The organism is Bacillus sp. JZ34 (assembly GCF_053903205.1).
This window is the reverse complement of record NZ_CP096403.1, coordinates 3,162,230-3,219,900: the sequence shown is the minus strand read 5'-3', so window position 1 is coordinate 3,219,900 and position 57,671 is coordinate 3,162,230. Positions and strand designations below refer to the sequence as shown.

Here is a 57,671-nt window from a genome sequence, read left to right as displayed (position 1 = left end):
TCCTAATCGTAATCGGAGTCATCACAGCGTTAGTGGCTATATTTGCTACACTTTGGGCGAATTGGGATTCGATAAGTAAATTTTTGGTTAATAGCTGGAATTGGATCGCGCAGCAATCCAGCCAAATTTTTGGCTCCATCGCTAGCTGGTTCAGTTCGATTTGGTCAAGCATAGGCCAAACTTTTAATAATGCTGTCAGCAAAATTAAAGAATGGGTAATTGGTAAATTCCGCGATATCGTTAGAGGGATGCAAGAAAAAATGAACTCAGCCAAAAGTACGATATCTAGTATTTGGAATGCTATAAAATCCTTCTTTTCCAATACGGTTGGTCAAATTTGGAGCAATACGGTTTCAAAGTTTACAAGTCTTGTATCTTCAATAGGCTCAAAAATGTCCGCAGCAAAAAGTAAAATATCTAGTATTTGGAACTCGATAAAGGGGTTCTTTTCTAGAATCGTCGGAAATATCTGGTCAGTCGTGAGCAGTAACTTTGGAAGAGTTGTCAGCACCATAGGATCAAAAATGGGGAGTGCCTATTCAACTGTAAAGACCATTTTGGGTAATATCAAAAGCTTTTTTAGTGGCATCAACTTATACAAAAGCGGAAAAGCGATCATCCAGAGTGCCATAGACGGCCTTATGGCTATGAAAGACAAGATACTCAGGAAAGTTAACGACATTGTCGGCGCCGTTCGTGATTTCTGGCCCTTCTCTCCTGCAAAAAGAGGCCCGTTAAGTGATATTGACAAAATGGATTTTGCTGGGCCCATTGAGACTTCACTAAAAAAAGCAGAAAGTCCATTAATCAGATCGACAGACAAGTTGGCAAATGATGTTCTTCAGTCCCTTTCTAACATGAACGCTCCCGTCGGAATCAACGGCGAATTGGGTACCGGTTTAGCCGAAGTCAATGCCGCCGGCGACATGTCCGCAGTTGTCCAAGCCATTCAACAGTTGTCAAAAGCTGTTTTAAATCAGCCTGTTGAGGTGGCCGTCCAAAGTGTCCAGGCCAGTTTGGATGTTAATGGACAAAGGCTTGCTCAGACAATCGAAAAAGACGTGACGAAGGCGCAACAGCGGCGAAATTTCAGGGATCTACGGAGGTATAAATAATGTTTACCTTCAATGGAGTAAGTAAACCTTTTGTACGCATGATGTATGACGGAAATCAGCGCCCGATGTGGGCAGAAGTAGACCGGGATTTAATAGAAATTCCAGGCCGTCCAGGAGCCTTCCTGAGACAAACAAAAACCAAGGTGCGAGAACTCTCAATACCCATAATGATTGATGGCGTTTCTGATCTTCAGAAAGCAAAAGAAGAGGTAGCGGAGTGGTTGGTCACAGATAAGCCAGAGGCGTTGATTTTTCCGGATGAACCGGACAGAACATACTACGCCATGGTTAACGGGACGGCAGAGCTGGACGAAATATTTAAATTTGGAAAAGGGACAGTTACTTTTATATGCCCTGATCCATACAAATATGGTGCGGAACAATCATTCACTATTGGCGCGCCTTTAGACCCAGATACAAACCAGATCAAAAACGGCGATTTCAGAGAGGGAAAAGATTATTGGTATTCTACCAACAATATAGGCGAGGTTGTCCCTGTGTCTTCTGATCAGATTGAATTTAAACACGCTTTTGAAATCAAACAACCCAATGTTTATCTAATATATTATCTTGATGATCCAATGTGGTGGGTAGGCAAGAAAGGATATGCCTCATGTTGGGCAAACGTACAAAATTCTGCTTTTGATACAGGAAACGGCGCCGTTTTGTATTTCAGAGCAAGAAAAAAGTCTGATCAATCCTATATTTATTTTCAAAGTGATCAAAGGCTTAATGGCGACACTAACGGATGGATACAAATTTCTTTTCCTTTCGATTTCTCAACCATCACAGAAGAAATTGACCAGCTGTATTTTGCCATTAGCACGGCCGGGGGATTTACAGTCGTAGAAGCTCAATTTACCGGGTTCATGGTGACTTTCACTGACGAATTAACACCATGGATACCGGATGGGACTGGACATGTCAAGAGTAATGGAACGGCTCCGACTCATCCAATAGTTGAATGTACATTTACAGAAGCGGCTGAAGGGTATGACGTGCAGCTCTTAAATAGCGATACAAGCCTAAATAAAGGGGTGTCCCTGGCTTTTGATTTCATAGCAGGGGACAAACTTGTTATTGACTTTTCAAAGCGCCTGGCGACACTAAACGGTGAAAAGAAAAACACCGCTTTTCTTATAAAATCCGATTTCTATCAGATTCCGCCAAAGAAAGATACGTTAATACGAGCGACACAGCCAAGCACCATAAAATTTAAAGACAGATACTTATAAAGGCAGGTGATCTCATGGCGGATTTATGGATTTTAGGCAAAAATGATAAAACGCTGGCCGTCTTATCTAGCGAAGCCGAAGGCGCCTGTACTTTTTGGGGGGCACCGTTTAGAGAAGAATTAAACCAGGGGTCAACCTTTAAGTTTACATGTGACCGAACGCATTCTGATAGTAAATATGTTGCGCAAATGAACCAAGTCGTCTTTAAAGATAAGGACGGCTTTTTTCGTCTCTTTAAAATCCGTGAGATTGACCGGGACAGTGGGCCGGACGGGAAAGAGAAGACAGCCCATTGCGAGCCCGCAGAAATGGAATTACTTGAAAAAATTATTGATGATGTGCGGCCGCAGAATACAACACAACAGGATGCACTTAATCGTGCGTTAGTGGGCACAAGATGGAAAGGAAATGTAACAGCGGACTTTGGCATTAACTCAACAAACTTCTATCACATAAGCGTGTATGAGGCTATAACAGAGATCATTAAAGTTTGGGGCGGCGAATTAAGATTCACTATCGAATTTGATGAAAAAGCTAATACTATCACGGAACGTGTCGTAAACATCGTACCGCGTCGCGGCGAAGATGCGGGTGACCGTTTTGAGGTCGGATACAACATCGACAGAATTCATGAAACGGTTATGGCTTATCCGGTAACTGCTTTATATGGCTGGGGTGCAAGTGAAGAAACGGAAAACGGTGGACATACCCGCTATCTTAACTTTGCTGATGTCGAGTGGAAGGTTTCAAATGGAGATCCAGTTGATAAGCCGAAAGGCCAAAAATGGGTTGAATACCCGCCGGCTAAAGAGGAATACGGAATAGAAGAAGACGGCACTATTCTAAATCTGGAAGGTCAATGGCAAGATGAAAACATAAAAGATGCTGAGGAGCTTCTTCAAAAAACTTATGAACAGCTGGTTAATGCAGCATCAAAAATACAATCAAATTATGAACTAGAAGTCGTTTTGCAAGATGAGTCTGTATCATTGGGTGACACGCGTCTTGCACTGGATCGCACTACTCCTGATCCGATTGAATTTTCTGGCCGAGTGATCGCTTTAGAATACGATGTGTCAGATCTGGCTGTTCCGGCCAAGGCTGAAATGGGGCAGTTTTTGGACGTTTATGAGCCTGATAAACGCATTGATGACATTGAAGATCAAATAAAGAATATCGACCGTGACGTGACGGTGACGGATGAAAATTTTCCGGATACAAAGCCGCCAACACCTACCAATGTAACGGCCGAAGGACGTTTTGCAAAAGTTTCGCTTTCATGGGATTTTGAACCCTATTCATATATTGCGAAATATGAGGTTTATGGCTCCCAAGTAAAGGATTTCACGCCGGATACCACGAATAAAACCAACCTATTATGGGCCGGTAAAGAGGGCGGATGGGTTCATGAAGCTGATGTAAATCAAGTTTGGTACTATCGTATCCGTGCCGTTAATACTCACGGAACAGCGAGTGATTTTACCGCTCAGTATTCGGCTGCCACAGTACGGATCGGAACGAAACATATTGAATATCAGTCGATTACAAACGCATTAATGGGTGTTGCGGCCATAGATACCGCAAATATAGCTGACGCAGCTATCACTAATGCGAAAATTGATAGTCTGATAGCTGACAAGATCAAAGGTGGCATCTTGTCCGGTGTTATCGTTCGAAGTGATAATGACCAGGGCGACACAATCGAATTAAAGGACGGAACGCTCATATCTAAAATAAACAGCCGAGATATGATAAAAATGGCTAACTTTAACCTTTATTTTTACGATTCTGGCGAGCAAGCACCTTCACCTGATTATAGGGAAGTTGGGAGATTAGCGAACGCTTGGGATACCTCCGACCCCTCAACGCGTGGATTCGCAGTTAATGGGAGAAAAGATTATTTGAGTCTCGGAAGGCAAACAGCAGAGAGCACTTCTCAACCTGCTTATCGCTTAGATTTTAACGACAGATCTACTATTTTAGCCGGTGCTATTAAAGAAGACGGCAAATGGAATGGAAGGTTATCGCTCCGCTCAACCTATCTTGCTGATTGGGGCAAAATCGGAAAAAATTCATATGTTCCTCAAGTGGCAATAAGCAATTACAATGAAGGCTCAACAAAATGGGGCGGCGTGTACGTTTACACTGGTCGATCTTCTGATGCCCCCGGCGGTTCAAATAAACGTTTTGGTTTTGAGGTTTGGCAATATCAAGGGACAGGGTCTGCTGTGGAGCAACTCTTTAAAATTGATAGGTCGAGCACTGGCCAAGGGAATTTCATGGCATTTTATGGGGATACCGCCTATCTACCCTATAATGTTCGTTTAGAATCTGGGGATTCGTCAAAAAATGGTGTTCAGGGAATGGGCCTTTCTTTGAGCAACACAACTGCGGATGTGAGGGGGGATCTTACATCCAATGCAACTATGCGTATTTATTATTGGGATGGTTTAACGCTCAATAATGGTAGTGGTTCCACCGCATGGGCGGAGGCAAAGCTTGATATAGGAAGCAACGTTGAAAAGATATATTTTGCTACCGTTATCCCATACGGAAACCTTAATGATGGAATTGTATGCGGGATCCAAGGGATGTCAGCCGGGAACCATTTTATAAATGCAAGAGTGCGCGGAACTGGCGCGTATAATGTAAAAGGGTATACGGTAACACGTTTGATGTTTCTTTATATTTATGAGCCGAAATAGAAAGAGGGATAGAATTGCTTCATATTATTAATTTGTTTGGCCGAGATCTAAAAACGTCCGGGTTAGAAGTTGAAAGTACAAATGAGACCGTTGTTTTCCATGATTATGCCATAACGCTGAATGGGAAAAGTCAGCGGATGGAGGCTATTGGCTTTAATCTTGAAGGAAGTACAGATAGACGCATTCTATATAAACTGTATTTAATTAAAAAAGATGATGAGCCTTTAAACTACCATTTGACAAGAGCTGAATTAGATTCGGACGGATTTAGCACAATTGATGATCCACCAGATGTCATCTATCTACTGGCTGAAATCTATATTGAAAGAGACGGAACAGTGGCCGGCGTCGTCTATAATTCTACAGATGAAGTCCCATATTCCAAAAATGCAGATCTTATGAAGCTGCCGACTCAATTCAACATAAGGATTGACGAAAGTATTTTTGATCAAAATGATCCAGGACAGGAGCGTGATGAAGATGTTCCGGAAATTAGAACCGGAGAACATTAAAGCAACTGAACCTAGGGAAACAACTAGCGAAAAATTGATACGGCAAAACATCACATTACAAAGGGTGATGATCAGCCAGTTATTGAATGACGGAAACCCACTTCCTGCTTATGAGTTATTTTGTGATTGTTGGGAGAACGGCACAATAACCACGGCTCAGTTAAATAAAGCTTTGTCTGACGGCCTGGTCACCCAAAGCGATTATAACCAAATTACAGCATCCCCGCGTGGCGATGCAATTCCAGATGAAACGGGGCAAATATAATGAGTCAAAACAAACCAACTTATGAGCAATTAGAAGAAAGGGCAAGATTTGTTGAATATAAATGTTTATCCTTACAAGAAGAATTGTCAAAGGCTTACGATTTAATAACGAACGTCCAGGCTTTATATAAAATGGAGCACGAGACAGTCGAAAAACTTCAACAGGAATTAAAACGGATGGAAGATGAACTGATGAAAGTTAAACAAAAGCCTAAACCAAAAGCGGCGAAATAAGCGGCTTTTTTTATTTTGCCTAAAAGGAGGAAGTAAATTGGATCAATTTTATAAAGGTGTCATTGCTGTTGTGGGTGGAATTGCCGGATTTCTTTTTGGAGGTTGGAGCGTGCTGCTTACTATTTTGAGTGTACTTGTGATCATTGATTATGCAAGCGGTCTGGTAGCTGCCGGAATAAACGGGGAAATGAAAAGTAAAGTCGGATATATCGGCATTACTCGTAAAGTATTTGTTTTTGCTATCGTTGGGGTTGCTCATATGATTGATTTGCTACTTATTGAAAACGGGATTGAAATGGGCTTTCTTGTCATGACGGTAACGATCGTATTCTACTGTGTCAATGAACTGATTTCCATTACTGAAAATGCTGGTAAAATGGGCGTTTATGTACCGGAGCCGATCACTAAGGCGATTGAAGTTTTAAAACAGCAGAATAAAACGAAATGAGGTTGCTGTCCGGCAGCCTTTTTCTTTTGCATTAATATTAAGAAGGGATTGATCAAATATGAAAAAAATATGGTTGGATGCAGGACATGGCGGCACAGACCCGGGCGCAAGCGGCTACGGACTACAAGAAAAAGATGTCGTCCTGAAAATCGTGAAATACGCAAAATCTTATTTAGAAGCCAATTACAAGAATGTACAGGTGAAGATGACGCGTTCGTCTGATGTCTTTTATGGATTGTCGAAGCGGGCAAGCATGGCTAACCAGTGGGGCGCCGATCTGTTCGTTTCTGCTCACGCCAACGCCGGGAACGGAAAAGGAACTGGATTCGAGACATTCCGATATAATGGAACAGGCGGCAACACTTTAAAATTTCAGGAATGTCTACACAAAGAAATTCTGTCAACAATGAAAGCTTTTGGGCAAATTTCCGATCGAGGATTGAAACAGGCGAATTATGCAGTTCTCCGCGAAACCCGTATGCCAGCAGTCCTCACGGAAAACCTGTTCATTGACCGCAAAGAGGATGCGGACAAACTCAAGGATTCCGGCTTTCTAAAGGCAGTCGGTGAAGCCCATGCGCGCGGTATCGCGAAATATCTCGGCTTGTCTGGCGGAACGAGCAAGCAGCCAGCAGCATCAAAACCGAAAAAAGAAGCACCGAAAAAGAAATCATCTTCCAGCGGTGGACGGGCAATCGTCAAAACCATCCAGTCTACTTTAAACAAGCGGTACGGATTAAAAATTAAGGTGGACGGTTACCCAGGGCCGGAAACACGAAAAGCCTTGCTAAAGGGGTTCCAAACTGAATTAAACAAACAATTTAATGCCGGTCTTGTCGTTGACGGACTTTGGGGGCCGAGAACTCGTGCAGCTGCCGTTAATGTACGTAAAGGGGCGAAAGGAAACCTTACCTGGATTTTGCAGGCGCTCTTGATTTGCAAAGGGTATGACGTGAACGGCCTTGATTCTATCTTTGGTAGCGGACTTCAGAAAGCCGTCAAAGCCTTTCAGAAAGCAAGCGGGCTTTCCGCTGATGGTGTTCCTGGAAAGGCAACCTGGACAAAACTATTCAATTAATTGGGCTCTCTGATAGAGGGCCCTTATTTTTTTTTTTATGTTCTTTCTCCCTTCTCTCATCTAGTAAAATATGGTTGTCAAAAAATGATTCTTTTTGTAAAATAATTACCATGCTATCAAGAGAATGTAAAATATTTTAACTTATCTGAAAAATTAAAATCTTGCGAGAGAGGAAGGAAGAAGGGTGGAAAAAATAGCTTACGAAAAGATGGGGCAGAGGATTAATGATTGGTACAAGATAATTAAACAAAACGACATCCCCAAAGCTGCTGAAATGAGGGAGGAAATTAAAAGAAACTTGCCTCGTATGGAAAAGAACCAAGATGTGTTGATCTATTTTAATTTGATTGATTCCCGCTTTAAGCTTTTAATAGAAAAATATCATGAATCGGGGGAGTTGTTAGCAGAAATCAACCTGGAATCCTTAGAAGCTAAGACCGATCACATGATTCAATATTATTTTTATTTTTTCTCAGGGATGTACGAGTATTACAAAAAGAACTTCACAAAGGCAATCAACTTTTACAGAATTGCTGAAAACAGATTAATTAAAATAGATGATGAAATCGAAAAGGCAGAGTTTCACTACCAAATGGCAATTGCATATTATGAAATAAGGCAAAATTTCTTTTCTTTAAACCATGCAGAAAAAGCGTTAGAATCATACCAAGCTCATGAATCTTATACAAACAGAGTCCTTAAATGCAAAATGATAATTGCCGCCAATCAGGTTGATTTGGAGCGATTTGAAGAAGCTGAAAAACTTTATAAGGTTGTGTTGTCGGCAGCTTCTTCATCCGGTGATCTCCTGACAGAAAGTTTTGCGTGCTTTAATTTAGGGGTTTGTTATGAGCGGAGGAGCCTATTATCAGAGGCTAAAAGGTACTTTGAGCAAGCAGCAGATATTCATGAGCGTGAAAATTCGGTTTTTGGTATCCGCAGCATGTACATGTTAAGCCGGGTTAACTACAAACTAAATTTAGCTGAGGAAGCCCGTAAGTGGTACAGCAAGAGTCTTGAAAGGGCTATTAAGGAAGACGACAATGTTTATAAAGCCAAACTTAAAATCATACACTCATTATATGATCAGCATGATTTGCTTTCCATTGAAACTGCACTGGAGCAGTTGAAAAATAAAAAGCTATGGTCAGATGTTGCAGACCTCACGTTTAACATTGCAATTTATTACAAAAAGCAGGGGGATAGCGATATTGCGGCGAAATACTTTGAGGAAGCATGTCATGCTAAAGATCAAATTCTTAAACTAACGGAGGAGTTATGATGAAAAAAGTAAAAGCGTTGATTGCTATTGCTATTCTTGGAAGTGTTGTGGCCTTTGGTCTTTCAAACACCTCAACCCTTACTGACGAGCAAGCAACAATGAAGGTTGCTGAAAATGCAATCTTTGGTTAGATTATAATTGAGTCCCTTCTCAAATTGGGAAGGGACTTTTTCTTTTAAAAAAAAACGGCCTTAGTGAATGAGAGGGGGGAGTTGTGCCCCTTCTCTTATTTAATGTGTTTTTTAAATACATATGTCTATTATCGGTGGAGGCGTACCGCCGCCGACCCAAATGGCTGAGATTTGGCCGAGTGCGGTCAGAACGGCCGGGTTGCCGTCAACGGCCGCAGCAAACATCGAAGCAGCTGATCCGGCTAGAGATATTCCTGAAAAACCGGAGCCGTCAAGACCGGTCACCGCTCCCGTGACAGTGAGCGCCACTGCGGCGAGCTCTGGAGAGAGCGGGACGCTGTGGGCAAAAGCTGAACCGAGGTCCTGCACGATCCTATTAGAAAAACCGGGTATCTCGGCTGTCAGTACTTTTTCGAAACCCGCGTCGCCCAAGTAAAAAAAGGCGGCGATCGGAATGACGGGGGCAAACACTTTAAAGCCGAACTGAAATCCGCGAATGAAATAACCGGTGATTTTCTCAAGACGACGGTGTTTGTGGACGATAAAATGAATGAGAATCATGACGAAGACAGCTGTTCCTCCGACAAGCGCCGTCGCTTCGTCTCCTTGCAATTCCAGGATCAGCATCGCGGCGATATCCCCTAAAAAAATGACCGGAATCATCAGTGCGAGCCATTTTCTTGGGGCTGGGGGAAGAAGCCATTCAGGCTCGCTTTGCCGCCGCTCACTGTTTGCGGCTGCTTGATTGTCTTTCTCTTTCCTGAGCATAAAAAAGGCTGCCGCCGTTGTCGAAATGCCCATGATCAGGACGAGCGGAACGCTTGCAGACATCACTTCTGCAACGGACAGTCCGGCTGCATCTCCGGTCAATTTAGGCGCCGCCTGGATGATGTAATCGCCTGATAGAGCGAAACCGTGGCCGAACAAATTCATGGCGCACGCTACCGCTATCGGGGAGAGGCCGGCTTTCAGCGCGGCAGGCAGGAGGACGGCGCCGATCAATGCGACAGCCGGGGAGGGCCAAAAAAATGAAGAAATGATAAACATTAAAGCTCCGGTGATCCAGTAGGCCAAGGCAGGACCTTTCATCCATTTGGCGATCGGAGTGACCATTGCTTCATTAACGCCGGTCTTTGCCAGCAGTTCGCTCATCGAAACGGTAAAGCAGATGATGAAAATGGTCGGGAGAAGTTCTCCGGCGGCGTAGATTAAGCTGTTGAACAGGCCCATCACAGAGGCAATGGCAGAATGGGTCGCCGCTAATGAAATGAAAAAAACCCCGGCAAGCGATATAAAGGTGGTATCAAGACGAAGAAGCATAAATGCGAGAATTGCAGCGATAAAGCCCAAATATATAAAGTGAACGGACGTTAATTCAATTTCCATTTCCCGATCCCCCCGTTAACATAACCTCATACAGCTTATTCCTGGGCTGTCAGAGTGTGAAGGAAGGGCTCATTTCCTCGGAAATAAAAAACTGCCTTAAAAGGCAGTTATTCGACAGAATGATACGAAGAAATATAGGATGGGCGGGAAAAAATCGTTCCGCCTTGGTTGATTCCAGCTGAAGATTCCTTCTTTTGATGGGCTTCGCCGAACGATTTGGAGCTTTTCCAGTCCTGAAACGACTGTTCTGTGTCCCACAGCGTCAGTACGATATACGTATCGCTGTCTTTCGGCCTCAGCACCCTGAGGGCTTTAAAGCCAGGCTGATTTTCGATTTTTCCGGCTCTGTTTTTAAAACGGGTTTCGAAAAGCGGTCTTCCTTCCGGTGTGACAGGGATGTTGTTGAGGACGGCGAATCCGGAATGTTCCAAAGTTCCCGACTGATCGATGATTTCGTAGCGGTGAGGAGAATGAAAGACGCTTTCTCCGTCGGTTTCGTGAAAGAGAATGGCGGAATCGTGGCTTTTCATAAATAACATGTTTTCAAGACCGTGCTGTTTGGCGAGCTTTTTTAAAAACTCGACAGTTCCGTATGTAATGTAAAAATTCAATTTTATCACCCCTTTTTGATAGTATAACAAAAGGACGATTTAAAATTCTATCTATTACCCGCTATAAATGCTGCAACATAATTTGAAGAAAAAATTCCCATACTAGCTATAGAAAGGAATGAGGTGACCATATGAGAAAGAGATTTTTCATTCCAATCATCATTACAGCGGCGATATTCCTTTTATCGTTAATCGGATATATTACGATTTTGTTTCTGGGGGATTATGTGATTGATGAAAAGAAACTGATTTTCCATGCTTCTTCTAAAATCGTCGACCAAAATGGAGAAGAAGTCACAAGCCTCTATACTGAAAACAGAAGACCTATTTCAATTGCCGAGGTGCCGGACGGCGTAAAAAATGCCTTTATCGCGGTTGAAGACAAGCGCTTTTATGAGCACCACGGCATCGATTTTAAATCCGTGAGCCGTGCGGTCTATAAAGATATATTAGCGGGAGGAAAAGTGGAAGGTGGAAGTACGATCACCCAGCAGCTCGCAAAAAACACTTTTTTGACACACGACAAAACGTTTTTAAGAAAAACGAAAGAAGTCATAATCGCGATCAACTTGGAGCGGGACTACAGCAAAGACAAGCTTTTGGAAATGTATTTGAACCAGCTTTATTTCGGGCACGGCGTCTATGGAATCCAAGCGGCTGCAAACTACTTTTTTAGCAAAGATGTGAAAGACTTGACGGTCAGTGAGGGAGCGGTGCTGGCTTCCATTCCTAAAGCGCCGTCCACGTATTCGCCCATTCTCAATCCGGAAAAAAGTCGTGAGCGGCGCAATGTCATTCTCGGCATGATGAACGAGCAGGGATATATCAGCTCAAAGGAAACCGTCAGAGCCCAAGGCAGCACATTGGGCCTCCACGTGAAAGAAAAATCAAAAAATCCGTGGCTTGACAGCTATATTGATCTGGTCATGAAAGAAGCGGAAGACAAATATTCGATTTCGAGTGAACAGCTTCTTCAAGGCGGATACACAATCAGTGTTCCGCTCGACGTTTCGATACAAAAAGCGGCTTACACGCTGATGAAGCAGGACGGCTATTTTCCCGGAACAGACAATAAAGCTGAAGGGAGCGCCGTTTTTATCGATAACCGGACAGGCGGCGTAGTGGCCGCTCTCGGAGGTCGGGAATACGCTCCGAAAGGCTACAACAGGGCAACAGCCCCGCGTCAGCCGGGTTCGACTTTTAAACCGCTTGCCGTTTACGGCCCCGCTCTTGAAGAAAAGCGGTTTAAGCCGTACTCCATGCTTGAAGATAAACAGCTGTCATACGGCGGCTACTCGCCGAAAAACTATGACGGCCAGTACGAGGGCAAGGTCTCTATGGTGGATGCGCTGACCTACAGCAAAAACGCGCCTGCCGTATGGACGCTAAATGAGATCGGAATCGAAACGGTGAAGCCTTATCTCAGCCGCTTGGGCATGAACGTGCCGGATGAGGGCCTGGCATTGGGGCTGGGCGGCTTAGAGAAAGGAGTGTCGCCGCTTGAGATTGCCGGGGCATACCGGACCTTTGCAAATTCAGGACAATACACCGAGCCGTTCTTTATTAAAAAAATCACGGACGAAAACGGGGATGTCATATTCCGCCGCGAGGAAAAATCAGAAAAGGTATTCAGCAAACAAACCGCTTGGAACATGACGCGAATGCTAGAGGAGGTCGTGAAAAGCGGAACGGGAAAAGCCGGTGATTTTTCCGGAGAGATTGCAGGAAAAACGGGCTCGACCACGTATACCGGAAAAGAGGGCGGAACAAAAGATGCCTGGTTTGCGGGGTATACGCCCGAAGTGACGGGAGCTGTCTGGATGGGCTACGATAAAACGGATGAATCCCATTATTTAAAAGGCGGCAGCGCTTATCCGACAAGGCTGTTTAAAGACATTTTAAAACGCTCCAACCATAAGCCTGAACGATTTAAGGCGCCTGAAGGTGTAAAAGATCTGGACAGGCCGATCCGCCTCGAAGATTTGGAAAGTGTTAAAGCAGACTATTCCTTTACGCCGATGGGGCTGATTACGGTGTCATTAAAATGGCATGAACAAGAGGATAAAAGGGTTGAATACCGAATATATGAAAGGAAAAACGGAAAAGAAACGCTCATTGATACGGTTAAGGGGAAAGGAAGCTATTCAATCCCTTATGCAAACATCTTTTCCAATGCTTCCTATAAAATTGTTCCGTACAATCCGCAGACGAAAACAGAGGGGAAAGGGACTGATTATATCGAACCGAAAGTGTTTCCTTCGGGTCATTAGGTACCCGAAATTCATCAATTTCTTGAACAATAAGTCTCATGAGTATACCGTTCAATAAAAAAACGGTATATTGGAAGGAGTAATTTTGCGAACGTATGGTTGCAGCTTGAAAGGTGGATATCATGATGAAAAACGACAAGGCTTTTAATGACACATTCTTAAAAGCGTGCCGAGGAGAAAAAGCCGCCCATGTACCGGTATGGTACATGAGGCAGGCTGGAAGATCACAGCCTGAGTACAGAGCGCTCAAGGAAAAATACGGACTGTTCGAAATTACGCATCAGCCCGAACTGTGCGCTTACGTGACAAGGCTCCCCGTCGAACAGTACGGTGTCGATGCGGCAATACTTTATAAAGACATAATGACACCGCTTCCAGGTATTGGCGTTGACGTCGAAATTAAAAACGGCATCGGTCCTGTCATCGATCAGCCGATCACATCTCTCACAGATGTTGAAAAACTCGGCGAACTCGAGCCGGAGGAGCATATACCATATGTGCTGGAGACGATCAGGCTCTTGACAGAAGAACAGCTGAACGTTCCGCTGATCGGTTTTACTGGGGCGCCGTTTACACTGGCCAGCTATATGATCGAAGGCGGCCCGTCCAAAAACTACAATAAAACAAAAGCGTTTATGTACAGCCAGCCTGCTGCATGGGACCTCTTGATGAAAAAGCTCGGGAAGATGGCGGCTGTATACGTCAAAGCCCAAATCCGCGCCGGCGCCAAAGCCATTCAAGTGTTCGATTCCTGGGTCGGCGCGTTGAATGTCGGTGATTACTGCCGCTATATCAAGCCGACGATGGACATTCTTTTCAAAGAGCTGAAAAAAGAAGGCGTGCCGCTGATAATGTTCGGGGTCGGCGCAAGCCACCTCGCGACTGAATGGCACGATCTTGACCTTGACGTCGTCGGGTTGGACTGGCGGATGAGCGTGCAGGAAGCCAGGGATAAAGGGCTGACAAAAACGCTTCAGGGGAATTTGGATCCTTCGATCCTCCTCGCCCCGTGGGAAGTCATTGAAGAGAGGACGAAAGCCATTCTCGATCAGGGCATGCAGACGGACCGGTTTATTTTCAACCTCGGTCACGGGATTTTTCCCGAAGTGAGTCCTGACACACTGAAAAAATTGACGGCATTTGTTCATGAGTATTCCGCCTCAAAAAAATCGAGCCTGATGACATGAGCATTTCAGTTGGTCTTTTCAATATAAACTGTCAAAATACGTATAGATCATGATCTTTAAAGAGGTGTTCACGTTGGGTAAAAAGAAAATGGGGCTTCTTGTTATGGCGTATGGGACGCCGTACAAAGAGGAAGACATTGAACGTTATTATACACACATCAGAAGAGGCAGGAAGCCTGAGCCTGACATGCTTCAGGACTTAAAAGACCGCTATAAGGCGATCGGCGGAATTTCTCCGCTTGCAAAGATCACGGAAGAGCAGACGAAGCAGCTGGAAAAACACTTAAACGAGCTTCAGGATGATGTGGTATTCAAGTCATATATCGGTCTCAAACACATCGAACCTTTCATCGAGGATGCCGTTCAGGAGATGCATAAAGACGGGATTACAGAAGCCGTCAGCATCGTGCTTGCGCCCCATTTCTCCACCTTCAGCGTACAGTCGTACAACAAGCGGGCGAAAGACGAGGCTGAAAAGCTCGGCGGATTGTCGATCACATCGATCAACAGCTGGTATGATGAGCCGAAATTCATCGCATATTGGGCGGATCAAGTGAGAAAAATCTATGACGAAATGCCTTCGGAAGAAAGGGAAAACGCCGTCTTGATTGTATCGGCGCACAGCCTTCCCGAAAAGATCGTCGAAATGGGTGATCCATATCCTGAACAGCTTAAAGAATCAGCGAAGCTGATTGCCGAAGCGGCGGGTGTAAAAGATTACGCCGTCGGCTGGCAAAGCGAAGGAAACACCCCTGATCCGTGGCTTGGGCCGGATGTTCAGGATTTGACCCGTGACTTGTCAGAGCAAAAAGGGTACAGCGCTTTTGTTTATGCTCCCGTCGGCTTCGTAGCTGACCATTTGGAAGTTCTTTATGACAACGATTATGAATGCAAAGTCGTCACAGACGATATCGGAGCAAGCTATTACAGACCTGAAATGCCTAACGCAAAACATGAGTTTATCGATGCTTTAGCAGATGTTGTATTAAAACAATTGGAGAAAGAACAGTAAAGAAGGCGATTGTAAATGAGTGGAGAACGCAGGCAGATTGTCATCATCGGCGGCGGTATTACCGGATTGGCCGCCGCCTTCTACTTGGAGAAGGAAATCAAAAAGAACGATCTCCCGGCCGAAGTCACGCTTGTTGAAGCAAGTCCGAGACTGGGCGGAAAGATACAGACGGTACACAAAGACGGCTATGTGATTGAACGAGGGCCGGATTCATTTTTGGAACGGAAGCAAAGCGCACCTCAGCTCGTGAAGGATCTCGGGCTGGAGCACTTGCTCGTGAACAACGCGACAGGCCAGTCTTATGTTCTTGTCAGCGAAACGCTCTATCCGATTCCGGAAGGAGCTGTGATGGGGGTGCCGACAAAAATCGGACCTTTTCTGACAACCGGCTTGTTTTCCTTGCCGGGGAAGTTGAGAGCCGGAATGGATTTGCTGCTTCCAGCGAGCAAGCCGCAGGAAGACCAGTCGCTCGGAGAATTTTTCAGAAGGCGTGTCGGCGGTGAAGTGGTGGAGAACCTGATCGAACCGCTTTTGTCAGGCATTTATGCCGGGGACATTGACCGCCTCAGTCTGATGTCAACTTTCCCGCAATTCTACCAGACAGAACAGAAGTACAGAAGCTTGATCATCGGGATGAAAAAATCGCGCGGCGCCCAGAGCGCCAAAAAGCCTGCGAACAAAAAGAAAGGCCAGTTCCAGACGGTGAAAACCGGCCTGCAGACGATTGTTGAAGAACTGGAAAAGCAGCTCGATATCACAAAGGTTTATAAAGGCACAAAGGTCGTCAGCATTGAGCGCGCGGGCTCGGGCTACAGCATGAAGCTTGACAACGGCAAGGTGCTTCACGCTGATTCGGCCGTGGTCACCGCTCCCCATAAAGCAGCTGCCGCGATGTTTCCAAAAGCGGATTGGCTGAAGGGTTTAGAAGATATGGTGTCAACATCTGTCGCCAATGTGGCGCTCGGATTTCCGGAAGAAGCCGTCCAAATGGAGCATCAAGGAACAGGCTTTGTCATTTCAAGGAACAGCGACTTTTCGATTACGGCGTGTACTTGGACAAACAAAAAATGGCCGAGCACAACGCCTGAAGGAAAAGTTCTGTTAAGAGCTTATGTGGGGAAAGCCGGCGATGAGTCCGTTGTCGAACAGTCAGATAACGAAATGGTGAAAATCGTCCTCGACGATTTAAGGCGGATTATGAAGATCGACGGCGAGCCGGAAATGACCTGCATCACAAGATGGCATGAAGCGATGCCGCAATACCATGTCGGCCATAAGAAAAGAATGAAAGAGATCAGGGAAGGGTTACAGGCGTCATATCCGGGCGTTTTCATGACGGGGGCCTCTTTTGAAGGGGTCGGCATTCCGGATTGCATCGACCAAGGCAAGCAGGCCGTAGCCGATGTACTCTCACACCTTTTCGAATAAAGAAGAGCAAATAAAGCTGTCCGAATCCATTCGGCGGCTTTTTTTTATTTCACTCTTTTTACAGCTTTCATCATTTTAAAGTTTGTTTATGGAAAAGATAACATTTAAATTATTGCATTTTATATTCAGGTGTGTTACATTACTTTTTGTACTTACTGACCAAAATGTTCAAATAGTCAATTTCGGGGTGAGAAACCGTGAGCAAAGATCGAAAAGCACTGATTTTAGAAGCGGCGACAAAATCGTTTACACAATTCGGCTACAAAGCGACGACGATGGATCTGGTGGCGAAGCTTGCCAATGTCGGCAAAGGTACGATTTATACTTTTTTCAAGAATAAAGAGGAACTGTTCGACGACATTTTTTCTTCGCTTCTGATTGAGATGAAGCAAACGGCTGATCAAGCGATTGATCCTGATCTGCCTTTTCACGAAAATGCCCATCGCGCGATGATGGCGATATTGGAGTACAGAAAGAAGCACCAGCTGACCATTAAGATCTTTCAGGAAGGTGCGGAGCTCGGCACACCGGCGGCCCGCGAAGTGATTGAAAAGCTGGAACGCATGGTCATCAGCTATATTAAGAGAAAGATTAAAGAAGCGATTAAAAATGACGATATTAGACCGTGTGACCCCGAGCTGAACGCGTTTGTCATCTTCAAGCTTTACATCGCGCTCATCTTTGACTGGGAAAAAAACCATGAACCGCTGAAAGATGAAGAGTTGGCAGAGATGCTGAAAATGTATATTTTAAAAGGATTATCTCGTTAGATTGTCCTTTCTTTGTTTAAAGGGGTGCTTATCCGCATAGAGAGCGGCTACTAACTAGGAGGCGTATCAACATGAATGTTTTCAAAAACCAGTGGAGAGAACTGATAACCAATAAAAAACTACTGATATCCGTGATCGGGGTTCTCTTTATACCGCTGATTTACAGCAGCATATTTTTGGCGGCGTACTGGGACCCATACGGAAACGTCGATCAGCTCCCCGTAGCGGTTGTGAATTCCGACAAGGGAACGACATATGAAGGAAAAGACCTTCACATCGGCGACGACCTTGTCAAAGAACTGAAAAAAAACGATAAATTCGACTGGCATTTTACGACGAAGGAAAAAGCGCTGAGAGGCTTGCAAAATGAGGAATACTACATGGTTGTAGAAATTCCTGAAAACTTTTCGAAGGATGCCAGCACGGTGATGGATAAACATCCGAAAAAGCTGAATCTGATTTATCATACAAACGCAGGACGAAACTATGTCGGCGCCCAGATCAGCGATAAAGCGATTGAACAGCTTCAGCATTCAGTAGGTTCTGAAATCACGCAGCAATATGCCGAAGTCATCTTTGACAATTTCGGCAAAATCGCAAAAGGTCTCGGTGAAGCCAGCGAAGGTGCCGGAAAACTGGATAAAGGACTGAAAGATGCGAAAGAAGGAAGCGAAAAGCTGAAAAAGAACCTTGAAAAGCTTGCGAAAAGCCAAATTCAGTTCAACAAAGACGGAATGGAGAAGTTCGGCGCGGCATTCAATACGCTGAACGACAAAATTCATGAACTTGATTCAGGGCTTGCGCAATTTTTAGAAAAAAGCGGCCAGCTGCACAGCGGTGCTCAACAGCTCCAACAAGGCATGCCTCAGATTGTGGCGGGATTGGAGCAGATGAATGAAAAAGCACAGATGATAAGCAAACTCGAAGAAGCCATTTCAAATGAAAAGATTCAGCAGCTTGAAACGGCACTTTCAAACGCCGAAAAGGCGAAAAAAGAAATCAGTCAGATTTCAAAAAATATTGATGAGCTTGAAGCGGCATTGAAAAACCAGCACAGTGAAGTCAAACAAATTATTGAATCCAGCAACATGCTGACACAAGAACAGAAAGCCGCGCTTATGAAACAAGTCGATGAAAAAATGGGAACGGTGAAGCTGCCTGAGTTTGACAAGTTGAAAGCGCAAATTCCCGATGTAAGCGAACTTCCCGATTTATCCGGGCTGAAACAGAAGCTTGAGGAATTGAAGCGAGTTCCTTCGGATGTGAACAAGCTTTATAAAGGATCGCAAAAGATTCAGCAAGGGCTCGATGCGCTGACAAACGGTTTGGGTGCTTACAACGAAAAATTCGCGGAGGCGAAAAGCGGATCATCCAAAATCGCCGAAGGCAGCCAGACGTTAGTCGGGAAGTTCGGCGATCTGCAAAGCGCGGCTGATAAACTGAAAGACGGTTCTTCCAAGCTTGCAGAAGGGGCTAAATCTCTTGATGAAGGTCTTGGCAAGCTGTCTGACGGAAGCGGGGAGCTGTTTGACAAGCTGTCTGACGCTGCCGATCAGACCGGCGATATTCAAGCGGGAGACGAAAACTACAATATGTTCTCAGATCCCGTCGATGTGAAAGGCGATAAAATCGATCCGGTTTCCAACTACGGAACAGGATTAACCCCGTATATTTTGTCGCTCGGCTTATTTGTCGGTGCATTAATGATCACCGTCGTCTTTGATGTGAAAGAGCCGGCCGTCCGGCCTGAATCAGCTTTCGGCTGGTTTATGAGCAAATTCAGCGTACTTTTTGCAGTGGGGATTCTTCAAGCGGCGATCGCCTGCACGATCATTCTCTCTGGCATCGGGCTTGAAGTGCAAAGCGTCTGGAGATTTTATGTGTTCAGTATGATCATGAGCATTACATGTCTTGCGATCATTCAATTTTTGGCTGCGACCATGGGAAATCCGGGACGTTTCATTGCCGTCATTCTGCTCGTGCTTCAGCTTGGAGGAAGCGGAGGAACATTCCCTCTTGCACTTGTTCCTAAGTTCTTCCAAGTCATCCATTCCGCACTGCCGATGACCTACAGCATTGCGGGATACAGAGCGGTGATTTCAAGCGGAGACTACGCGTATATGTGGGAGCAGGCTGCCGTGCTCGGCGGTGTTGCGATCGTCATGATGGCCTTGACGCTGATTTATTTTAAAGTGCTGCTGAGAAAAGGAAAAGTTGAAGAGCAGCACGCATAAAAGAAAAACATCTTTTCAAGCCCGGCAAGGGCAAGAAAAGATGTTTTTTTTTGAAATCAGGAAGCTGGCGCGCCCCATTTTACAATCAGTCCCGTATATGTAAGACCCCCGCCGAAACCGAACAGAATCAAGTTATCGCCCTCTTTCAACTTTCCGTTTTTGACGGCTTCATCAAGGGCGAGAACGATTGATACGGATGAGGTGTTGCCAAACCATTCGACGCTCGTCAGCGCTTTTTCGAGTGAAATTCCGGTTTTTTCGCAAATTGATTCGACCATTCGCAAATTCGCGCTGTGCGGGACGAACCAATCGATATCTTTCAGCTCCATTTCAGCTTGGATAAGCAGCTTTTTGACGCCTTCGGGAATGGATCTGACCGCCCATTTATACACTTCGCGGCCGTTTTGAACCATTTTTCCTTCACCTGAGAGCGGCTCCCCTTTAAGGTCGCTGCGCAAGCCGGTTCTGTATAAATGGCGGGCTCCGTCACCTTTCGTATCCTGGGTAAAAGTAATAAAGCTTGGGGAATTGTCGTCCCGTTCGACAAGCAGGGCGCCCGCGCCGTCGCCGAACAAGATGCAAGACGCGCGGTCTGTGTAGTCGGTTGTTTTGGATAAGGTTTCACCGCTGATCACAAGAATTTTTTTATGCAGTCCGGAAGTGATCAGGCCGTTGGCGATATGCAATCCGTATGTTAATCCCGCGCAAGTCGCATTTACATCCACCGCGCCGACTTCTTTCCATCCGAAGTGCTCCTGAACCTGGCATGCCGTGCTTGGAAAAGCATAGTCCGCCGTTGTGGTAGAGACGATGATCATGTCAATATCGTCCAGCGTGCCGTTGTATCTGCTTTGTAGATTTTCAACGGCCTTTATGCAAAGATCTGATGTGAATTCGTGACTTCCTGCGATTCGCCTTTCTTTCATTCCTGTCCGCTGAACGATCCATTCATCAGAAGTATCGACGATTTTTTCAAAGTCTTTGTTTGTCATGCGCTTTTCGGGAACATAGGTGCCGATGGCGGAAATTCGCGCTTTTGATAAAGTTTTCATGAAGTTCACTCTCCTTTTTTTTATTATAACACCTAGTATTAGTATCTGGTACTAAAATATTGATCTGATGTATACTATAAACATCACAAGTTGGGAGGAATGAACAATGTCAGGACAGAAAACGCTGGAGCTCATCAAGGAGCTCGTCTCCATCCCGAGCCCTACCGGAAATACGTATGACATCATAGACTATATCAATCGCCTATTACAGGAAGAAGGAGTCGAAACAAAGTTTAACCGTAAGGGCGGCCTGATCGCGACGATACCGGGCCGCGACAAAGCCCGGCACCGGATGCTCACCGCTCATGTCGATACCCTCGGAGCGATGGTGAAAGAGATTAAGCCGAACGGAAGGCTGAAAATTGACTTAATCGGGGGGTTCAATTACAACTCGATTGAAGGCGAGTATTGCAAAATTGAAACAGCATCAGGGAAAACTTACACCGGCACGATCTTAATGCATCAGACATCAGTGCATGTTTACAAAGACGCCGGAAAAGCCGAGCGGAACCAGAAGAATATGGAGGTCCGCATTGACGAACCGGTCCGCAGTGAAGAAGAAACCCGGGCGCTCGGCATCAATGTCGGTGATTTTATCTCCTTCGACCCGCGCGTTGAGATCACACCGAGCGGGTTTATCAAATCGCGTCATCTTGATGATAAAGCAAGCGTCGCCCTCCTTATTGAGCTGATCAGAACGATCAACACAGAAGGGATGACACTGCCTTACACAACACATTTTTTAATTTCCAATAATGAAGAAATCGGTTATGGCGGCAACTCCAATATCCCGCCTGAAACGGTGGAATATTTGGCTGTTGATATGGGAGCGATCGGCGATGGGCAGTCAACCGACGAATATACGGTATCCATTTGTGTGAAGGATGCCAGCGGGCCATATCACTACGGGCTTCGCAAGCGTCTGACCGCTCTTTGTGAAACATACGGAATCGAGTATAAGCTTGATATTTACCCGTACTACGGCTCAGATGCTTCAGCAGCCATCAGAGCGGGCCATGATATCGTCCACGGGCTGATCGGCCCGGGAATTGACGCATCCCACGCGTTTGAAAGGACGCATCAGTCGTCCCTGGAGCAGACGGCAAAGCTGCTGTATCATTATGTCCTGTCTGACATGGCATAAAAAAGCTCCCAAAGGACCCCGGTCCCTTGGGAGTAAAAAAAGAGTGGAAGTCATCCATCCGTAGAGGATGGCGTTTACTTACCAGTAATCATAGTGTTTTTTCTTTTTGCAGTGATCAAAGTGGTCAAACTTCTTGTAGTCATAGTCATAATCATACTTCTTATAGCATGGATAATAGTAGTAATAATAGTAGTAGTAGTATTTCTTGCAGTCGTGGTCTTTCTTGTGGTAGTCAAAGTCATAATCTTTCTTGCAATGGTCATGGTAAAAATACATTAAACTTCCCTCCAGTTTTCTTTTCTAATTTAACTACAGTACATCGTATGTAAACGAAAGGAAGTTGTTTGGACAGGTTTCTTGAGCAAATTGCATATTTTTAAAAAAACGTATGTTTCTCCAAAAGCGGGAAACATACGTTTTTTTGCGGGCTGTCAGCCGGACATTTTCATATCTGCCGGCTCCCTTTGATTTAAGACGGTCTGTCCTTTAACGGCGTCATATTCACCTTCCCATTTTGACATGACCACAGCGGCAAGAGCGTTTCCGGTCAGGTTGACGACCGTTCTCGCCATATCCATAATCCGGTCGACTCCGGCAATGAAGGCCAGCCCTTCAGCAGGAACGCCGATCGTGCCCAGAGTCGCGAGAAGAACGACGAATGATGTGCCGGGAACGGCAGCCATTCCTTTAGAAGTGACCATCAGGACAAGGATGAGCGTGAGCTGCTGCCCAATGGACAGATCGATGCCGTAGACCTGCGCCAGAAACAGCGCCGCGATTGCCTGATACAGGACAGAGCCGTCAAGGTTAAATGTGTAGCCGATCGGAATGACAAACGACACAATGCCTTTCGGACAGCCGATTTTCTCCATTTTTTCCATGACGCGCGGAAGCACAGTTTCAGAGCTTGATGTACTGTATGCAAGAAGAAGCTCATCTTTCATATAGGCCAAAAATTTAAATATATTGATACCGCACAGCTTGCCGACGATCCCAAAAATGACAATCAGAAAGAAAGCAAGAGCAAGATAGACAAGCAAAACGAGCTTTCCCAATGATAAAAGCGAAGAAAAACCAAATTTTGAAACCGTTACACCAATTAAAGCAAAAACGCCGAACGGCGCGAATTTCATGACGATGTTCACGACGTGGAACATGGCTTGAGACGTTGCCTCAAAAAAGGAAAGCACAGGCTTGCCTTTTTCGCCTATGGCTGACACTCCGAGTGCGAACAGAACAGTGAAGCAAATGATCGCAAGCAGATCGCCTTCAGCGAGCGATTGGAAAAAGTTTGTCGGCACAATGTGCAGGAACGTGTCTGCGACAGATTTGGTGCTTGCCTCTTTTTCTGTTTCTACATATTGGCTGATATCCTGTTTTTCAGCACCAGAAAAGTTTACGCCGTGTCCAGGCTGAATGATATTTCCAAGGAGCAGTCCGAGCACGATCGCAAAAGTCGTAATGATTTCAAAGTACAGAATCGTCCGAAAACCGAGCCTGCCGACCTTTTTTCCGCTGCCGGCCCCTGCAACCCCGACAATCAAGCTTGAAACGACAATAGGAATCACAATCATTTTGATTAATCTTAAGAACAAATCACCGACGGGCTGCAGATACGTTGCGACCGCAGGGTTTCCGAACCAAATCGCTCCTGCTGCAACACCTAAAATCAGCCCGAGGAAAATTTGTGTGGCTAATCCGAATTTAAGTCTTTTCATAGATGCCCTCCCAACGCATGCTTAATTTATACTAGAATATTAAACTTGAGATCGTAAATTAAGTATAGCGAAAGAAAATACAGCTCGTCCATTAAAAAAATAACGTCTGAATATATTGAAAATTCAAATATGAGATGATCATCCCAGCTTAAATTCAAATCGGGACGTTCATCGGTGTATATTTCCCTAAGTGAAATAGTAAAATGTTATTAAAATAATGAATTTTGACAAGAATCTCTCTCTTTATAACTAACTTTATGACAAAAAAACGCCCCGGGGAGATCCGCCGGGGCATTTTTTAATGACGTCTATATATCTTTTACATTTAAGCATTTAGAGCAAGTGTTTCCGTAGCATTCGTGCTGCTCATCAATATCGTGGCCGCATTTTGAACATTTTTTGGAAGGCAAATTTCTGAAGAACTCGGTGATTTTAGCGAGCATGTTGATTCCCCCAATTCGTTTGTTGTCATCATTGTATTATAACAGTATCCAGGAAATCAATGTCTGTTTTATGACAAAATATAAAACATGCAATTTTTAAGAAAAATGGGTATATTGAATAGGGGGACGATAGACACAAAAAAGAGGTGTGTATATATGAAGATGACAGTCATCGGCTGCTGCGGAGGATTTCCGGCTGCAAATGAAGCGACTTCAGGCTATCTCTTTCAATCCGGGGATTATTCCGTTTTAATCGACTGCGGCAGTGCCGTTTTATCGAAGCTTCAGCTGTTTCTGCCCGTTGAGGAGCTTGATGCCGTTATATTATCCCATTATCATCACGACCATATTGCGGATGTCGGCCCTTTGCAATTTGCCAAACTGGTCGGCTCATTCCTCGGCAAGGGAGCGAATGCCCTTCCGATATATGGACATCCTTTTGATGAAGAGCAGTTTTCAAAGCTTACATATAAAACGCATACCGCTGGATTGGCCTATGATCCGAAAGAGTCTTTGGCAATCGGACCGTTTACGTTCACGTTTTTAAAGACGGTTCATCCTGTTGACTGCTTTGCTATGAGGGTGACGGACGGTGTTCATTCTGTCGTTTATACAGCCGATTCGAGCTTTCAGGAAGCTTTCATCCCGTTCAGCGCAGGAGCCGATCTATTGATCTCGGAGTGCAATTTTTATGCGGATCAGGATGGGAGAAGCGCCGGTCATATGAACAGCCTCGAAGCGGGACGCATCGCTGCAGAAGCGGGTGCGGGACATCTGCTCTTGACACACCTCCCGCATTTCGGGGAACATCAAAAACTAGCAGAAGAGGCCAAAACCGTTTATAAAGGCGCGGTTGATCTGGCGCACACCGGTTATGTGTGGGGAGAATAGAAGGAGGAACTGACAAACATGCTGTTTATCGATAATCAAAATATTACAGATCCGAGGATCAACTTGGCGATTGAGGAGTACTGCTTAAAGCACCTCGATCCTGAAGAGACGTATCTGCTGTTTTATATCAACCAGCCGTCGATCATCATCGGCAAAAACCAAAATACGATTGAGGAAATCAACACAAAGTATGTGGATGAAAACGGGATCATTGTCGTTCGCAGGCTGTCAGGCGGCGGAGCTGTCTACCACGACCTCGGGAACTTGAACTTCAGCTTTATTACGAAAGACGACGGCAACAGCTTCCATAACTTTAAGAAGTTTACGGAGCCCGTTGTGGCCGCTTTAAAGCGGCTTGGCGTCGATGCGGAGCTGAGCGGCCGAAACGACTTGATGGCAAACGGCCGGAAAATTTCGGGAAACGCCCAGTTCTCAACGAAAGGGAGAATGTTCAGCCATGGCACGCTGTTGTTCGATTCTGAGATAGAACATGTCGTATCGGCTTTAAAAGTAAAAAAAGATAAAATCGAATCAAAAGGCATCAAATCGATCAGGAGCCGGGTAGCCAATATCAGCGAATTTCTCGATCAGAAGATGATGACAGTGGAATTCCGAAGCATGCTTCTCCGCTATATTTTTGATACCGAAGGGGAAATACCGGAGTATAAGCTGACTGAAAAAGACTGGAAAATCATCAATCAAATTTCAAAGGAACGCTATCAAAACTGGGATTGGAACTATGGGAAGTCTCCGAAATTCAATCTTCAGCATTCAAAACGATTTCAAGCGGGATCGGTCGACATCCGCCTGGAAGTGCAAAAAGGCGTGATCCGCGAGTGCAAAATATTCGGTGACTTTTTCGGAGTCGGCGATGTCAGCGATATTGAAGAGAAGCTGACAGACGTACAGTATGAAAGAAAAGCGATTGAAGAAGCCCTTCAAGGCGTCGACATCAAGCATTACTTCGGCAATATTCAAAAAGAAGAATTTTTGGATCTTGTCTACTAAAAGAGAGGCTGCGGTTTCCGCGGCCCCTTTTTAACTTGAGAGGAATGGAAGATATTTCCCAACAGCCCTTGAGTGTTTTCTGTTCATTTACTATAATGGGAATAGATTTTGATTATCACAAAATGAATGGTCATTCATTCATTTTTAAGGGGTGGGAGAATGAATTTAGTTTCAAAATTAGGGGAAACAGCTCAATCAAAGCCTGACAGAACCGCTTATATTTTTGGGGAACAGACGGAAACATACGGGGGATTACAGCAGAAAATTGATTGCTTTGCAGAAGGTCTGCGCGAAATCGGGGTGGAAAAGGGAGATCATGTTGCTTTGCTTCTCGGCAATACCCCGCATTTTGTGATTGCGTTTTACGGTGCGCTGAAGGCCGGAGCCGTTGTCATACCGATCAATCCGGCCTATACGCCGACTGAGATCGGCTATATGCTGACAAATGGCGACGCAAAAGTGATCGTGGCTCTGGGACAGCTGCTTCCGCTTTACGAAAAGGTGCATGAATCCCTTCCGAAAGTCAGCTGCGTCGTGCTTTGCGAAACGGGAGAGCCGCTTCGCGAACCGGAAAGCACTGAGGTTAAGATGAAATTGAAATCGTTTACAAACATTATGAAACCTCCTGTCCGGCCGTTTCCTGAAATCGACGCCGAAGATACGGCCGCCATCCTTTATACGTCAGGAACTACGGGAAGACCAAAAGGGGCGATGCTCACACATCAAAATCTATTTTCGAATGCAAATGATACAGCCCGCTATCTAACAATGAATGAATCTGACCTTGTCGTCGCCGCCCTGCCGATGTTCCACGTTTTTTGTTTAACGGTCTGCATGAATGCGCCGCTCATGAACGGCGCAGCGATTTTGATCGTGCCGAAATTCAGCCCCGCCGAAGTTTTCAAGCTGATTAAAAAGCATCAGGCGACGATCTTCTCAGGCGTGCCGACAATGTACAATTACCTGTACCAGTATGAAGGGGCGGATGAAACCGGTTTTCGATCCATCAGGATTTGCATCTCAGGCGGAGCAGCCATGCCTGTCGCTCTCCTGAAAAGTTTTGAAGAAAGATTCGGCGTTCTCGTTTTAGAAGGCTACGGTTTGTCGGAGGCTTCTCCTGTTACATGCTTTAACCCGTTCAGCACCGGCCGCAAGCCAGGATCGATCGGCACGAACATTCTCAATGTGAAAAACAAAGTCGTCAATGAAATCGGGGAAGAGCTGCCTGCCGGTCAAGTCGGGGAGTTGATCGTTAAAGGGCCGAATGTTATGAAAGGGTACTACAACATGCCGGAAGAAACGGCCCATACGATTAAAGACGGATGGCTGTATACAGGTGATTTGGCAAAACGGGATGAAGACGGTTATTTTTATATCGTCGACAGAAAAAAAGACATGATTATCGTCGGCGGCTATAATGTCTATCCGAGGGAGATCGAAGAAGTGCTCTACCTTCATCCGGAAATCGCAGAAGCGGTGGTGATCGGAGTGCCAGACCCGAATACGGGAGAAGCCGTCCAGTGCTATGTCGTTCCGAAGAATAAAACGCTGACAGAGGATGATGTCTTGTCGCATTGCAAAAAGCATCTTGCCAAATACAAGCGCCCGGCGGCAATCGTCTTCATGGATGAAATACCGAAAAATTCGACCGGCAAAATTTTAAGGCGCGCTTTAAAAGACATTTTGACAAATCAATCTTGACACGTTAAAAGGGACGCCTGCCGCGTCCCTTTTCTGCAGTTCTCTGAGAAGAGCGTCTTTTTCCTTTTGTCGGAGAACAAAATATGTGCCCTCCTCTTCTTTCAGGATGACGGCTTCATCTTTCTTCAGCCAGACGGTGAAGTGAACGCGATGTGTGTCGGTCATGCTGATGTATCCGTGATACGCCGGAGAAGGCAGGCTATGCGCCGACTTTTCTTTCATTCTTTTCCCTTTGTTAAATGTATCAAGCAGAACGCCTATGTTGTGCCTATCTTTGATGCTGACCGTTTTTTCGCTGTCATCTGCCTGCTTCAAGATGATTTCTTCGGCATTTCTTGAGTCGAAAGGCTCCGCCATCAAGTGGAATACATAAAAGACAGTGATAGATAAAATACCGAAAAAAAGTATGATCCCCATTATTTTTTTCAGAATGATCACCTCAGGCTATTTATTTTCTCCGTTTAATGGCTTTTCATCCTAAAAAATTATGCTATAATGTTCAATAAATTATACAAATGTTCAATTTATTGAGAGGAGGCAGAAGATGAATTCGATTGAAAAACAAGTCGCAGAAAACATAAAGAGGCTGCGAAAAGTCCGCAATTACAGTCTTGATCAATTGTCATCGATGACTGGCGTCAGCAAAGGCATGCTCGCGCAAATTGAAAAAGGCTCTTCAAGTCCGACGATCACAACTTTGTGGAAGATCGCAAACGGGCTGCAAGTATCATTTACTTCCTTGGCAGAAAAGCCCGCGGGGGAGCCGACGGTCGTCAGAAAGCATGAGAAAACGCCCGTTTTGGCCGGAGAAGAAAAATACGCGGCATTTCCGCATTTTCCCTTCGACCAGAAAAAGAAGTTTGAAATCTTTTATATTGAACTTGCGCCCGGCTGTGTACACGAATCAGAGCCTCACCACGGAGGGATTGAAGAGTATGTGCTCGTCTCTAGAGGAGCGATCGCGGTGACGGCGTGTGATTACACCTGCAGCCTGAACGAAGGCGATGCGATGCATTTCACCGCAAACACCGTGCATACGTACGAAAACAACACGGAACAAACGGCATCATGTTATACACTCATTTATTATCCGTAAAGAGGTGTCAAGATGGAAAAGCACGATTCACTCAACTTTCTAGACGGGCTTCGTTCAGGGGTTTCCCTTGCCGTCGGCTACATTCCGGTCGCTTTGACATTCGGGCTTTTGGCGAAAACAACGGGGCTGTCGCTTTTTGAAACGTTTTTGATGAGCGCCCTTGTTTTCGGAGGAGCGTCCCAGTATATGTCTTTAAGCATGCTCGCCGTTCAGACGGGAATCATCGAAATCGTTATGACGACGTTCATTGTGAATATCAGACATTTTTTATTTTCGGCGACTTTGAATCAATTGGTAGAAAAAGATTCGCCTTGGAAAAAAGCGTTTTACTCATTTTTCGCGGTGACAGATGAATCGTTTGCCGTCGCTGCTCTAAGAAAGGAAAAGCTAACGACCGGGTATATGATCGGCCTCGGTTCGATCGGATATGTAAGCTGGGTTTTTTGGAGTGCGGCCGGGCATTTTGCAGGGGCCGCCATGCCGGCTGTTCTCCAGGAAAGCATGAGCATCGCCCTTTATGCCATGTTTATCGGATTGTTGGTGCCGCCTTTGAAAAAACAGCGAAAAGTCCTGCTGCTGGCGGGGGCGGCTGCGTTATTCAATACCGTTTTCCAAATGAACGGAATATTGTCGGCAGGATGGTCGATCGTCTGCGCTACGCTTTTATCCGCCGTCCTGATTGAATGGCTGTACCAATTTAGAACAGAGGGGAAGAGAAACTATGTTTAGCCCGATCATCTGGATGATTATCGGCATGGCTGCCGTTACATATGTGCCGCGGATGGTGCCGCTCATTGCTTTTGAAAGCCTGAAGCTTCCCGGATTTTTGGAGCGCGTGCTGAAAAATGTGCCGTACGCCGTCTTAGGGGCTCTCATTTTTCCGGGAGTTTTTTTGGTGCAAAGCGGTATGCTCTACGGACTTGCCGGCGCTCTTATCGCATTTTTATTTTCCTATTTTGGAGCAAGCGTCATAGTCGTCGTGATGGGGACGATTTTGACGCTCGCAGGCGCCGGCCTCTTGCTCTCATTGTAAGGCTTGGTTCTAACTTTCGCATGAAAAGCTTACAATAGAAGTAACTGCTATGTGAGAGGAAGTGATTCGCCATGCGGAAATGGATCGCGGGAGCCGGTCTCCTGTATGTGCTGTACGGCCTTTTTTTCTATTGGTATCTCTTTATGGCCGGTGAACCCTCCGTTCCTGAGGCGCTGAAAGGGACAAGCGCAGACCCGGCGGCATTTATGAACGAAAGAGAACTCATGCTGACGGAAGAGTACTCGAAAATAAAGGACTTTATGTTTTTTATCCGGATTCCGTTTGAATGGTTTTTATTTTTTATATTGTTGATTGCCGGTTTATCCAGGAAAATGAAAAATTGGGCGGAGCAGACCTCGAAGAGGAGAAGCATTCAAATCACGGCATATGTTTTTGCTTTGTTTCTGATCGTCACGATCGTTTCTTTGCCGCTTGACTGGATCAGCTATCAATATTCGCTTGACTACGGCATATCAACCCAGACAACCGCGAGCTGGATCAAAGACCAGGTGATCGACTTCTGGATCAGTTTTCCGATAACGGCTGCGGCGGTGATCGTCTTTTACTATTTGATCAAAAAGCATGAAAAACGCTGGTGGTTTTATGCCTGGTGTCTGACGGTTCCGGTTACGCTGTTTTTATTTTTTCTCCAGCCGGTTGTCATTGATCCTTTATACAATGACTTTTATCCGCTGAAAAATAAAGATCTTGAACAAAGCATTCTGAAGCTGGCCGATCAGGCGGATATTCCTGCGAATCACGTCTATGAAGTGAACATGTCTGAAAAAACGAATGCGTTAAATGCCTATGTAACAGGAATCGGCGCCAATAAAAGGATTGTGCTCTGGGATACCACGCTGAACAAGCTGGATGAGCCGGAAATTTTATTCATCATGGCGCACGAAATGGGACATTATGTGATGAAGCATGTTTACATAGGACTTGGCGGGTATCTGCTTTTATCCCTTGCTGTCTTTTATGTGATCGACAAGCTGTACAAGCGGATCATCGGCCGCTATGGAAGAAGCCTTCATATTGCGGGAAAATCCGATCTAGCCGCACTTCCGCTTCTTCTGATGCTGATGGGGGTTATCTCTTTCGCGTCGTCTCCATTTACGAACGCAGTTTCGAGGCATCAGGAAAAAGCTGCTGACCAGTATGCGATTGAACTGACGCAAAACAGCGATGCAGCGGTTTCGACGTTTCAAGAGCTCTCAAAAGCCGGGCTGAGCGAGGCAAACCCGCCGTTTCTCGTCAAGATTTTTAAATACGGCCATCCGACGATCATGGAACGAATTCAAAATATTGAACAACCCTCATCAGAATGAAGAAAAAGCTAGTGCTAAAAACACTAGCTTTTTCTATATGCTATTTGTTAGAATATGTTATTGAGCGGCAGCTTCGACATTGATCAGACCTTTCCCATAGTAGAAGGAGCTTCCCAAATAAGTCGCCGTGCTGGAGAGACGGTTGCGGACTTGTGAAGCTGAAAGGTTCGGATGTTTTGACAAGATCAAAGCTGCTGCTCCCGCTACATGAGGAGAAGCCATTGACGTTCCGTTCAATGTTGCATAAGTGTTCGTTGGGTAAGTGCTGTATACGCCTGCGCCAGGAGCCATGACTTCAAGCTCTGCTCCCACACTGGAAAATGAAGCTCTGTTGCTGTTAGAGTCTACCGCACCAACTGCGATGACAGAATCGTATTTCGCAGGATAGCCAATTGTATTCGTGTTTCCTGAAGATCCGCTGTTCCCTGCTGCAGCTACAACGACAACCCCTCTTGCATATGCATTGTCGACTGCCTGTTTCATCGCTGTCGAGCCTGATGCTCCCCCAAGGCTCATATTGATAACATCCATGCCGTTTGTTGTCGCCCACTCGATTCCGCTTACAATGCCGCTGTATGATCCGCTTCCGCTTGAATTCAGTACTTTAACCGCGTACAAGGATACGCTTGGCGCAACGCCTAATACACCCGTTGTATTGTCAAGCGCAGCTACTGTACCGGCAACATGTGTGCCGTGTCCGTTGCCGTCGGTGTTATAAGCTTCGCCAGCCACAAAGCTTGCTCCGCCGACTACGTTCAAGTCCGGATGAGAAGCTTGGATTCCTGTATCCAGGACGGCTACTTTTACATTCGCTCCCTTAAAGCCTTGAGCCTGCACTTTGTCCGCTTTAATGAGAGGAATGCCGTAAGGAACGGTTTGCGCCAAGGCATGGGCCACATGATCCTCTTCCACATAAGCGACATCCGGATCATTTTTGACTTCCTTAAGCGCTTCTTTGTCTAGCTTCGCTTTTGCCGCGTTGATGATTCTAAACTGCTTGTCCACTTTTCCGCCGCTCTCTTTGATGATGTCCTTTTTGACAGATGCGGTTTTCACTCCTGACTTAAATCCGACAATATAATCCTTTTCAACATTTTTCGCCGGTTGAGCAGCAGAAGCGGAATCGCTGAATGCCATCGTGAACACGAGCATGAAGGCCGTCAGCATCCCAAGCCAAAAACTCTTTTTCCTCATCATTACTCACTCTCCTCCTCTTTATTCAGAATAATTGAAATAGAAGGATAATATAATCTATTCCAATTATTCTGTTAATTTATTATAGAAAAAAAATGAATTATATGGTAGGCCTATTTTTTTGGAGGACCAATTTAAAATTTTTTGGTTATTAATAACTGTTTTAGAAAAATGTTCAGTTCGAAAGTATGAATAGACCGCTTCAGCCTGGCAGGGAAAGAGGTCCCGAGGGCCGCGAATGACAGGAGATTGCTCCATCTGATTCATTTTATGAAAATACTATTCATTTATTTTATGAGATCATTTTTTGCCGAAGGAGGTTGCGGCCTTGTCGATCATCTATTAAAATATGCAATATATCGCATACAGAAACGGGGTGAAAGATATGAAATCAGGTCATGTGAAAGGCGTATTGATGGTGCTTGCAGGGGCTTCATTGTGGGGATTATCGGGAAGCGCTGCACAGTACATATTTGAAAGGGGAGCGGTTGAAGCCGGCTCGCTTGTCTCTGTCAGGCTTCTGGCATCGGGAGTCATTCTCTTGTTATATGTTTCAATGAAAAACGGTTTTCAACATGTGTGTCGGATATGGAAGAAAAAAACAGATATTTGTTCGATTTTAGTATTTTCCATTTTTGGAATGCTTGCTGTTCAATATACGTTTTTTGCTTCAATCGAAAAGGGTAATGCCGCGGCTGCTGCAATTCTTCAATACTTGGCGCCTTTTTTCGTATTGTTTTACCTATATGTTAAAAAAGAACTTCCGCCTAAGTGGAAAGATGCCGTACTTACTTTATTGGCGCTTTTCGGCGTGTTTCTTCTTTTGACAGGCGGAAGGCCGGACAGTTTGTATATTCCGGCCGAGGCCGCCGTTTGGGGCATTTTGTCCGGTGGAGCGCTTGCTTTCTATACGGTTTTTGCAGGAGGATTAATTCAATCGTTCGGTGCTTTGACGGTTACGGGATGGGGTATGCTCGTCGGAGGGGCCGGAATTTCTTTTTTGTTTCCGCCGTTTCGGTTTGACCTTTCGCACATTGGGGCAGGGGAGGCGGCAGCCATTCTGTTTGTTGTATTGTGCGGCACAGCTTTGGCGTTTGCCCTATACATCGGCAGCCTTTCTTATCTTTCCGCAAAAGAAACGAGCTGCCTGAGCTGCGTCGAACCGCTAGCGGCTGTTTTGTCGTCGGCGGTCTGGCTGGGTGTGCCGTTCAATGCCTTTCAAGGTGCCGGTACGGTAATGGTGATCATCACGGTCATCATTCTTTCCCTCAGCAGTGAAAGCAAAGCGGGGGATTCCGTGAATGAACGGGTGTAGAAAGGAGAAGGAGGCTCCTTTCTTTTTTTATAATGATAATGATTATCGTTGTCATTGGTATGAAGTGTTGCTATAATAATTTCGTCTACTACCAGAAAAGGAGATACATATGAAGCACAAGTATTTTGCTATTTTATTCCTATTGATGATATCAGTGTTGACAGCCTGCTCGGGGGGAAGCGAAAGTACAAAAACCTCCAGTCAGGATTCCGTGACAGTTAAGCACGACTTAGGAGAAACGAAAGTAAAGAACAATCCGAAAAAAGTTGTGGTTCTTGAATTGGGTTTTATTGATGCGCTCCTTGATGCGGGCATTAAGCCTGTCGGGATTGCGGACGACGGCAAACCTAAGTTTATTAACGAGAAGGTCAGAGAAAAAATCAAAGGGTATACTTCAGTCGGTTCGCGCGCCCAGCCAAGTTTTGAAAAAATTGCTTCTTTAAAGCCCGATTTAATAATTGCCGATTCGAGCAGGCACAGCGGTGTCTATGATAAACTGGCGAAAATTGCGCCGACAATCGCGCTGAAAAACTTGAATGCAGATTATCAGGACACGCTTGACGCGTCTCTTACGATTGCGAAAGCCGTCGGCAAAGAAAGCGCAATGGAGAAAAAGTTGGCTGAACATAAACAAAATCTGAACGAATTGAAACAGAAATTCGGGAGCCGGAAACAGAGCATTCTTCTGCTCGGAAACACAAATGAAGCAATCACTGTGCGCGACGAAAACTTTTTCACGTCTCAGCTTCTGACGAAAATCGGCTATACATACGGTGTCAGAGACAGCAGCAAAGGCGATGGCGAAAACGGTGAATCCGTCAATATTAAAATGACGCTTGAGCAGCTGCTTGAGAAAGACCCCGACACCATTGTCCTGATGACGGGAGAAAAAGATAAAGTCGATGAAGACGGGAAAAGACCGATCGAAAAAGACCCTCTTTGGAAAAAGCTCAGCGCTGTCAAAAACGGCAAGGTTTATGAAGCCGACAGATTCGCCTGGTCGCTCCGCCGCAGTATTGACGGAGCAGATGCGCTGATAGATGAAATCGGTCAGCATCTTCTGTCTGAGGATCAAAAGAAATCTTAAGAGCCTGCCGGCTTGCTGGACCGGATGACGCATGCTTTTTACAAAAGCATGCGCTTGTTTTTTTCTAAAGGAGTGACCTGTTTTGATATATATGAAACGTTTTGCACCACTCATTTTTGTTTTTCTTTTGCTCGCGGGTTTTGCGCTTTCTGTTTCAATCGGTTCGTCAACGATTGCGCTGCCCGACATTTGGGCAGCTGTGTTTATGTACGACGGTTCAAAATTGCACGCGATTATTCAGTCCATCCGAATTCCGCGCGCCTTGGCCGCCGCATTCATCGGCGCGAATCTAGGGGCCGCGGGCGCACTGATGCAGGCGGTGACAAGAAATGCGCTGGCATCTCCGAGCATCTTCGGAATCAATGCAGGGGCCTCTCTTGCTGTCGTATGTTTGACGGTGATGTTTCCTGCGCTTGCCGCTCCCCAGACAGCGATGGGAGCCGCTTTTGCCGGCGGTGCCGCGGCCGCGCTGGTCGTGTACGCGGTTGCCTCAGTATTCAGCGAACACGACAGGGATATCAGCTTTGCCTTGATCGGTGTCGTCATTCAGGCGATCATTGCTTCGATGACGCAAATGCTGCTCATTTTTCATGAAGAGTCGACGGAAACGCTATTGTTTTGGCTTTCCGGTTCTTTAGCGGGGAGCTCGTGGGATAAGCTTCATTTGTTGATTCCGGTAAGCATTGCAGGTTTGTTGACGGCTTTGGCCTTAGGGAGGGCGGCTTCCGTCATGAGTCTCGGAGATGATGTGTCACATGGGCTGGGACAAAATGTATGGCTCAGCAGATTGTTCATCGCTTTCACTGTTGTCGCGCTGGCAGGAGCATCGGTGTCCGCTGCCGGACCGATTGGTTTCATCGGTTTGATGGTTCCTCATATGATCCGGTATCTGATGGGGGCTGACTATCGGTTCGTGATTCCGTATTCGGCATTGCTTGGAGCCGTTCTTTTGCTGTTTGCTGATATTCTGTCCCGCTTTGTTTATTTTCCGTACCAAACGCCGGTCGGAGTTGTCACGGCAATGATCGGGACGCCGTTTTTTATCTATTTGGCGAGAAGACGGAAAAAGGGGGCGGCATGATGAACAATGCGGAAAGAAAAATGAAAAGACGGCGCGGGCAATCGGCGCTTGTCCTCTCTGCGTTATGCGCCTGTTTGTTGATGCTCATTGTACTCAATTTGGCGATCGGCGATGAAAACATCGGACTGTGGGACGTAATGAAATCACTGGCAGGGCAAGGGGATGCAGGAGTCCGCTTCTTGGTGATGGAATTTCGAATGCCGCGCATCCTTCTCGCTGTGCTTGCCGGAGGGGCGCTTTCAATCGCAGGTGTAGTCGCACAATCGCTGATGAAAAATCCGCTGGCCGCCCCTGACACGCTTGGCATTACAGGAGGAGCGGGATTGGGCGCTGTGATCGTTACGGTCTTGTTTTCACAGCAAAGTCCGCTTCTGCTGACAGGCGCCGCCTTTTCAGGAAGCGTTTTGGCTGCGGCTCTCGTCTATTTATTGGCTTATCGAAACGGGATTTCTCCTGTGCGGCTGGCGCTTGTCGGTATCGCGGTCAATGCTTTTTGCCATTCGGGTATTCAGCTACTCATTTCAAGGGGGAGCCCGAATGTCAACAACGCATTAATTTGGCTGAATGGAAGTCTGTGGGGGAGAGACTGGGATGATGTACTGTCTCTTTTCATATGGTGTTGTCTGGTCATTCCTCCGTTATGGTTTGCGGCAAAACCGCTCGATATCATCAAATCAGGGGACGGGATTGCCGTCGGCCTCGGCATCCGGCTCGAAAGAACGCGATTTCTGCTGCTTGCCGGTGCGGTCCTGCTGACAGCTGCGGCTGTGACCGCCGTGGGAACAATCGGTTTTATCGGGCTGATGGCGCCCCATATCGCAAGAAAGCTGGCAGGGGCTGAAACGAGGATCTTGATTCCCGTTTCAGCGCTCGTCGGCGGCATCGTTCTTTTGATAGCCGATGCCGCCGGAAGAGGCCTTGTTCCGCCGCTTGAAATACCGGCTGGATTGATCGCAGCCATTATCGGCGGTCCGTATTTTATCTATTTACTGCGCCGCGAAGCGAGGCAGGGGAGAGCATAAAAAAGACGGCATCAACCTTGCCGTCTTTTTTTAATTTGACAAATGGTGTGAAAGATTGTAATCCTTCACATGCCATTTATTTTCATGGAATTTGATGTTGCTTAGGCATGCATTGACGAGCTTCGTATTTTCCAGGTTGATGTCGCCGTTTGAGATTTTTGACAGAAGGGCGTGTATCGCGGCTCCGTGTGCGACGATCAGCACTTTTTTGTCCGGATACCGCTCGCTGACCTTTTGAACGCCGGCCATCAGCCGTTCGGCAAGCGCTTCTTTTGATTCCTGATTCGGATATTCTTTATCGGGGTAGAGCCTCGTTCTTTCTTCGAATGGCATCCCTTCTGCATCTCCGTAATTCCTTTCGATGAAATCTTCCATTTCGATGATTTCAAGTCCCAGGTATTGATTGATGATTTCAGCGGTTTCTTTCGCTCTTCTTAAAGGGCTTGTAATGATGACGTCCCAGTCGGACCCTTTCAAAAACGCCCCGGTTTCTTTTGCCTGTTTTTGACCGGTTTCATTTAAAGGGATATCGGTTCTTCCCTGCAGTTTTCCTAAAACATTCCAGTCTGTCTCGCCATGCCGGATCAAACAAATCGCAGTCATTCTGAAAAATCTCCTTTCGATGTCGGCTTTCGCGTTTTTCGGTGATATGGCTATTATACTAAATTTAAATACAATGACTACGAATGATGACTGGAACAGAGAAAAATTCAAACGTTTTTTTCAAAAAGGAGCGCCATACCGACTCCGCCGCCGCTGCCGATCGCCGCGACGGCATACTTCAAGTTGTCTCTTCTTGCCGCTTCGTAAAACAGGCGGGTTACCAACACGGCTCCTGAAGCACCGTACGGGTGTCCAAGCGCCAAAGCGCTTCCCCTGACATTCAGTTTGTGATAGGGGAGGCCAAGCTCTCCGGCGCAGGCCGCGATTTTGACGGCGAACGCTTCATTGATCTCAAACAAATCGATGTCTTTGACAGACAGGTTTCGTTTCTTTAAGAGTTTTTGAATCGCGGGCACCGGGGAAATTTGCGGAACGTTTGGGTCGACGCCGGCGACCGCGCTGTCAACAAATCGGAGAACAGGCTGCAAGCGGAGCGCTTCCGCTTTTTCTTCGTTCATCACGACAACCGCGCTTGCGCCGTCGTGAATTCCGCAGCTGTTTGCGGCTGTTACGGTTCCTCCTTTTTTAAAGACTGGTTTTGCTCTTTCGATGATGTTTTCCAGCGGTCGTTTGCGAATCATGCTTTCATCGGCCGCCAATCCTTGAAATGGCAGAATCTCGTCGTCATAATAGCCGTTTTCAAACGCGGACTCGCTTCTTTTATAGCTTAACAGGGCATAGTCGTCCTGCATCTTGCGGGTAATGCGGTACCGATCCGCCGTCAGCTCAGCGGCAATTCCCATATCCGGATCACCCCATTCATCGGGAGAAAACCTCGCTCTTCCCGGAAAAGGGGAGAGGCTTGCACTTTCTGTTCCTCCGGCAATATAGCAGGATCCTGCCCCAGCTTGCACGAAACAGCAGGCGGTCCGGATCGCTTCAAGTCCAGCGCTGCATTGACGGTCTATCGTCATTCCTGAGACGGAAGCGGGAAGACCGGCGGCAAGCGCGGATAAACGGGCGATGTTGCCGCCCGGTCCGACCACGTTTCCGAGGATGACCTCGTCCAATATCCCGTTCAGCGGCTTTGCGAGGTGCTTGATCAGGGAGGCGGCCAGATCATGGGGCTCAGCATTTTTCAATAAGCCGTTTTGTCTGGCGAGCGGCGTTCTTTTGGCGGCCGTGATGACAGCTTTCATCTGATCACGTCCTTCAGCTGTTCTTTCAGAAGGTGACGGGCGACTTTTCCTCCAGAAGTATGCGGAATCTGTTCGAGATAGTGCCACATTCTCGGCACTTTGTACGGAGCGAGTCGGCTTTTGCAATATGTTTTAAGCTCTTTAACCGGGGCTTTACCCTTAATGACGGCTGCCGCTTTTTCTCCCCAGTAATCGTCGCGGATGCCGATTACTGCAGCTTCTTCCACTTCCGGGTGTGACAGGAGAACACCTTCAACCTCTTCGGGGAAAATATTGATGCCGCCGTAGACGATCATGCTGTTCTCCCGTCCTGTTATGAAGAGGTAACCGTCTTCATCCATCCAGCCCATGTCATCGACTGTCATCCAGCCGTTTTCATCAATCGGGGAGGCGGCGGCAGCTTCTTGGAGGTAGCCTGAAAACAGCATCGGGCTTTTCACGAAAATTTTGCCGACCTCCCCGGTTCGGACTGCTTCCCCTGAGCTTGAACGGATGGCAACGTCAACATTGTGAAAAGGCCGTCCGACAGAGTCCGGCTTCACATGAAAGTCTTCCGGAGCGGACACAGAGACGAAGCTCATCTCAGAAGTTCCATAAAAATCGAATAAAGAAAGATGCGGATGCGCTTTTTGAATCGCTTTTTTTGCCTGCCTGCTCCAATTGGCGCCTGAAGAAATGACCTTGACCGGTTTATCGATTCGCCTGTTCTCCGCTCTCAGGGCTTCAGTCATCGTCGGCACCGTGAACAGCGTTGTCACGGGATTCCGGGCGACTGCGTTTTCGAGCCGGGACGGTGAAAATTTTTTCAGAAGGTAGACGGTTCCGCCGAGATACAGCGTTGTCATTGCTCCGTATAAAAAATGCGAGAAGAAGAGCGAGCCGGGTATCACGACGCTGTCTCCGGCTGATAGCTGAAAATCCCTGCTGCTGATGCGGAAGCTTTCGATCCAGGAGCGATGCGATCTGATAAATGCTTTCGGAGCTCCGGTAGACCCTGATGTAAAGCCGATGTAAAACGGTTCATCATCAAATGTGCGAGGTTCCAGGACCAGAGCGTGATTGATTTCATCAAGGCATTCGTTCAGAAGCAGTGTTTGTTCAAGATCAGGGAACGGCTGATCCGAGATGAACAGTTCGGCTTTGCAAAGAGAAAGCTTTTCCCGGCATTCAGACGGGCTCCAGCGCGGATCAAACGGAACGGCCGTCCAGCCGGCCATCGCCGCTCCCGCGAACAGCTGCAAAAAAGGCAGTCCGTTTGGAAGCGAAAAGGCCATCCTTTTATTCTTTGTTTTTTTCGCGCTGAGCCAGCCTGCCGTCCTGCATACTAACTGGTGCCATTCCAGATAGCTGACAGACATTTCATCTATTTGAACAGCCGTTTTCTGAGGATAGCGATTGGCATGGTATTGATAAGTCTCAGTAATTGGCACGGTTTCATTCCTCCTAAGCTGCATTCCTGCTTACGTCGTTTTTGAGCGCTTTTCTTAATCTTTGCACGAGAAAGGCGGCTGCGGCGGATTTTAGCAGGTCTCCGGGTACATACACCAAGCAGAGCTTCATCGCTTCGGTGAGAGGAATTTGCATCAGAAACGCCTGGACAGGGACGCCTGCCGTGTATAACAGCAATACGCCGAATAAGAGATGAATGAAAAAGAGGTTTCGAACATGTAAAACTTTAAGTTTGCCGACGGCCCATGAGATGCAAAAAGCTGCGACAGGGTAGGCGAGCAAGTAGCCGGCGCTTGGTCCCATGAAGACGCCGATTCCGCCCCTTCCTCCTGATAGGAGAGGCAGCCCGCTTGCGACTAGCAGCAAAAAGACGATAAGACTGAGTGCCGCGTTCCGCGGTTTGTTGACTCCGCCGGCGAGCATGACGCCAAGCGTTTGAAACGTAATCGGTACGGGCGTGAACGGCAGGGAGATCGGCGGGAAAAAGCCGAGCACTGCCATGATGGCTGTGCTAAGCGAGATAAATGTCATATCTTTGACTTGCATAGTAGACTCGATTCCTTTCAAATAACGTAATAGAATCAAAGTATCACTTGAAGCTCTATAATGTCAACTTTGTTTTTGTTTAGGTTTACAAAAAGGAGATCGAAAGAAAAAACACAGGCCATGAGTTGACCTGTGTACAGGAATGATTTATTTTTTTGTCAGCTCTACGAGAGAATCGACTGAAACCGCGACTTGTGACACGGCGGCATTCACATCTTGAAGGCCGCTTAAAAATGCCTGCAGATCGCCTTCGATTCGGCCGCTTTGCTCTTTGCTCGTTTTCATATTGGAGACGATATCATCGAATAGATGATTGATCTCCGACATCTTGTCTTTGCTTTCGTTCACGAGCTGGTTTACATCTGTAATATGCTTCGTGACGATCGAGATTTGCGCGTTTGTGTTATTGACGAGCTCAGATACGGTGGAGACGGTTTTTTTCGTATCATCGGACAGCTTTCTGACTTCGTTTGCGACGACTGCGAACCCTTTGCCGTGCTCCCCCGCTCTTGCAGATTCGATCGAGGCGTTGAGCGAAAGTAAATTCGTCTGCTCGGCAATGCCTGTTACGATTCCGAAAATCTTTTCGATCTGCAGCGCGATTTCTTCCAGCTTTTTAATTTCCTGCTCGATTTGCGTCATGCTGCTTCCCATTTGATTCAGCTGGTGTTCCTGCTCCTCAAGCTCCTTTTTTCCGCCGATCGATTTTTGTTCGACAGAAACAGCTGTCTTCGTTCCGGCTCTTGACGTTTCGGCGATTTCGGACGATTTGTCGACCAATTCCTGTACAGCGCCCGTTGTTTCGGCAAATAAAGCGGCCAAAGAACCGGAAGTATCTTTGATTTGCCGGTGAAGGTCATTTTTGCTCTCTTCATCAAGTCTTCGGAGCCTTGCATGCTCGTCTTCAAAGGCCTCGAGGACGATCTGCTGTTCGATGTTGAGAATTTTGGTAACGGCTTTGACTGACCGCCTGTATTCTTCATCGGATAATGCGTTTTCAAAGATTGTCAGCATGGAAAGAAGGAGATCTTGAAATGCCCCCAGATACCATTTTGGCAAGAGCCCAATCCGAAGATGAACGTGGGCGATCCGGATTCTTTTTTCTAAAAAGGCTTCGTCGATGACACCTGAAAACATTTCCTGGATGTGGATCGTCAATGTCTTTTTGAGACGGTCAACTGAGCTGTGGTCATGGATGATCTCCATCAAAGAGTTTTCATGCTCAAGGTTTTGGTAAAACCGGGTGACGATGGTTTCGATATGTTCAGTGACTAAAGGCTTCAGCCTGCTCAGCACCCAAAGATCCTCATCCGTCAAATCGACCATTGCCAGCTGTTTTTTAAATTCTGCGTGCTGATTGAGCCTGATTCTTTTTGTTTGGTCAGGACCTTCTTCAGCAAAGAATGATCGTTCTGTCTTTCTATCCTTTTTGAATAACACGATCGTATCCCCCTGTAATCGTTAATGATAAAACTGCCGTTTTTATGAAATTTCCAGCATTTATCTTTTTATCGGCAATTTTTCATTACTTTTTAACTTGTACACCTCAGCTTTCCGGATCTTTCAAAGGTTCTACGGCAGGACCCTCGATGACATCGCCGTCGACCGAAAACCTTGAGCCGTGGCACGGACAGTCCCACGTCTTTTCTCCGTCGTTCCACTCGACTTCGCAGCCCATATGGGTGCATGTTGTGTCAACCAGATGAAGCTCGCCTTTTTCATCGCGATAAGCACCCGCACGTTTCCCGGCATGTGACACGACCGCACCTTCTCCGTTGACAAGGTCTTCCGGCTTCCTGATCGGCTGTTCGAGTTTTCCTTCGGCAAAGTGTTTTGCAACATCCGCGTTATAGGAAATGACTTTTTTGATGCTTGGATCCGGGTGGAAACGGGCCGGCTGAAAGACGGCTTGATAAGGATTGTCTTCGCCTGCGATATGGTCTGTCATCAGCTGCGCGGCGAGGGTGCTTGTTGTCATGCCCCATTTTCGAAAGCCAGTGGCGACGAGAATGCGCTTTTCTTTCGGATAGATCGGCCCGATATACGGAATTTTGTCAAGCGTGATTAAATCTTGCGCTGACCAGCGGTAAGGGATCGATTCAATGCCGAACACGCCTTCTGCAAATGATTCAAGCGCCTGATAATGCCTGATTGTATCCTCTCCCTGGCCGGTTTTGTGGCTTTCACCGCCGACAAGAACCATTTCTTCTCCGTCAATCGTCACCGAACGGAGCGAGCGTGAAGGCTGATCTATACTTAAATACATGCCGCCTGGATACGGCGTTTTCGGCTTGACGGCGAGCACGTATGACCGGCTCGGCTCAAGCCTTGCAAAATAGAAGCCTTTTTTATCATGAAACGGAAAGTGCGTGCAGCACGCGACATAATCGCTGAAGATTTGATGCCCGTTTCTTGTCAGCACTTTTGGCCGGTCGCCTTCTTTGATTTCTTTAGCAGCCGTGTTTTCGTAAATTTTTCCGCCGGCTTCCAGGACGGCCTCTGCAAGGTGTTTCAAATAGTGGAGCGGATGAAACTGGGCCTGGTTTTTCATAACAAGTCCTGCTTTCATATCGATTGGAACGGGGAGATCTTTGATGAATTCCCTGTCAATCCCGAGCTTTTGGTATGCCTCATATTCCTTTCTGATTTTTTGGACCGATTGTTCTTCAGTTGTGTAAATGCACGCGTCCTGTTCTTCAAAATCGCACGGGATCTTTTGCTCAAGCACGAGGTTTTTGATAAAGGACAGCGCCTTGAGGTTTGCTTCATAATACAGTCTCGCATTTGGCATTCCGATGTGCCCGATCAGCTCATCATAGATCAGATCATGCTGTGCAGTGATTTTGGCTGTCGTATAGCCGGTTGTTCCGTCGAGTATCCGCCCGGATTCGATCAAGATGACGCTGTAGCCTTTTTTCGTCAGTAAATAAGCAGTCGTCAGTCCGGTCATGCCGCCGCCGATGACGGCGACATCTGTTTTGACATCTTCAGACAGTTCTTCGAATTTAGGAAGATTTGTACTGTTTCTCCAATACGATTCAGGCGAGTCCGGCAGTTTTTGTTCTTGATTGCTCACAAGGTTCCCTCCATCATCCATCTGTTTTGTTCTTAAATTTTCCCAATTGAGAAATATTCATGCATGTGAAACGGCTTGTCATAAAAAAGGGGCGTTTTCATAAAATAGTAAGGTTGAATCGATGTGAAGGAGGGAATCGTTTTGAGCAAACAGCCGAAGAAAGTACTGCCTCCCCAGCACCAAACACAGCGTCCGGGATTGGAGTATTTGATGGATCCCCGGCCCGTTTTCGACCGGCCGAAACGAGAGCGGAAACTGGCCGGGAAAACCGCGATTATTACGGGAGGAGACAGCGGAATCGGCCGTGCCGTATCCGTTTTGTTTGCGAAGGAAGGCGCGAACATTGTCATTGTCTACTTAAATGAACACCGCGATGCAGAAGAAACAAAGGGGTATGTGGAAAAAGAAGGGGTCGGATGCAAGCTGATCGCAGGAGACATCGGAGACGAGGCTTTTTGCAACGATATTGTGCGCCAGGCAAAGGAAGCATTCCCAACGATCGATATACTCGTCAATAATGCGGCTGAACAGCATCCGCAAAAGGGAATCGAAAAAATTACAAGCCATCAGCTGATCCGAACGTTTCAGACGAATATTTTTTCAATGTTTTATTTGACAAAAGCTGTGCTGCCGCATTTGAAAAAAGGCAGCTCAATCATCAATACCACTTCGATTACGGCTTATGCCGGCAATGAAAGGCTGATCGATTATTCTTCGACGAAAGGAGCGATTACATCATTTACGCGTTCGCTCGCTTTGTCGCTTGTCGATCAGGGCATCCGTGTGAACGGGGTGGCACCGGGTCCGATTTGGACGCCGCTGATCCCGTCGACGTTTACGGAGAGAGAGGTCGAAATATTCGGTTCAACAACGCCGATGGAACGGCCCGGACAGCCTGCTGAAGTGGCGCCGAGCTATTTGTTTCTAGCCAGCGACGATTCTTCCTACATGACGGGCCAAGTGCTCCATGTCAACGGCGGAACGATTATTAACGGATAAAAAGGCCGGGACTATTTCATAAGCCGGCTTTTTCCGCGTAAAAAAGCCAATCCGGGAGGGATTGGCCGTTATGCGTGCTTTTTCAGCGCTGTATATTCTCTTGAAAGCTCAAGGAAAGATTGCTTATCTCCTTTGTCTAATGCTTCATTAATCTTCTTGTTCAGCGTGTGCAAACGCCGTTTAAAAAGCGATTCATCAAGGACCATTTGAATGTAGATATCCGTGATGGTTACATCAAGTTCTTTCACCTTTTGGGTATTGCGGGACTTCATGAGCTCAGCGTACGACTTTTTCTCTTTCATAAAGATTCCCCCTGATGCCTTTTTTATAGTATATGGATTACGCAACAAAAAATCAATAAGTATTTATAATTTTTAGATAATTATTCGAAGATGCGTGTTTATGAGAATAAAAGTTTGTATATTTGGACAAAGAAACACGGATTTAATCGAACAAAATATAAAAATTGCATTTTAAAAACATATTTTCAAATTAATTGGAAAAAATCCTGTCGTTTTGTAAAGGATAATGTTAGATTAATAGTATAAATTTACTAACGATTAGGAGGATCATGATGAGCACAGAGGATATGACAAAAGATACGTATGAAGTAAACAGTTCGACAATGGCTGTCCTGCCTCTGGGAGAGGGGGAGAAACCCGCCTCAAAAATACTCGAGACCGACAGGACTTTCCTCGTCAATATGAAGCCGTTTCAGATCATCGAAAGAAGCTGCCGCTATTTCGGGTCGAGCTATGCGGGGAGAAAAGCGGGCACATATGAGGTCATTAAAGTTTCCCATAAACCGCCGATCATGGTAGATCACTCAAACAATATTTTTCTTTTTCCCACATTTTCCTCAACTCGTCCTCAGTGCGGGTGGCTTTCCCATGCGCATGTTCACGAGTTTTGCGCGGCAAAGTATGACAACACGTTTGTCACGTTTGTCAACGGGGAAACGCTGGAGCTGCCCGTATCCATCACATCTTTTGAAAACCAGGTTTACCGAACGGCATGGCTGAGAACAAAATTTATCGACCGGATTGAAGGAAACGCCATGCAGAAGAGACAGGAATTTATGCTCTATCCGAAGGAAGACCGGAATCAGCTGATATACGAATTCATCCTCAGGGAGCTGAAAAAGCGCTATTGATCGGGAGCGGCTTTGAATAAATAGTACTCAAGAAGCGCGGATACCTGATTGCGGATGCGGGGATTAAAATAGTTATGCTCTTCTTCGTATCCTTCATATATAAAGGAGTACATCGTAAAGGCTTCGTCCCGTGACACTTCGTGCACCTTGATTTTCCGCCGGCGCAGTTCATTTTTCACGTCGTACAGATCGCGCTGGGCAAGCTTTAACGCCTGTTCGATCAGACGCTGATAGGGGTCTTTCAGCTTGAATGGCCCCTGCTGGATGATTTTCATGTCCCGGTTTAATATGCTGACGGTCATCGGGAGGTAAATCGCCTTTTCAATCATATCCCTGGCTTCAGCGGGAATTCTTGTCATGGCTTTTCTCCTCATTTCTTTTGTTGATAAGGAACGTTTGTTCTGTTTTTATTTTACACGAAAGACGGCCTTTTAATCAAGAACGGGAAAAAATGACTAAAATGATCAAGTTGTTTCAGACTAATACAGAAAACACCGAGACGGATGATTTAAAGTTTTTGATTTAAAGTGTAGAATAGAAGTAGACAACCGCCCTGAGGAGAATCAATGTTGGAGCAATTATTCAGCTATTTTACAGAAGAGAATTTAACAGAGTTTTTTCAGAGCTACAGGGCTTTTGGTCCTTTTGTAGCCGTTCTGCTGCCGTTTATTGAAGCGCTGCTCCCGTTTTTACCCCTGCTCGTGTTTGTTGTCGCCAATGTAAATTCGTTCGGTTTATGGCAGGGGTTCTTGTTGACGTGGATCGGGGCATCTTTAGGCTCTATAGCAGTTTTTCTTTTTATCCGCCATTTCGGCCAGCAAAGAGCACTCGGTTTTATCCGCAGGCATCCATCCGTAAAAAAACTGATGATCTGGGTGGAAAAACGGGGCTTCGGTCCGCTGTTTCTCCTGCTTTGCTTTCCATTCACGCCTTCGGCAGCGGTAAATGTTGTGGCAGGACTTTCGAGAGTCAGCCTGCTGCCTTTTTCACTGGCGGTGCTTTGCGGCAAGTTCGTGATGATTTTTATGGTGAGCTTTGTCGGCCATGATCTGAAGGCGCTTTTTACCCAGCCTTTGCGGACAGCTGCCGTGATCATCGTTATGCTGATCTTATGGTACGCCGGAAAACGGGTTGAACATCGTCTGAACGTGAGATTCAGCCAGAGAGAGAAAGACTAGGGGGACACAGAATTGAAAAAGCGTTTTTTGGTCATAGCCGGGGTGCTGCTTGTCATCGTCGTCGGAATTCAGGTCAAAAATGCCGTTTTCATTGAATATAAAGTAGAAGGCGTCAGCATGAATCCGACCTTTCAGGAGGGCAACGAACTTTTGATCAACAGGTTCGCCCACCACTTTAAAACAATCAGCCGATTTGACATCGTGCTGTTTAAAGGACCTGACAAAGATATATTCATTAAAAGGGTGATCGGGCTTCCGGGCGAAACCCTCCGGTATGAAGATGATCAGCTGTATATCAACGAAGAAAAGATCAAAGAGCCTTATCTGGACGATTTAAAGGCCGTCACCGCCGGAGGGGACTTGACAGGGGATTTTACGCTGAAGGAAGTGACCGGAGAGGAAAAGGTGCCTGAAAATGAGTACTTCGTCCTCGGGGACAACCGGATCCACAGCTTTGACAGCCGCCATTTCGGCTTTGTTTCAGACCGGGACATCGTCGGGATTGTGACGGAAAGAATTGATAAAAAGTGATTGGAGAATGCGGCGGAAAGCAAGCGGCCGGCCGAAAGGAATACGATGTCGCAATTGTCGTGTCCGAAAATGCCAAATTGCAGAACAGCATCAAAAAAGACGTATTCGCAAGAAAAGCCCGGGATTCCGGGCTTTTTTCTTGCTATTTCAGTTTGATCGCATTGATTCGTTTTTGCAGCTTCGTTTTTTCGGCGGATGCTTTCAGCTTGCTGACCGCTGATTGCGCTGCCGATTTTGTTTTTTTCGTTCTCTTTTGTTCGGCCGTTTTAACTTTGGCTTTCGCCGCTGCCACTTTTTTGTTATAGGCTGACGCGGCTTGCTTTTTCGCGGTGTTCAGCTTTTTTTGCAGATTTGATTTGTCTTTTCCGGCAGGCAGCTCATTAATCGCTTTTTGCGCTTTGCCGAGGTTTGAGTCTGTGGCCGCTTTTTCAGCTTTGGCAACGGCCTGCTTTGCGGTGTTCAAGAGGCTTGAGCGGACCGCGTTGATCCGTTTTTGCAAATTTGTTTTGAAAGTGCCGCTGTCGAGTTCATTGACCGCTTTTTGGGCTGCGTCGGCATTGGTTTTCTTTTTTTGCTTCTCTGCGAGTTTTACTTTGCTTTCGGCTGTCTTTTTAAGCTGCTCTTTAACAGCATCGAGCCTCTTTTTCAAAGCGGTTTTATCGGCGTTTACAGGCAGCGGTTCGATCGCTTTTTGCGCGGTTTGAATGTCCGCTTTTTTCTTTGTCTTTTCCGCTTGTCCGACTGCTTTTTGCGCTTTCTCCAACGGCTGTGTGATCTCTTTGAAGCGGATTAATCCGTAGCCGAACAAATGATCACGGCCGGGAGCGCCCAAGTCGCTTGTATAAATCTGCATTTTCTTGCGCAGCTCAGCATTTGAAGCGGTTGGGTACAGCTGTTTCAAAAGAGCAAACATTCCGGCTACGTGCGGCGTTGCCTGTGAAGTGCCGCTTCCGATTGCATAGCCGCGGTCGGAAGATGTACTGATAATCGATGTGCCGGGAGCGGCAAACTCGACGGCGCTGCCGGTGTTGGAAAATGAGGCGATCTGATTTTTTTCATTGGCGGCCGAGACGGCAATGACGCTGCTGTAGGCGGCCGGGTAATAAACGGATTTTCCGTTTCCGGCATTTCCGCTTGCACCGACTAAAATCATTCCCCGTTTGTATGCTCTATCTACTGCATCGTGGAGAACTTGACTGTCGCCTGAAACGACGAGGCTCATATTGATGATATCGATTCCGTGCTGGATCGACCAATCGATGCCTTGTAAGATGCCTTTCAGATCCCCCGAACCATTCCGGTCCAGCGCTTTTACGGCATACAGCTGCGCGCCGGGCGCGATGCCGTCGATCCCCCGTCCGTTATGCTTCGCTCCGATGATTCCGGCAACATGAGTTCCGTGGCCGTTATCATCACGGTATGAAGCGGTATAGCCAACCATCGATGCACCGCCTGCGATTGACAGCTCTTCATGGGGGGAAATCCCGCTGTCAATAACCGCAATTTTCACCTGTTTCCCGGTCAAACCTTTATTCCAAGCCAGTGTGGCTTGAATCGGCTTGATGTTCCACTGTGAAAACGCGGAGGCGGTTTGCGCTGTGCTGCTGGAGACAGCTTTTAGAACGGTGCTGTCGGCAGCAGCTACCGGGAGGTTGTCTTCGACATACAGGACGTCGGGATCTTGTTCAAGTTCCCGCACTGTTTTGTCGTCCGCAGTAACAGCAGCTGCGGGAATGTGCCGGTAAACGTGTTCTACCGTGTCTGCTTGTTCGATGACGTTTTCTTTTCCGCTGGCATTTTTATATACGACAATGACTTCGTTTTCCTGCTTATTGCTTTCCGCTTGAATGCGGGGTGAATTTGCGGAAAAACCGACGAACATTGCAGCGGACACCGCGATTTTCCATAACTTTCTCATCCGGCTCTCCTCCTTATTTAGCGGCATTCGCTATATATATCGGAGAATTTTTGAATTTTCAAAGAGAAAGAAAGCCGATCTTAAGGGCGCCCGTCGTGCAACTCAGTTCTTGAAATGTTAAGAACGCTGCTATATCAACGTTTGGGGAGCCTTCCTGTTTATTTGGGAAGTGCTTTTTTTAATAAATTGTAGGTTTGTTTAAAAAAAGAGCCATCTTTTTTACCTGATTGCTTTTATAGAAATGAGAGAGCTGGGAAAAATAGGACTAGCTTCTATCGATGAATCTTTCATTGATATTTTTAAGCAGATGCCTTTTGTCTAAAATGTATAATGTTACTTTTGTTTTTGTTGAAAGTGAACAATGTTATTGACTGGCTTATAACCTACAATTTAATTAAATAATAAAAAGGGAGCGTGTCATACCGTGGAAAAAACAAAGAAACATGACCCCGATTATTACAAAAAGATCATTATTGCATTGTGTTTAGGGTGGGTAGCTATTTGGATTTATCGTACAATCCTTACGCCAATATATCCACAGATTCAAGAATCATTAGGACATATTAGTGATACACAAATGGGGTTGGTTGCTTCTATTTATTTCTTTGCCTATACGGGTATGCAAATTCCGTCAGGAGCACTTGTCGATAAATTTGGACAGAAAAAGGTGTTAATTCCTGCATTTATCGTCTTTGCGCTGGCTGCATTTGTAATTGGCACAAGTTCAACTATCATGCAAGTATACATTGGTTCGTTATTGGCTGGTATTTCGACTGGTTCATATTACGGTGCAGCCTTTTCCTTATCAGCCAAACATACGCCAAAAGATAAAAAAAGCTTTTCCAATGCGATAATAAATAGCGGATCAGCATTAGGAATGGTAATTGGACTAATCGGATCATCGGTTTTAGTAGGCGGTTTTGAAATTCAATGGAATTATATGCTTTTTATAACAGCTATCGTTATCGTAGCTGTAACATTTGTGTTTGTGTTGTTTATTAAACAAGATAAAACATCAGACAAGGAAGTGGCTGAAGAGAAGAAAGACGCCGTACAAAGCACAGAGATTCTAAATGAAAGCTTATTTTCTCCAAGACAATTAGTTGTATATTTTGTGTATTTTGCAACATGCTATGGCTATTATATGATTGTCACTTGGCTGCCATCCTTCCTTGTAGCAGAAAAAGGATTTGCTCAAGGCTCAGTAGGATATGTAGCTGCACTAGTTGCAGTCACTGCAGTGCCTGGTGCTTTGATATTTACTAAATACATAGACAAACATGCACATTTGCGTCTGCGTTTAATTTTATTTCTATTAATTGCTGCGGCAATCACAATTAGTTTGACAGTATTTGCACCAAATCCTGCAGTGCTGTATATTGCATTAATTTTATATGGCTTATTAGGTAAACTTGCGATTGATCCAGTTTTAATAACCTATGTATCTGATTCCGTATCAGGAGATAGAGTGGCCAGAGCATTAACTCTCTTTAACTTCTTTGGAATGAGCTCATCTGTTATTGCACCAACACTTACTGGTTATATTGGTGATGTAACCGGCTCGCAAGTATTAGCATTCTATATTGCAACCATCCTTCTCGCAGCAGCAGCGTTGCTATTTTTCCTTGTGGTTATGTTAAGACAGAATAAAACAGTAGCTAACTAAATAAATAGAAAAGAAAACTTCCGGTGGTTCTACTTTTGATTTACAACGATATTTTCTCTGAAGCAAATAATGCTAATCGAATGCTCAGGGATGTATCAGGAGATTCTACAGATTGACCTAATATTTCTTCGCATTTTTTAATACGATATTTCACAGTATTACGGTGAATGAAAATATCCTCTGAGGTCTTTGTAAGATCACATTGGTTTGCCATATAGACATTTAACGTAAACCTTAGTTCTTTTTCCTTCGTTGTTTGGGGATAAGCTAATGGACCGAGTGTATAAATGATAAATGGTTTTAATTTATTCGTTGGAATGAGTTGTAATAATTCTTCTACGCTTTTAGATTTATAGGGCTCTACAAATTCTATTTCGCCTTGTTCATATTTATTATCATAAGCCTCATTCGCTTCGAAAAAAGACAGTGGTAATTGTGAAAGCTCGGAGACCTCATTACCAATGCCAAATGAAAGGGAGCTATTAAAAAATAGCTGATACTCTTTTTGGATATATCTGCAGTATTCCAAATAATAATGATGTCTTCTTTGTAAAAGTATCGTAAATCTGCGTTCACCCTGAGACATATATATACTAATGGAAGGGTCAATCCCAGTAAACTTATGCGTTAACCACTCAAAAGTCATCTGATATCGCTCATTTAAGTAGGCGCTATTTTCTACATTCTTTTCTTTGTCTATCCCGCAAATCATCACTTGGTAGAATTTAGAGGGTTGAATGTGATATTTTTTTAAAAGGTCGGTGTGTTGTGTTAGTGATACAAGGTTATCAGGATGTTCGGACATCAGAGATGTAAAAAAATGGTTCGTATCCTGCTGCTCTGCTTCTTTAATTTTGCTATTTTTGTAAATTGCGAGACTAAGTGTGTTAACTGCTTGTTCTATTGTTAATAAACTAAACGGATAGTTGAGCAAATTAACATTTGAAATCATTAGATAATACGGAAAATATTTAAATGCAGGAACCTTAAATATAGCATATTCTTCCTGGAAAACACCATTGTGATTTGGTTCGATTTGCTCTGAATTTAAATATCTTCGGAAATAATTGAGGTTTTTTTGAACATGTTCTGAGTGTTGATGAAAGTGATGACTCGCTGACTCAACTTGATGAAAAGAATTTAGCAGCATGACAGGAACCTTTATAAGTCTACTTAAACGTTCAATCATCATGTTCAGGCTTAACCCTTGCATAAGCATAGCATTTAACTCTTGTTGGATATCTAATGCGAAGTGTAATTTTTCTGTTTCTTCATCCAGGATAAATGACGATATATGATGAGTAATGGATCCTAAATTCCAACTTTCCGGAATTTCAATAATTGGGAATTTTAATTTGTTTGCAAATGCAATAACCTCATCATCTAATTTTTTTAAAAATCGGGATAGCTTGATACCTAGACCAGCAACTTGTATATCATTTAACTCACTAATAAGACTGATTAGTCCGGATTGATCATCCTGATAGCTCATTCCTGTTGTGACGATAAGTGAGTGCGGCGTTGTAAAATTTTTAATATCAGGCGTTTCTGTAATATCAACCATTTCTACCACTCGTTCCAAATCGCCCTGCTCATTTAGCAATGTTAAATCTGAAAATTGTAGTACAGATAATATTTCTTTTAATGTTGTCATAAAGGCTGCCTCCTTATCTTTGTTAGAAAAAGATAAAATAAAAATGAAATATGTCAGATGTTACAAGGATAACTTTTCAATCTGATCGTACACTGTTTTTGAAGGTAATTATACGTATAATCCTTTAGTTAAAAATATTAAAGGAGAATCATTAATGCTTGAACATGATTCTTCGTTTTTTGAAAAGTGTGATTATAACAAAGATATCATGCCGAAGATCACTTGAACAAAGAATTTCATCCTCATTTACTTTTTTTAACGTTGGGGGTGGGACTAGTGCATAATATTCCGGATTATATAGCTGTTGGTGATGTTTTACATCACCATTTCAAGCAACGATATCACTTGTCGGATAGCCTTATGACTTGTTGCGAACGGATACACAGGTTCAAAATATGGCGTCCCATTTTCATTGATAGTGGGGCGGGGCTGCCATTTATTATTCTTGATCATTAACTTTGCTATCGGTGAAACATTAAATAAGTGCTATCTTAAATCTAATGATTTGCATTTTTTGGTATTTTGGCTATCCGGGGGACTCATGCTGGCGGTTGCGAAAGGCAGTATTTTATATCCAACCATTAAAAGAGGAGGATGATTTTAATGAATTTTGATTCAATTATCAAAAATGGATTAGTCATTCTGGAAAATGGTGAACAAGAAGTCGAAGTAGGGATTAAAGATGGCAAAATCGCAGCAATCGGTCAGGATTTGGGTACAAGTGCAAAAATTATCGATGCAAAAGGATCGATTGTATCTCCGGGTATGGTTGATGCACATGTTCATATCACAGAGCCGGGCGGCGGCTATCGTGATGAATGGGAAGGCTATGACACAGGAACACGTGCCGCTGCAAAAGGCGGTGTCACGACGATCATCGAAATGCCATTAAATCAAGTGCCAGCAACGGTAGATGAGGAATCTATTCAAGTAAAATTTAAAGCTGGGAAAGGAAAATTATCTGTAGACGTTGCGAGTTACGGCGGTTTAGTACCATTTAACTTGGATGGGGGTATTCAAGAGTTAGATAACAATGGTGTTGTTGCATATAAATGTTTTTTAGCAACATGTGGTGACCGTTCTATAGAAGGAGATTTCATGAATGTGGATGACTATTCCCTTTACGAAGGTATGAAACAAATTGCGAAGACAGGCAAAATATTATCTATACACGCTGAAAATGCTGCAATTACGGACAAGTTAGGGGAAATAGCATCTAAAAATGGTGAAACCTCCTTACGTGCTTATGTAGATTCTCGACCCGTATTTACTGAAGTAGAACCGATTAGAAAAATAATTCTATTTGCGAAAGAAACGGGATGTCGTGTACACATCGTTCATATAGCTTGTGAAGAGGGCGTAGATGAAATTGTCAAAGCACAACAGGAAGGGGTCGATATTACATGCGAAACATGTACACACTATTTATATTTCTATAAAGAAGAACTGGATCATATCGGACCAGTTGCAAAATGTTCTCCGCCAATTCGTGAACAATCACGCTTAGAAGGCATGTGGAATCGGGTATTAAACGGAGATATTTCATTCGTAACATCAGACCATTCACCATGTACCCCAGACTTAAAAGCTACGGATAATGCATTTGAAGCTTGGGGGGGTATCGCAGGTATACAAAATAATGTTGACATATTATTTGATGAGGGGGTGCAAAAACGTAATATGTCATTATCCAAATTTGCAGACATTATTGCTACAAACCCTGCGAAACGTTTTAATCTAACGTCAAAAGGCAGTATTGCAGTAGGGAAAGATGCGGATTTTGTATTTATTAAGAAAGATGCACCTTATGAATTAAAAGCTGAGGACCTAGCATATCGACACAAAATTAGTCCGTATATTGGCCGCAAAATTGGTGCTCAGGTAGTGAAAACAATCCTTCGTGGTGTCGAAATCTATGATAAAGAAAAAGGGATTTCAAATGAAAAAGTAGGAAGATTTATTCCTTGAGTGACGGAATAGCTAGCCCGTCAGGAATTTGAGGCATAGGAAGATGTGAGGGGACCTGAGATTGTGTTACACTCGCAAATTCAGTGTGTCATCAGCATTTCTTATGGCAGCTAATACAGCTGAAGTGAGCATGGCAAAGTTGACTTCATCACAATCTTTCGCTATTACAGCAGCAGTTGTTAATCAATATGTATCCTGACTCTTGGCATATCATTTATGAAATAGATAAATGACCCTATAAATCAATGTTTTTTATTGATTTATAGGGTCGTTTTTTTATTTGCACCTTATTTATTTGATTGGTAAAAGAGAAGTTTCGCTCTTTTGAAGCGAGCGATCTGTGATTTTCTTTAGGAGACATTCAATGCAAATTTGATTTGTTATAAAGCGTATTTTTTTATGTAATCGAAAGCCAACAGTTTCTTTTTATATCTGGCATTAGCCCATTATTTAGATACCGTAAATTGATTAAAAGGTGTCTTTGTTAAAAGTGCATAAAATGTTTTTCCATTATTGTTGGTTATGTCAATGAATGGTTGTAAATAGGGCTCTATGATGAAAGTAAATAAAAGAAAGGGGGAGAAAAAGAATGGATATTCAATCAACCTTTGAAACGTTGGATAAGAAATTCACAAGATTTGGCGGTTTAGAAAAAGGGGGAATTACGCGGCTGTTATACTCTCCTGAATGGATTGATGCAGTTCGCGAACTGGAAGCAACATTCAAGGAAGAAGGTTTAGAAGTAAGCTTTGATGATGTTGGGAACTTATCTGGTCGTCTTGTTGGAAGTAAATATTCTGAAGAAACTATTTTAACAGGATCACATATCGACACAGTTGTTGAAGGCGGTCATCTAGATGGACAATTCGGTATCTTATCTGCACTGGTTGCTGTGAAATATTTAAAAGAAAAATATGGTCAACCATTACGAACAATAGAAGTATTATCGCTCGCAGAAGAAGAAGGAAGCCGATTTCCATATACATTTTGGGGAAGTAAAAACTTTTTTAACCTAGCCAAAAAAGAGGATGTTGACACAATAGAAGATGCTGAAGGAATTAAATTCGAAGATGCTATGCATGAATCCGGTTTTGATTACCGTAAAACAGATGATGTTCGTGACGATATTAAAGCATTTATTGAAGTACATATTGAACAAGGGAAAGTATTAGAGACGGAAAATAAAGCGATTGGTGTTGTAACTGGGATTGTCGGTCAAAAACGTTACTCAGTTAACTTGAAAGGTGAAGCAAACCACGCTGGCACAACACCGATGTCATTACGAAGAGATACAGTTGTTGCATATAGTGAGATTGTAACAGACTTAACGAAACGAGCTAGAGAAATTGGGGAGCCTCTTGTATTAACGTTTGGACATGTCACTCCTGTTCCAAACACGGTAAATGTCGTCCCTGGAGAAATTACCTTTTCGATAGACTGTCGTCATATTGATCAACAACTATTAAATGATTTTGCGAGAGAAATTGAAGATAAAGTTAAAGCGGTGGCAGAAGCAAACAGCATGGCTTATGACATTAATTTATGGATGGATGAAGCACCGTCATTGATGGATAAAGAAATCATTCAAATAATTGAACAAGCAGCTAAGGATAATGTGGGGGACAGCTATAAATTGATGCCATCTGGTGCAGGTCATGATGCACAAATTTTTGCGGATTTTGTCCCTACAGCAATGTTGTTTGTACCTTCTATTGGCGGAATCAGCCACAATACCAATGAAGAAACGAAGATAGAAGACCTTGTGAAGGGGATTGAAGTATTGAAAGATGTATTGTTTGAACTAGCTTATAAGGAATAATAATGAAAAGGAGCCAGATACTCATGAGTTACTTAAATCATAATCAAGGATACAGAGAAGGTTTATTAGAAACACGTTCAGTAATAAAAAAGGATAATTATGCGGTAATTACACCCGATGGCTTGGTTAATAATGTTGTACCTGGCTTTGAAGATTGTGATGTAACCATTTTAGGATCCCCGCGTTTAGGTGCAAGGTTTGTAGATTATTTGGTAACAGTTAAAAACAAGGGCGGAAACAAAACCGGTTTTGCCGGTGATGGTATCCAATCATTTGTGTACGTTGAATATGGTAAAATCAACGCTTTTGTGGATGGTAAAAAATACGAATTGGCAAAAGGCGGATTCTTATATGTACCTCCACACTTACAATTGACGTTTGATAATCATAATAATGGTGAGGACAGCCGTTTGTTTTTATACAAAAAGCGTTATCAGCCGCTTAAAGGACATACGCCAGAAATTGTTACAGGTAATGTGAATAACATCAAACAAGAACCCTATGAAGGGATGAAAGAAGTATTAATTCAAGATTTACTGCCAAAAGAAATCGCATATGACATGAACATTCATATTCTTTCATTTAAGCCGGGTGCTTCGCATGGTTACATTGAAACGCACGTTCAAGAACATGGTGCTTATATATTAAGTGGACGAGGTGTTTACAACTTAGACAACGAGTGGATGCCAGTTGACAAAGGTGACTATATTTTTATGGGAGCTTATACGCCGCAAGCAACCTATGCAATTGGTTTAGATGAACCATTCTCGTATATTTATTCAAAGGATGCGAATAGAGATATTAATCTATAAAGAGGGGCAATTTTAATGAGTGAACCATTAGTGTATGTAGAAAGTAATCGTCTCCGGCAGCTAATGAAAGATAAATTAGTGAAAG

Annotated in this window: 53 protein-coding genes and 2 pseudogenes (1 of these 55 cut by a window edge); 36 read left to right on the top strand and 19 right to left on the bottom strand. The window is 45.0% G+C overall.

Annotation, left to right across the window (positions count from 1 at the left end):
- Positions 1–1,114 precede the first annotated feature (1,114 nt).
- The 9 genes from M1D90_RS16295 (at position 1,115) to M1D90_RS16255 (ending at position 9,004) form a co-directional block, all read left to right on the top strand.
- Complete coding sequence (locus M1D90_RS16295) at positions 1,115–2,350, top strand: distal tail protein Dit (protein ID WP_039072626.1); 1,236 nt, start codon at positions 1,115–1,117, stop codon at positions 2,348–2,350.
- A 14-nt stretch (positions 2,351–2,364) separates the two neighbouring features.
- Complete coding sequence (locus tag M1D90_RS16290) at positions 2,365–5,055, top strand: phage tail spike protein (protein ID WP_052252249.1); 2,691 nt, start codon at positions 2,365–2,367, stop codon at positions 5,053–5,055.
- A gap of 14 nt (positions 5,056–5,069) precedes the next feature.
- Positions 5,070–5,567: a hypothetical protein gene (locus M1D90_RS16285; RefSeq protein WP_039072627.1), complete on the top strand. Its 498-nt coding sequence runs from the start codon at positions 5,070–5,072 to the stop codon at positions 5,565–5,567.
- Complete coding sequence (locus M1D90_RS16280) at positions 5,536–5,832, top strand: hypothetical protein (RefSeq protein ID WP_039072628.1); 297 nt, start codon at positions 5,536–5,538, stop codon at positions 5,830–5,832. The genes M1D90_RS16285 and M1D90_RS16280 overlap by 32 nt, the downstream gene beginning before the upstream one ends.
- Positions 5,832–6,065: a hypothetical protein gene (locus tag M1D90_RS16275; RefSeq protein ID WP_039072629.1), complete on the top strand. Its 234-nt coding sequence runs from the start codon at positions 5,832–5,834 to the stop codon at positions 6,063–6,065. The genes M1D90_RS16280 and M1D90_RS16275 overlap by 1 nt, the downstream gene beginning before the upstream one ends.
- Before the next feature lie 37 nt (positions 6,066–6,102).
- On the top strand, positions 6,103–6,513 hold the full coding sequence (locus M1D90_RS16270) for a phage holin family protein (protein ID WP_039072630.1): 411 nt from the start codon (positions 6,103–6,105) through the stop codon (positions 6,511–6,513).
- A gap of 58 nt (positions 6,514–6,571) precedes the next feature.
- Positions 6,572–7,591, top strand: coding sequence for an N-acetylmuramoyl-L-alanine amidase (locus tag M1D90_RS16265; protein ID WP_456282876.1), 1,020 nt, complete (start codon positions 6,572–6,574; stop codon positions 7,589–7,591).
- Between the two features lie 208 nt (positions 7,592–7,799).
- Positions 7,800–8,873, top strand: coding sequence for a Rap family tetratricopeptide repeat protein (locus M1D90_RS16260; RefSeq protein WP_039072708.1), 1,074 nt, complete (start codon positions 7,800–7,802; stop codon positions 8,871–8,873).
- Positions 8,873–9,004, top strand: a complete 132-nt coding sequence (locus tag M1D90_RS16255; protein WP_263431646.1) for a hypothetical protein — start codon at positions 8,873–8,875, stop codon at positions 9,002–9,004. Before M1D90_RS16260 ends, M1D90_RS16255 begins: the two co-directional genes overlap by 1 nt.
- A gap of 132 nt (positions 9,005–9,136) precedes the next feature.
- On the opposite strand, the pseudogene M1D90_RS16250 reads toward M1D90_RS16255, so the two are convergent.
- Together M1D90_RS16250 and M1D90_RS16245 are read right to left on the bottom strand one after the other, a co-directional pair.
- Positions 9,137–10,390 (bottom strand): annotated as a pseudogene (locus M1D90_RS16250) (SLC13 family permease); the annotation flags it as partial.
- A gap of 107 nt (positions 10,391–10,497) precedes the next feature.
- Positions 10,498–11,001 carry an antibiotic biosynthesis monooxygenase family protein gene (locus M1D90_RS16245; RefSeq protein ID WP_023856562.1) on the bottom strand — a complete coding sequence of 168 codons (504 nt, stop codon included), beginning with the start codon at positions 10,999–11,001 and terminating at the stop codon, positions 10,498–10,500.
- Positions 11,002–11,132: 131 nt separating this feature from the next.
- On the opposite strand from M1D90_RS16245, the gene M1D90_RS16240 reads away from it, so the two are divergent.
- The 6 genes from M1D90_RS16240 (at position 11,133) to M1D90_RS16215 (ending at position 19,902) form a co-directional block, all read left to right on the top strand.
- Positions 11,133–13,271, top strand: a complete 2,139-nt coding sequence (locus M1D90_RS16240) for a transglycosylase domain-containing protein (RefSeq protein WP_023856563.1) — start codon at positions 11,133–11,135, stop codon at positions 13,269–13,271.
- Positions 13,272–13,396: 125 nt separating this feature from the next.
- Positions 13,397–14,458, top strand: a complete 1,062-nt coding sequence (gene hemE, locus M1D90_RS16235) for a uroporphyrinogen decarboxylase (RefSeq protein WP_023856564.1) — start codon at positions 13,397–13,399, stop codon at positions 14,456–14,458.
- 73 nt (positions 14,459–14,531) lie between these two features.
- A complete protein-coding gene (hemH, locus tag M1D90_RS16230; RefSeq protein WP_195536140.1) occupies positions 14,532–15,470 on the top strand; it encodes a ferrochelatase in 939 nt (312 codons plus the stop codon).
- A 15-nt stretch (positions 15,471–15,485) separates the two neighbouring features.
- The gene (hemY, locus tag M1D90_RS16225) at positions 15,486–16,898 is read left to right on the top strand and encodes a protoporphyrinogen oxidase (RefSeq protein WP_023856566.1); all 1,413 of its coding nucleotides are present in this window, start codon (positions 15,486–15,488) and stop codon (positions 16,896–16,898) included.
- 197 nt (positions 16,899–17,095) lie between these two features.
- On the top strand, positions 17,096–17,668 hold the full coding sequence (locus M1D90_RS16220; protein WP_003180287.1) for a TetR/AcrR family transcriptional regulator: 573 nt from the start codon (positions 17,096–17,098) through the stop codon (positions 17,666–17,668).
- Between the two features lie 71 nt (positions 17,669–17,739).
- On the top strand, positions 17,740–19,902 hold the full coding sequence (locus M1D90_RS16215) for a YhgE/Pip domain-containing protein (protein ID WP_039072634.1): 2,163 nt from the start codon (positions 17,740–17,742) through the stop codon (positions 19,900–19,902).
- A 56-nt stretch (positions 19,903–19,958) separates the two neighbouring features.
- Here the strand turns inward: M1D90_RS16215 and M1D90_RS16210 are convergent, their stop codons facing one another.
- Positions 19,959–20,954 carry a ketoacyl-ACP synthase III gene (locus tag M1D90_RS16210; protein ID WP_023856568.1) on the bottom strand — a complete coding sequence of 332 codons (996 nt, stop codon included), beginning with the start codon at positions 20,952–20,954 and terminating at the stop codon, positions 19,959–19,961.
- Positions 20,955–21,060: 106 nt separating this feature from the next.
- On the opposite strand from M1D90_RS16210, the gene M1D90_RS16205 reads away from it, so the two are divergent.
- Positions 21,061–22,098 (top strand): M42 family metallopeptidase, encoded by a 1,038-nt coding sequence (locus M1D90_RS16205; RefSeq protein ID WP_016886430.1) that lies wholly within the window; start codon positions 21,061–21,063, stop codon positions 22,096–22,098.
- Between the two features lie 78 nt (positions 22,099–22,176).
- Here the strand turns inward: M1D90_RS16205 and M1D90_RS16200 are convergent, their stop codons facing one another.
- The 3 genes from M1D90_RS16200 to yhfH all read right to left on the bottom strand — a co-directional run bounded on the left by M1D90_RS16200 (position 22,177) and on the right by yhfH (position 24,259).
- On the bottom strand, positions 22,177–22,374 hold the full coding sequence (locus tag M1D90_RS16200) for a hypothetical protein (RefSeq protein WP_003180298.1): 198 nt from the start codon (positions 22,372–22,374) through the stop codon (positions 22,177–22,179).
- A 155-nt stretch (positions 22,375–22,529) separates the two neighbouring features.
- Positions 22,530–23,816, bottom strand: coding sequence for a cation:dicarboxylate symporter family transporter (locus M1D90_RS16195; RefSeq protein ID WP_003180300.1), 1,287 nt, complete (start codon positions 23,814–23,816; stop codon positions 22,530–22,532).
- A gap of 308 nt (positions 23,817–24,124) precedes the next feature.
- Positions 24,125–24,259 (bottom strand): protein YhfH, encoded by a 135-nt coding sequence (yhfH, locus tag M1D90_RS16190; protein WP_003180302.1) that lies wholly within the window; start codon positions 24,257–24,259, stop codon positions 24,125–24,127.
- A 156-nt stretch (positions 24,260–24,415) separates the two neighbouring features.
- On the opposite strand from yhfH, the gene M1D90_RS16185 reads away from it, so the two are divergent.
- The 3 genes from M1D90_RS16185 (at position 24,416) to M1D90_RS16175 (ending at position 27,859) form a co-directional block, all read left to right on the top strand.
- Positions 24,416–25,150, top strand: a complete 735-nt coding sequence (locus M1D90_RS16185; RefSeq protein ID WP_020450814.1) for an MBL fold metallo-hydrolase — start codon at positions 24,416–24,418, stop codon at positions 25,148–25,150.
- An 18-nt stretch (positions 25,151–25,168) separates the two neighbouring features.
- A complete protein-coding gene (gene lplJ / locus M1D90_RS16180) occupies positions 25,169–26,158 on the top strand; it encodes a lipoate--protein ligase LplJ (protein WP_456282875.1) in 990 nt (329 codons plus the stop codon).
- 159 nt (positions 26,159–26,317) lie between these two features.
- A complete protein-coding gene (locus M1D90_RS16175) occupies positions 26,318–27,859 on the top strand; it encodes a fatty acid--CoA ligase family protein (RefSeq protein ID WP_039072636.1) in 1,542 nt (513 codons plus the stop codon).
- Here the strand turns inward: M1D90_RS16175 and M1D90_RS16170 are convergent.
- On the bottom strand, positions 27,830–28,276 hold the full coding sequence (locus M1D90_RS16170; protein ID WP_020450817.1) for a hypothetical protein: 447 nt from the start codon (positions 28,274–28,276) through the stop codon (positions 27,830–27,832). The two genes, M1D90_RS16175 and M1D90_RS16170, sit on opposite strands and share 30 nt — an antisense overlap.
- Positions 28,277–28,403: 127 nt before the next feature.
- Here M1D90_RS16170 and M1D90_RS16165 point away from each other — a divergent pair, with 127 nt between their 5' ends.
- The 4 genes from M1D90_RS16165 (at position 28,404) to M1D90_RS16150 (ending at position 31,316) form a co-directional block, all read left to right on the top strand.
- The gene (locus M1D90_RS16165) at positions 28,404–28,955 is read left to right on the top strand and encodes a helix-turn-helix domain-containing protein (RefSeq protein ID WP_003180313.1); all 552 of its coding nucleotides are present in this window, start codon (positions 28,404–28,406) and stop codon (positions 28,953–28,955) included.
- Positions 28,956–28,967: 12 nt separating this feature from the next.
- Positions 28,968–29,684, top strand: a complete 717-nt coding sequence (locus tag M1D90_RS16160; protein WP_003180314.1) for an AzlC family ABC transporter permease — start codon at positions 28,968–28,970, stop codon at positions 29,682–29,684.
- Positions 29,677–29,988: an AzlD domain-containing protein gene (locus M1D90_RS16155; RefSeq protein ID WP_009328928.1), complete on the top strand. Its 312-nt coding sequence runs from the start codon at positions 29,677–29,679 to the stop codon at positions 29,986–29,988. The genes M1D90_RS16160 and M1D90_RS16155 overlap by 8 nt, the downstream gene beginning before the upstream one ends.
- 71 nt (positions 29,989–30,059) lie before the next feature.
- Positions 30,060–31,316 (top strand): M48 family metallopeptidase, encoded by a 1,257-nt coding sequence (locus M1D90_RS16150; protein ID WP_020450818.1) that lies wholly within the window; start codon positions 30,060–30,062, stop codon positions 31,314–31,316.
- A 57-nt stretch (positions 31,317–31,373) separates the two neighbouring features.
- Here the strand turns inward: M1D90_RS16150 and M1D90_RS16145 are convergent, their stop codons facing one another.
- Positions 31,374–32,510 carry a S8 family peptidase gene (locus M1D90_RS16145; RefSeq protein ID WP_023856571.1) on the bottom strand — a complete coding sequence of 379 codons (1,137 nt, stop codon included), beginning with the start codon at positions 32,508–32,510 and terminating at the stop codon, positions 31,374–31,376.
- A gap of 385 nt (positions 32,511–32,895) precedes the next feature.
- Between M1D90_RS16145 and M1D90_RS16140 the strand changes: the two genes are divergently transcribed.
- The 4 genes from M1D90_RS16140 to M1D90_RS16125 all read left to right on the top strand — a co-directional run bounded on the left by M1D90_RS16140 (position 32,896) and on the right by M1D90_RS16125 (position 37,015).
- Entirely contained in the window at positions 32,896–33,825 is a 930-nt protein-coding gene (locus M1D90_RS16140; protein ID WP_128822846.1) for a DMT family transporter, read from the top strand.
- A 109-nt stretch (positions 33,826–33,934) separates the two neighbouring features.
- On the top strand, positions 33,935–34,912 hold the full coding sequence (locus tag M1D90_RS16135; protein WP_105979095.1) for an ABC transporter substrate-binding protein: 978 nt from the start codon (positions 33,935–33,937) through the stop codon (positions 34,910–34,912).
- Between the two features lie 82 nt (positions 34,913–34,994).
- The gene (locus tag M1D90_RS16130; RefSeq protein ID WP_023856573.1) at positions 34,995–35,993 is read left to right on the top strand and encodes a FecCD family ABC transporter permease; all 999 of its coding nucleotides are present in this window, start codon (positions 34,995–34,997) and stop codon (positions 35,991–35,993) included.
- Entirely contained in the window at positions 35,993–37,015 is a 1,023-nt protein-coding gene (locus M1D90_RS16125) for a FecCD family ABC transporter permease (protein WP_035339053.1), read from the top strand. Before M1D90_RS16130 ends, M1D90_RS16125 begins: the two co-directional genes overlap by 1 nt.
- Before the next feature lie 30 nt (positions 37,016–37,045).
- Here the strand turns inward: M1D90_RS16125 and M1D90_RS16120 are convergent, their stop codons facing one another.
- The 7 genes and pseudogenes from M1D90_RS16120 to M1D90_RS16090 form a co-directional block, all read right to left on the bottom strand.
- Complete coding sequence (locus M1D90_RS16120) at positions 37,046–37,618, bottom strand: histidine phosphatase family protein (RefSeq protein WP_456282874.1); 573 nt, start codon at positions 37,616–37,618, stop codon at positions 37,046–37,048.
- A 107-nt stretch (positions 37,619–37,725) separates the two neighbouring features.
- Positions 37,726–38,817: an acetyl-CoA C-acyltransferase gene (locus M1D90_RS16115; protein ID WP_456282873.1), complete on the bottom strand. Its 1,092-nt coding sequence runs from the start codon at positions 38,815–38,817 to the stop codon at positions 37,726–37,728.
- Positions 38,814–40,247, bottom strand: a complete 1,434-nt coding sequence (locus tag M1D90_RS16110; protein WP_240635794.1) for an AMP-binding protein — start codon at positions 40,245–40,247, stop codon at positions 38,814–38,816. Before M1D90_RS16110 ends, M1D90_RS16115 begins: the two co-directional genes overlap by 4 nt.
- A 13-nt stretch (positions 40,248–40,260) precedes the next feature.
- On the bottom strand, positions 40,261–40,812 hold the full coding sequence (locus M1D90_RS16105) for a biotin transporter BioY (RefSeq protein ID WP_396279072.1): 552 nt from the start codon (positions 40,810–40,812) through the stop codon (positions 40,261–40,263).
- 147 nt (positions 40,813–40,959) lie between these two features.
- Complete coding sequence (locus tag M1D90_RS16100) at positions 40,960–41,757, bottom strand: methyl-accepting chemotaxis protein (protein ID WP_409333862.1); 798 nt, start codon at positions 41,755–41,757, stop codon at positions 40,960–40,962.
- A 9-nt stretch (positions 41,758–41,766) separates the two neighbouring features.
- A pseudogene (locus M1D90_RS16095) lies at positions 41,767–42,138 on the bottom strand (protoglobin family protein); the annotation flags it as partial.
- 220 nt (positions 42,139–42,358) lie between these two features.
- Positions 42,359–43,909, bottom strand: a complete 1,551-nt coding sequence (locus M1D90_RS16090; RefSeq protein WP_050821016.1) for an FAD-dependent oxidoreductase — start codon at positions 43,907–43,909, stop codon at positions 42,359–42,361.
- A 120-nt stretch (positions 43,910–44,029) separates the two neighbouring features.
- On the opposite strand from M1D90_RS16090, the gene M1D90_RS16085 reads away from it, so the two are divergent.
- Positions 44,030–44,887 (top strand): SDR family oxidoreductase, encoded by an 858-nt coding sequence (locus M1D90_RS16085; protein ID WP_020450827.1) that lies wholly within the window; start codon positions 44,030–44,032, stop codon positions 44,885–44,887.
- Positions 44,888–44,955: 68 nt separating this feature from the next.
- Here the strand turns inward: M1D90_RS16085 and M1D90_RS16080 are convergent, their stop codons facing one another.
- The gene (locus M1D90_RS16080; protein ID WP_020450828.1) at positions 44,956–45,189 is read right to left on the bottom strand and encodes an IDEAL domain-containing protein; all 234 of its coding nucleotides are present in this window, start codon (positions 45,187–45,189) and stop codon (positions 44,956–44,958) included.
- Between the two features lie 272 nt (positions 45,190–45,461).
- Here M1D90_RS16080 and M1D90_RS16075 point away from each other — a divergent pair, with 272 nt between their 5' ends.
- Entirely contained in the window at positions 45,462–46,040 is a 579-nt protein-coding gene (locus tag M1D90_RS16075; RefSeq protein ID WP_081303456.1) for a competence protein ComK, read from the top strand.
- Here M1D90_RS16075 and M1D90_RS16070 read toward each other — a convergent pair.
- Positions 46,034–46,399: a hypothetical protein gene (locus M1D90_RS16070; protein ID WP_105980857.1), complete on the bottom strand. Its 366-nt coding sequence runs from the start codon at positions 46,397–46,399 to the stop codon at positions 46,034–46,036. The two genes, M1D90_RS16075 and M1D90_RS16070, sit on opposite strands and share 7 nt — an antisense overlap.
- Positions 46,400–46,606: 207 nt before the next feature.
- Here M1D90_RS16070 and M1D90_RS16065 point away from each other — a divergent pair, with 207 nt between their 5' ends.
- Entirely contained in the window at positions 46,607–47,218 is a 612-nt protein-coding gene (locus M1D90_RS16065) for a TVP38/TMEM64 family protein (protein ID WP_020450831.1), read from the top strand.
- Positions 47,219–47,230: 12 nt separating this feature from the next.
- Positions 47,231–47,749, top strand: coding sequence for a signal peptidase I (gene lepB, locus M1D90_RS16060; protein WP_020450832.1), 519 nt, complete (start codon positions 47,231–47,233; stop codon positions 47,747–47,749).
- Between the two features lie 142 nt (positions 47,750–47,891).
- On the opposite strand, the gene M1D90_RS16055 is transcribed toward lepB, so the two are convergent.
- On the bottom strand, positions 47,892–49,667 hold the full coding sequence (locus tag M1D90_RS16055; protein ID WP_256164215.1) for a S8 family peptidase: 1,776 nt from the start codon (positions 49,665–49,667) through the stop codon (positions 47,892–47,894).
- Between the two features lie 424 nt (positions 49,668–50,091).
- On the opposite strand from M1D90_RS16055, the gene M1D90_RS16050 reads away from it, so the two are divergent.
- Complete coding sequence (locus M1D90_RS16050; RefSeq protein WP_020450834.1) at positions 50,092–51,333, top strand: MFS transporter; 1,242 nt, start codon at positions 50,092–50,094, stop codon at positions 51,331–51,333.
- Positions 51,334–51,373: 40 nt separating this feature from the next.
- Here the strand turns inward: M1D90_RS16050 and M1D90_RS16045 are convergent, their stop codons facing one another.
- Positions 51,374–52,987, bottom strand: a complete 1,614-nt coding sequence (locus M1D90_RS16045; protein WP_020450835.1) for a PucR family transcriptional regulator — start codon at positions 52,985–52,987, stop codon at positions 51,374–51,376.
- A 603-nt stretch (positions 52,988–53,590) separates the two neighbouring features.
- On the opposite strand from M1D90_RS16045, the gene allB reads away from it, so the two are divergent.
- The 4 genes from allB to allD all read left to right on the top strand — a co-directional run.
- A complete protein-coding gene (gene allB / locus M1D90_RS16040) occupies positions 53,591–54,955 on the top strand; it encodes an allantoinase AllB (protein WP_105979092.1) in 1,365 nt (454 codons plus the stop codon).
- A gap of 589 nt (positions 54,956–55,544) precedes the next feature.
- Complete coding sequence (gene allC, locus M1D90_RS16035) at positions 55,545–56,774, top strand: allantoate deiminase (RefSeq protein ID WP_020450840.1); 1,230 nt, start codon at positions 55,545–55,547, stop codon at positions 56,772–56,774.
- Positions 56,775–56,797: 23 nt separating this feature from the next.
- Complete coding sequence (allE, locus tag M1D90_RS16030; protein ID WP_456282872.1) at positions 56,798–57,586, top strand: (S)-ureidoglycine aminohydrolase; 789 nt, start codon at positions 56,798–56,800, stop codon at positions 57,584–57,586.
- Between the two features lie 15 nt (positions 57,587–57,601).
- On the top strand, positions 57,602–57,671 hold the beginning of the coding sequence (allD, locus tag M1D90_RS16025) for an ureidoglycolate dehydrogenase (RefSeq protein WP_020450842.1). It continues 959 nt past the right edge of the window; only the first 70 of its 1,029 coding nucleotides appear in the window; its start codon is at positions 57,602–57,604; its stop codon lies beyond the right edge, outside the window.

Excerpts from the sequence above, each read along its gene's own strand:
- M1D90_RS16065 (WP_020450831.1), top strand. The coding sequence starts at position 46,607 with ATGTTGGAGCAATTATTCAGCTATTTTACAGAAGAGAATTTAACAGAG.
- M1D90_RS16150 (WP_020450818.1), top strand. The coding sequence starts at position 30,060 with ATGCGGAAATGGATCGCGGGAGCCGGTCTCCTGTATGTGCTGTACGGC.
- M1D90_RS16105 (WP_396279072.1), bottom strand. The coding sequence starts at position 40,812 with ATGCAAGTCAAAGATATGACATTTATCTCGCTTAGCACAGCCATCATG.
- M1D90_RS16215 (WP_039072634.1), top strand. The coding sequence starts at position 17,740 with ATGAATGTTTTCAAAAACCAGTGGAGAGAACTGATAACCAATAAAAAA.
- M1D90_RS16260 (WP_039072708.1), top strand. The coding sequence starts at position 7,800 with ATGGGGCAGAGGATTAATGATTGGTACAAGATAATTAAACAAAACGAC.
- M1D90_RS16280 (WP_039072628.1), top strand. The coding sequence starts at position 5,536 with ATGTTCCGGAAATTAGAACCGGAGAACATTAAAGCAACTGAACCTAGG.
- M1D90_RS16125 (WP_035339053.1), top strand. The coding sequence starts at position 35,993 with ATGAACAATGCGGAAAGAAAAATGAAAAGACGGCGCGGGCAATCGGCG.
- M1D90_RS16175 (WP_039072636.1), top strand. The coding sequence starts at position 26,318 with ATGAATTTAGTTTCAAAATTAGGGGAAACAGCTCAATCAAAGCCTGAC.
- M1D90_RS16290 (WP_052252249.1), top strand. The coding sequence starts at position 2,365 with ATGGCGGATTTATGGATTTTAGGCAAAAATGATAAAACGCTGGCCGTC.
- hemY (WP_023856566.1), top strand. The coding sequence starts at position 15,486 with ATGAGTGGAGAACGCAGGCAGATTGTCATCATCGGCGGCGGTATTACC.
- M1D90_RS16070 (WP_105980857.1), bottom strand. The coding sequence starts at position 46,399 with ATGACAAGAATTCCCGCTGAAGCCAGGGATATGATTGAAAAGGCGATT.
- M1D90_RS16265 (WP_456282876.1), top strand. The coding sequence starts at position 6,572 with ATGAAAAAAATATGGTTGGATGCAGGACATGGCGGCACAGACCCGGGC.
- M1D90_RS16255 (WP_263431646.1), top strand. The coding sequence starts at position 8,873 with ATGAAAAAAGTAAAAGCGTTGATTGCTATTGCTATTCTTGGAAGTGTT.
- M1D90_RS16240 (WP_023856563.1), top strand. The coding sequence starts at position 11,133 with ATGAGAAAGAGATTTTTCATTCCAATCATCATTACAGCGGCGATATTC.
- M1D90_RS16160 (WP_003180314.1), top strand. The coding sequence starts at position 28,968 with ATGGAAAAGCACGATTCACTCAACTTTCTAGACGGGCTTCGTTCAGGG.
- lplJ (WP_456282875.1), top strand. The coding sequence starts at position 25,169 with ATGCTGTTTATCGATAATCAAAATATTACAGATCCGAGGATCAACTTG.
- M1D90_RS16205 (WP_016886430.1), top strand. The coding sequence starts at position 21,061 with ATGTCAGGACAGAAAACGCTGGAGCTCATCAAGGAGCTCGTCTCCATC.
- M1D90_RS16135 (WP_105979095.1), top strand. The coding sequence starts at position 33,935 with ATGAAGCACAAGTATTTTGCTATTTTATTCCTATTGATGATATCAGTG.
- M1D90_RS16170 (WP_020450817.1), bottom strand. The coding sequence starts at position 28,276 with ATGGGGATCATACTTTTTTTCGGTATTTTATCTATCACTGTCTTTTAT.
- allC (WP_020450840.1), top strand. The coding sequence starts at position 55,545 with ATGGATATTCAATCAACCTTTGAAACGTTGGATAAGAAATTCACAAGA.
- M1D90_RS16055 (WP_256164215.1), bottom strand. The coding sequence starts at position 49,667 with ATGAGAAAGTTATGGAAAATCGCGGTGTCCGCTGCAATGTTCGTCGGT.
- allE (WP_456282872.1), top strand. The coding sequence starts at position 56,798 with ATGAGTTACTTAAATCATAATCAAGGATACAGAGAAGGTTTATTAGAA.
- M1D90_RS16115 (WP_456282873.1), bottom strand. The coding sequence starts at position 38,817 with ATGAAAGCTGTCATCACGGCCGCCAAAAGAACGCCGCTCGCCAGACAA.
- M1D90_RS16295 (WP_039072626.1), top strand. The coding sequence starts at position 1,115 with ATGTTTACCTTCAATGGAGTAAGTAAACCTTTTGTACGCATGATGTAT.
- hemE (WP_023856564.1), top strand. The coding sequence starts at position 13,397 with ATGAAAAACGACAAGGCTTTTAATGACACATTCTTAAAAGCGTGCCGA.
- yhfH (WP_003180302.1), bottom strand. The coding sequence starts at position 24,259 with ATGCTCGCTAAAATCACCGAGTTCTTCAGAAATTTGCCTTCCAAAAAA.
- M1D90_RS16200 (WP_003180298.1), bottom strand. The coding sequence starts at position 22,374 with ATGTATTTTTACCATGACCATTGCAAGAAAGATTATGACTTTGACTAC.
- M1D90_RS16145 (WP_023856571.1), bottom strand. The coding sequence starts at position 32,510 with ATGAGGAAAAAGAGTTTTTGGCTTGGGATGCTGACGGCCTTCATGCTC.
- M1D90_RS16045 (WP_020450835.1), bottom strand. The coding sequence starts at position 52,987 with ATGACAACATTAAAAGAAATATTATCTGTACTACAATTTTCAGATTTA.
- M1D90_RS16075 (WP_081303456.1), top strand. The coding sequence starts at position 45,462 with ATGAGCACAGAGGATATGACAAAAGATACGTATGAAGTAAACAGTTCG.
- M1D90_RS16195 (WP_003180300.1), bottom strand. The coding sequence starts at position 23,816 with ATGAAAAGACTTAAATTCGGATTAGCCACACAAATTTTCCTCGGGCTG.
- M1D90_RS16275 (WP_039072629.1), top strand. The coding sequence starts at position 5,832 with ATGAGTCAAAACAAACCAACTTATGAGCAATTAGAAGAAAGGGCAAGA.
- M1D90_RS16080 (WP_020450828.1), bottom strand. The coding sequence starts at position 45,189 with ATGAAAGAGAAAAAGTCGTACGCTGAGCTCATGAAGTCCCGCAATACC.
- M1D90_RS16165 (WP_003180313.1), top strand. The coding sequence starts at position 28,404 with ATGAATTCGATTGAAAAACAAGTCGCAGAAAACATAAAGAGGCTGCGA.
- M1D90_RS16185 (WP_020450814.1), top strand. The coding sequence starts at position 24,416 with ATGAAGATGACAGTCATCGGCTGCTGCGGAGGATTTCCGGCTGCAAAT.
- M1D90_RS16140 (WP_128822846.1), top strand. The coding sequence starts at position 32,896 with ATGAAATCAGGTCATGTGAAAGGCGTATTGATGGTGCTTGCAGGGGCT.
- allB (WP_105979092.1), top strand. The coding sequence starts at position 53,591 with ATGAATTTTGATTCAATTATCAAAAATGGATTAGTCATTCTGGAAAAT.
- M1D90_RS16120 (WP_456282874.1), bottom strand. The coding sequence starts at position 37,618 with ATGACTGCGATTTGTTTGATCCGGCATGGCGAGACAGACTGGAATGTT.
- M1D90_RS16210 (WP_023856568.1), bottom strand. The coding sequence starts at position 20,954 with ATGAAAACTTTATCAAAAGCGCGAATTTCCGCCATCGGCACCTATGTT.
- M1D90_RS16090 (WP_050821016.1), bottom strand. The coding sequence starts at position 43,909 with ATGGATGATGGAGGGAACCTTGTGAGCAATCAAGAACAAAAACTGCCG.
- M1D90_RS16155 (WP_009328928.1), top strand. The coding sequence starts at position 29,677 with ATGTTTAGCCCGATCATCTGGATGATTATCGGCATGGCTGCCGTTACA.